The sequence below is a fragment of the Deltaproteobacteria bacterium genome (assembly GCA_026129095.1).
In the GTDB taxonomy this organism is placed as follows: domain Bacteria; phylum JAGRBM01; class JAGRBM01; order JAGRBM01; family JAHCIT01; genus JAHCIT01.
Map to the genome: position 1 here is coordinate 171,705 of JAHCIT010000002.1, position 55,711 is coordinate 227,415.

Genomic DNA, 55,711 nt, shown 5'->3' on the forward strand with positions numbered 1-55,711 from the left:
ATTTCCACCTTCCACCGCCGGTCCTCCGCATACCGGGTGTACATCCGGAACAGGTCGGCCACAAACAGCCCGGCCTCATCGCCTCCGGTTCCGGCGCGAAGCTCCAGAATCGCGTTCCGGCCGTCATTCGGATCCTTCGGCAGGAGCAGCACCTTCAGTTCCTGTTCCGCCGATGCCAGCCGGGCCTCCAGGTCCGGGATCTCGGCCTGCGCCATCGCCCGCATTTCGGGGTCATTCCCGGCGGCCAGTTCGCGGCTTCCCTTCAGTTCTTCCTCGATCTTCTGATAGCCCCGGAACGATTCCACGACGGGAGCAAGCTCGGCATGCTCACGGGAGAGCTTCACATACCGGCTGTTGTCGGATGTGACGTCAGGATCGGCGAGAAGCCGCTCAAGCTCCCCGTGCCGCCGGGCCACCTTCTCCAGTTTTGCCGTTATGTCCATCGTCGTCCGTATCCGCTGCTGCTACCGGGGCCCCAAAAACGAAACCGCCCGCGCTCCTTGGGTGAGCCGGCGGGCGGTTTCAGTCGGGACGAAGCTAGGCTTTCTTGGCGTACTTCTTCCGGAACCGCTCGACGCGGCCCTCCGCGTCAATCACTTTCTGCTTGCCCGTGTAGAACGGATGGCATGCGGCGCATACGTCTACCGTGAAGTCACCGCGGACCGAACGGGTCTCGTAGACCGTCTGGCAACTGGCGCAGGTGACCTTGATGGGCCGGTAATGGGGATGAATCTGTGCTTTCATGTCCGATACCTTCCGGGCTGATAAACCCAAGGCCGTCGGGTATAAGGACTGGCGGTGGTAAAATCAAGCCGGGATGCCTGACGTCCGGCTGGGCCCGGATACAGGTACAACATGCTGATTTCAGATGAAAAACTGGCCGAAATCCTGGCTGCGTCCCGGTCAATCGCTGTTGTGGGGCTGTCCGAAAATCCGGCGGCGACCAGCCACAGCGTGTCTGCCTACATGCAGCGGCAGGGGTATCGCATCCTGCCGGTCAATCCGGCGGCCCGCCAGGTGCTTGGCGAGCAGGCCGTGCCGTCGCTGGCTGACCTGCCCGGACCTGCCGATATTGTGAACGTGTTCCGCCGCCCGGAACATGTGGCCGGCGTCGCCCACAGCACCCTTGCGCTCCCCTGGAAGCCGAAACTCCTCTTCGTCCAGCTTGGAATCACAAGCCCTGAGGCGATGGCGCTCATGGAAACATCGGACATTCCGTACATCGAGGACCGGTGCATCAAGATCGAGCACCAGCGGCTAGGCCGCCGGTAGCCGCTAGTTCCGCATCGCTCCCACCTGCTCTGCAATCGCCGAAAGTGTCTGGCCGATCGGCGTGAAGAACCTCGCCTCGGCAATTCCGTCCAGCGGCGTCTCGCTGGCGGTGATAATGACCAGCTTCGCGCCGGCGCGCCGGGCTTCCAGCGGCAGTTGCGCCGCCGGCTGCACGACGAGTGAACTTCCCAGCACGATGAACAGGCTGGCGGTGCGGGAAAGCTCGAAACTGTCCATCAGCTCCTTTTCGGGCATCGACTGGCCGAAGCTGATCGTGGCGCTCTTGATAGGCCCGCCGCATTTCCCCCCGCCAGGCATATCTTCCTCGCAATAGGGAACGTAATCCCTGACGTTGGCGCGGCTGGACCTCACCCAGTCCATCACCTGTGTCATGGGCCACGTCCTGCCGCACTCCAGGCAGACGGCCTTCATGGCCGTGCCGTGAATCTCGATCACGTTCCTCGACCCCGCCCGCTGGTGCAGCCCGTCGATGTTCTGGGTAATGACCGCCTGAACAAGGCCCGCCTTCTCCCATGCGGCCACGACCTCATGCCCCGCGTTGGGACGGGCCTTGTGAAACTCGTCGAACATCTCGTTCGACCGCTGCCAGTAGAGGCTCCGCTTTTCGTGACTGCGGATGAAGTTCTGGAACGTGTAGTCCTCCGGATCGTACCGGCTCCACACGCCTCCGGGAGACCGGAAATCGGGGATTCCGCTCTCGGTGGAGATGCCCGCGCCACTGAATACGACCGTGCTGGTGCTCTGCACGATCCAGCGGGCCACCTGCGCGCAGGCATCGTCGAATGAGGCAGTCATCGGCGGCAGTCTGATGCAGGTTGCGGTGAAGGAAAAGCGGCGGGCGGATTCTCCGGACTTGCAGATTGCGCCTCCAGCGGCTTTCATTCCGGGCACAGGCCATGATGATCACCGACGCATTCCCCCTCCTCGGCGAAGGGCTCCGCGTGGCGGCCGGCGCGGCCAGCCGGGGCTTCAGGCCCCCCCCGGAGCGCAGGTTTGAAGGCGACGCCGCCGCCATCTGTTCACAGGTGGCCAAGGCATGCTGGAACGGCCAGTATTTCCAGGCGGGCGGCGACCACTTTAACCAGTTCTGGATCCGCGATTTCGCGCTGGCGCTGCCGGGGCTGATTGATCTTGGCCTGCTGGAAGAGGCCCGCGCCACGCTCGAATTCGCCATGAACGCATGGGCCCGTACCGGCCGGATCACGACGACGGTGCTCTCCACGGGACAGGCCGTGGACGTGTTCCGGCTCGGGGCCGATTCCCTGCCGTTCCTGCTTTACGCTGCCAGCCTCACGGACCAGCAGGAACTGCTGGAACAGCACGGAAGCCTGATCGAGAAGGCGCTCGCCGGATATGGCGAGGCATTCTTCGATTCCCAGTCGGGCCAGTACCGCCTCGGTGTCTACTTCCCGACCGCCAAGGACATGATCACCCTGCCGGGCAACTGCGCGGGATTCGCATTCGTGGCATGGACCGACGCGCAGGCGCGGCGGCTCGGGAAGGCAAGCCCTTTCCCCGAAACGGACTTCGAACAGCTCCTCCACGACACGTTCTGGGAGAAGGACCACTATTCCAACGATCCCGGAAGCCGCATCCTGTCGGCCGACGCGAATTTGTGGCCCTTCTGGTGCGGCGTCGTCCGCGACCCCGTACGGGAACAAAAGGCCATCCGCGCCGTACAGAATGCGGGACTCGACCGGCCTTTTCCCCTGAAATACCACGCCACCCGTCATGCGCGGCATGAACACTGGGTCTCGCGGATCATCGTTCCCAACTACCAGGGCGACACGATCTGGACGATGCTCGCACTCCAGTGGATTGAACGGGTTGCCCTCTATGATCTCGCAAAAGCACGCCATTACCTTGAGCAAACCGCCCTCTGGATCGAAAAGTACGGCAACTGGATTGAGCTTTTCGAGCCGGATGGCTCAAGGCCGTTCCGGGGGCCCTTCGGCCATGGTGCCGCCCAAGGGCTCATCTGGGCAGCCAATTTCCCGCGGCTCTGGCGTAGCATCAGGGGCTAACAGCCCCGTCCCTTGCCTTCCCGGCGGGCATCGCTAATATGGGACTTAAGAGGTCCGGTTAAGTACGGACCCAAGCTTCGAGGGTATTCACATGGCACACGGCAAGGGCATGGTGGCGGCAGAGGAAAATGCTGTTATTCCGGCAGTTTCAGCGACAATCGCGGTGACTCCGGCAGCCATCGAAAAATTCCGCGCCCTGCTCAAAACCGAGAAGAACCTGCCCCCGGATACCGGGCTCCGGGTGGCTGTCGTGGATGGTGGCTGCGCCGGACAGAGCTACAAGCTGACCTTTGAAACAAAGGGCCGGGACGAGGATGAATCCCTCGAATTCGATGGCCTGAAGATATTCATCGACCCCAAGAGCGCCTCTTTCATTCGCGGCACAACGCTCGATTTCGTCGAGGGCCTGAACTCCGCCGGCTTCCAGTTCCTTAACCCCAACGTCCAGAAAACCTGCGGCTGCGGTTCATCGTTCAAGGTCTGATGCCAGTGTCCCGGCATGTCGTCGATATCTCGGATTTCGTGGAAGGCATGGTCAAGGCCGACACGTTCCCGTCTGCCCTGGACCGCCATGAATGGGCGAAATACCAGGACGCGGAAGTTTACCTCAAAGGCTGCGCCCCGACCTGGGCCTTCATGATGGCAGAAAAGCGGCTGGCCACCATCGCACGCAAGGTCTATTTCGGCGACCCTTCCGACTCCCCCGTTGAAATCCGCTGACGCAGCGGGTTCGAACCGGACATCGTCATCCCCTCATGGCAGGCGGCTCTCCCAGCCGAAAGTTTATTTTTTTGCTTGACACACCCCACTTATATGAGTAGAACTTGAGCCATACATATATGGCACCATATGTTGGGTGACGGTTGGTCACCGGTTTCTGGGCCAGCAACAAGGAGCGGACAGGGCCTCTAGGTTAAGAGGACTATCCGGGCGCCGAGCCGAAAGTTTCAAAATTCAATGCCGGTGTGGTGACCCGAACCTTCTTCTCCAAGTTCCCACCCATTACCACCACTCGCCACACCGGCATTGCCTAAACCCAAAACGCTCCCTTCAGGAGAAGGGACCAGACGAAGGAAAGAGAGACCCCATGACGAAAGCAGAACTGGTAAGCAAAGTGGCCGACAAGGCCGACGGCGTGTCAAAGAAGACCGTTGAGGATCTGATTGATGCGACGTTCGATGCCATCGCCGCCACGATCAAGAAGGAAAAGCGGTTTGCCGTGCCGGGCTTCGGCACCTTCACCGTGCGTAACCGCGCCGCCCGCAAGGGACGCAACCCGCAAACCGGCCAAGTGATCAACATCAAGGCCTCGAAGACCGTGGGCTTCAAGCCGGCACCGGGTCTCAAGGGCAAGCTCTAATACAGGTTTGAAAATTGTCCGGGGGCGTCTGGATGTTAAACCCATAGCCCTCACCTACTTTTCGGGCGTCCCCGGACATTTACATTATACCAGCCGCCGCCTCCCTCCGGGAAGCGGCGGTTTCCTTTTGCCCGGTACCCGGCCGGGCTGTCATATCACTTGATTGACACGCGTGTCAGTCAGATGATATGACACGCGTGTCAGTGACCCGCTCCCAAGAGGGCATTGAACACCCGCCGAAAGGCTGCCCGCCATGCATGTAACGCGTGAACAGCTCGAAACCTTCCTCGACAGGGTTCGGAGCCAGACGAAAGACCCCAAAGCGGGGCTGTTCGGACCTGGCTCCATGATGTGGATGATTGGCCGGGAAATGATCGGCGGCCTGGGGGGCGGGCGGGCGCTCCTCCTTCAGACAGCCCACCCGTTCGTGGCCCACGCGGTCGAACAGCATTCCAGAGTCCGCGAGGATCCCCACGGGCGGGGCGAGCGGACCTTCAAGAACGTGCTGGCCATGAACTTCGGCGACCTGGAAGCCGCCCTGCGGGCCGCCCGGCGGGTTCATGCCGTCCACGAGCGCATTCACGGAAAGATCACCGAGCGCATCGGCGCATACGATCTGGGGACGCCCTATGACGCCAACGATGACGATGCGCTCCTCTGGGTCCATGCAACCCTGTGGGACACCAGCGTCCAGATGTATGAGCTGATCGTCCGGCCCCTCTCTTCCGAAGAGAAGGAAAAATACTACCAGGAGACCAAGCTGTTCGCGTATCTCTTTGGTGTCCCCGACCGCATCATTCCGCCCAACTGGAACGAGTTCATGGACTACAACCGGAAGATGTGGGAGTCGGACATCCTCACCGTCGGGAAACCTTCGGCCGAGATCGCCCATTTCGTCCTGCAGCCGCCCAAGCCGGAGCTCCAGCCGGTCATGGACTGGTTCAAGATCATCACCGCCGGACTCATGCCCAGGCGCATCCGGCACGAATACCGCTTTCCGTACGGGGCGGCCGAGAAGGCCGTTTTTGAAGCCAGTATCCGTGCCCTGCGCGCCGCTTATCCCCGCCTCCACCGGCGCCTGCGGTTTTCGCCCGCCTACATCAAGGCGCGCGAGCGGATGGGCATGGCTTATCCCACCGGACCCGTCGATTCGTGGCTCGGCCGGTTCATGGACCGGCAGATGGGGCAGCCCGGCCTCACGGTACCGGCCGCCGCCCGGTCAGCGGCCTGACCCCCGGCGCACCGAACTCCGGCAGCGGCGTTCGCCCGGTTGCGGCAGCGGACAGTCGAGAAAGTTTTCCCTGCCCTCTGCCGTCACGAACCGCACCCGGATGGGAGCCGGGGCATAGGCCCCCAGTATCCAGGATTCGCGGCCGAGCAGCGCGGATATCTCCCGTTCGGCAGGGCTCCGGGGCCGGTAGGCCAGTGTGAGCGCACCCGACTCCCGGTACAGTTCCAGATGGTCACCGCCCTCGCGCAGCAGTTCATCACCAGAATAAACCTTTTCCAGAATGGCGATCTCGGTATCGAGGAGCGAGGGCTCCGGCCGGAAGATAAAACCCATTTTCCCCTCGTCATCCAGAAACACGCTAACCCCTTCAGGCGGGGGCTGGTCCGTAAACTCCCTCACTGGCGGTTCTGCCACCCGGTCCGCATCCACGAACTCATCTGCCGGGTAGCCAGATGGATCACCCGCGGATTCTGCCTCTTCCGTTCCTTCTCCAGATACAGCCTCCTCCCCCTCCAATGGCTTCGCAACCGGCACGCCTGTCAGGTGCTTCGCCTCCATCCAGCGGAAGCTCGGCGTTCCATCCGATGGCCAGACCTCGGCGGGGTACACATCCACCGGCAGCACCCGCCGGTAAGTAACAGGCGTCAGGTCAATTCCCTGCGGCGGCGACCCGGCCAGAAAGCCATCCAGCCGGAACAGGCCCAGCACTTCCGGGCGGTCGATCCGGAACCACCGGAGATTCGGCGCGATCTGCCGGTCAAAGCCCCGTGGCACCCAGAGGTTCGTGCCGACAGCAACGGTCCGGTCCGCCGGAAACCGGCGGGAGAACTCCCTCAGTTCGCCGGCGGCCTGACGGTAGTAGTCGAGCCGGGGCTGGTAGAACTGGCGGTCGGCTGCGAGCTGGCCGCTGATACCCCAGATGGCGGCGCCGCAGAACAGCACGGCGAGGCCGCCCGCCAGCACTGGCTGCCGGAGCCGGGCCAGACGCACCGCCGAGGCAAAACCAAGCGCAGTCACCAGCGGCAGGTTGAGATAGTCGTGCAGCGGCAGCGAGCCGAAAAAATAGAGGCCCGTCTGTATCCCAGCCACCGCTGCCAGCAGGCGGCAGGCAGTGCGGATACCAGCAGGGCGCGGATCCTCAGGCTGGAAAAGAAGCTCCCACAGGCCGATCACCAGCACCGGCAGCATCATCATCCGCCGCCAGTCGCCCGCCACCGCCGCCACACGGTCCCAGAGCGCGCCGCCGTCCCAGAACCCCGACACCGAATGGAACAGGAACTGCCCGGCGAACCTGACCAGACCGAACAGGGGGCCGCCTCCGGCGGAAATATAGAAGGCAAGGAGAAGCAGGATCCCGGCGGCGTTCAGCGACAGAACGCCGGCCGCAAGGCGCCCGGCCCCCGGCGGGCGGTCACGATCAATGAGGAGATGGATCACGCAGACCAGTGTCGCGGCAAAACACAGCCAGCCGGTCAGGAGTCCGAGCAGCGACAGGGCGCCAAAGGTCATGCCGCCCAGGGGCACGATCGCGCTCCGGTAGCGGAGGTAGGCCCAGATGATCGCCGCCTGCCCGGCCACGACCGGCGCGGCAACGAGATCGCCCGCACGGCTGGCGAGCACCATGCCAGGCAGCAGGGCCAGCAGGAAGACGGAAAACAGGCTCACTCCGGGCAGGTCGTCGTCAGCCCGGCGGGCGATCAGCCAGAGCAGGATGACCAGCGCCATCGAAGCGGCCAGTTCCGGCATCCGGGCCGCCCAGTAGTTCTCTCCGAAAACGGTCATCGAGGCCGCGATCGCCAGCGGGTAGAGCGGCGGGTGATTCGTGTAGTAGCCCGGCTCCGAAAGCCGGCGTTCCACCGGCTGCATCAGCCAGCCGCCGGTAAAGGGCCCCTCCGCGAGATACTGCTCCGCGACGCGGACATAGACATTGTCACGCCAGAGCCCCAGTTCTTTCCGCCAGTCGGCCTGCGACACCCACAAGCGCGGCACGATCACGGCGGCAGCGACCGGCAGCCAGAGGAAAATGGCCCTACTCCGCATCCAGCTCCTCGTAATGACAGTTCTGGACCTCGCCGGACGGCATGGGACACTGGAACATGCCCCGGCGGTTGTCCATCCAGACGGCATGACCGGTAACGGGAACCTTCGCACCGGAACCCAGCAAAAACGGGTAGATTTTGACCACCGGATACAGGGCCCGGAACAGGAGCGACGGCCGCGTATACCGTAGCACCAGCAGGTCGCCGTGGGTGACGATCTCAAGCCCCTCGCGCCAGTTCCGGATCAGTTCATGCCCCCGGTATTCCCGGCCAGCGATGGAAAACACGGACTCTGAAAGGGATATCCACGGCCGGAAGCCAAGTTCCAGCCCTCCCTTGTCGTCAATCACGATCCGCCGGGGAGCCGTCGCCATCGTGGCATGAAAGAGCGTCTGCTCGTTCCGGAACCTGAGATCAGTCCACCTAACACGCTCGTCGGGCCTGAGCGGACTGCTCCCAAGCCGGATCAGCATCTTTCCGGGGTTCTCCCGCGGCTGGTGCGAAGGGGTCGGATCCTCGTCCTCCGGCATGTTCACGGCGAGGTAGGCGTCCAGCCGGTAAAACGGGAGTAGCCGCTCCTCGCCCACATGCACCAGCGTGAGGCGCGGCGATATCTCCGCCGCGAACCCGCGCGGCAGCCAGAGGTTCGTCGCCACCGTCAGCTTGCGGTCCGGAGGAAACGGCTCGATCTGTTTCCGGAGCTCGGCCTCGAACTCCCGTCGCCAGGGACTGCCCGCGCCATGCCCCTCGCCACGCCCGTCACAGGCGGCAAGCAGCGAAATTGCCACCAGTGCCAGAAGCGTCTTCCAGTTCTTGTGCAGGCTCACGTCAGGTCCGGTCAATTTCGTCGGGGGTGACGGAAACAAAGCGGCGGTAAGTGCCGATCAGGCTCTGCTCGCAGTCTAGTGCGACGAGAAACCAGTCGCCCTTGAACGGGCCTGTCACGATAATTCCGGCAGCCCCTTCGCGGCCGTCCACCTGGAAGGGCCAGGCGCGGCTGGCATTATCGTGCTTCAGGCGGCTGATACGGACACGGGTGCCTTTTCTCAGTTCCGCTGCTACAGCCATCGGCGCTGGTACCTGCCTTGCCTGGATTCGGCCTAACCCTGCCACCAGGCGGACGGCTGTTTCAACTGCCGGGGATGTCCGGTTCGCCTCCGGTCCCGCCGTCGGCTACTGAACAGCTCCCCCATGCCCCAGCGGAAACAGCTATTCATCATTTTTACCACGGTGTTCGTGGACCTGATCGGCTTCGGGATCGTGATCCCGCTGATCGGCCTGTACGGAAAGCACTATGGTGCCAGCGGGGCCGTTCTCGGGGCGCTCGCCGCCGCCTACTCCCTGTTCCAGTTCATATTCGCGCCAGTCTGGGGGCGCCTGTCGGACCGTTTCGGGCGGAGGCCGATCCTGCTGGTCACGCTGGCCGGTCAGGCCGTGTCGTATCTCCTGTTTGGACTGGCCGGGAACCTCGAACTGCTGTTCATCAGCCGCTGCCTCGCCGGACTGTTCGCCGGCAACATCGGCACGGCGATGGCCTACATCGCCGACATCACGACCAGGGAAGACCGTGCCCGCGGCATGGCGGTCGTGGGAGCATCCTTCGGTATCGGCTTCACGCTGGGGCCGCCGCTCGGCGGGATTGCGGCGGCGAAGCTGGGGCTTTCGGCCCCCGGTCTTATCGCCGCCGGGCTGTGCGCGATGAACTTCCTGGCGGCGGTCGTCCGGCTTCCCGAGTCACTCCCGAAGGAACTCCGCCGCAAGTCCGCCGGGCAGTCCCTTTCGCCGGTGGATTTCGGCACCCTGACGGCCGTCTGGAAGCATGACGAACTCAGGCTGCTGGTGTTCACTTTCGCGGTGGCAAGCTTCTGCTTCTCAAACATGGAGCAGCCGATGCCGCTGCTGATCCAGCGGCAGCTCGGCATCCCGGTGGAGGAGGCCGGCTACCGGGCCGGGATGGTTCTCATGGCGGTCGGCCTGATGAGCGCGCTCACGCAGGGGGTGTTTGTCCGCCGCTATGGCCAGCGGTTCGGCGAGCGCCGCCTCATGCTGATCGGGCTTTCGGGATACGTCCTGCCGGTGGCACTCTGGCCACTCGTTTCCTCATACCCCTTCTATTTCCTGACGGGAATGATGATCGGAACGGCCAACGGGCTCGCAAACCCGAACATGATGGGACTGATTTCCCGCAACACCGCCGCCCACGAGCAGGGAGCCGTGCTCGGCCTGACGCAGGGACTGGGAAGTTTCGGCCGCGTTCTGGGCCCGATGTTCGGCCTGGTGGCCTTCGAGACGAACTACCGGATCCCGTTTTTCACGGCGGCCGCACTCTGGACGGTGCTGGCCCTGCTCAACCGCCGGCCGGGTCCGCCGCCGGAAACAGTCCGTCAGTGATCAGCCAGTCGCCTGCCTTGTAGTCCCACAAGAGGTCCAGGTACATGCGCTTGACCACGATGGAGTTCCGCGCCGTGTAGTCCATCGCGATCCGGGTGCTGGCCCGCTTGGTGTTTTCCTTGCCCTTTTCATCCCGAACCCACGACCACTTTTCGAGATCGATCTGCGTTACCTTGATGTTCCGGGCCCGGAGATCCTCGACAAACTTCTGCCGGATCGACGGATGCACATAGAGCGACGCTCCCCGGCCCTCGTCGGCATGTGAATGCAGGTAGCCGCCCATGAACTCCCGCACGGCTGACTGGAGCATGTCCGACCGCTCGATGGTGGGGTCGATCATCCGCATGAGCGGCGCGCAACCGGCCGCCAGCAGAAAGGCCGCCGGGAGGACCGACAGGCAGAGCGCGCGGTTCACGCGCCCACCTGGGCCGCATCGCCCGCGGGCCTAGCGGCCTGCGGTGCACTGGCCAGCCACCTCGCGGCACCGGCAAGAACCGCGGCGCCGCCCGCGCTGATCAGCACGAAAAATGCCAGAAATATGATGAAGGTCGTCAGCAGCAGTCCGAACATCGGATCAGGTTCCTTTATTCTCCGGCGCCCCGGCACCCGGTCAATTTTTCCGCCCCGCCCGCCTTTGGGTCAAGCGGACTTGTCCAGGCCGCGGCGACGGTCCTCGTCCCAGTGGCAATTCTTGTATTTCTTCCCGCTCCCGCACCAGCAGGGATCGTTGCGGCCGATTTTCGGGGCCTCGCGCTTCTGTGGCACCACCGACCCGCCCGCCTGCTCGATCCGCTGCTGGCGGACCTGCCTGATGGCCGCCTTGCGGGCCGCGGGCCGTCCGCTCTCCCCGCCGGCGCCGCTCGTAGGCGCGCTCTGGTGGACGAACTGGAGGCGGCGCACCTGGGCTGCCCGGGCATCGAGATCCTTTTCGAGATCCTCCGGGGCCGCACCCTGCGCCATGCGCTGCTGCATCTCCGCGGCCGGGACGCTGAGTTCTTTCGCCTTGCGGACCAGTTCGACCTGCTGGGCAGCCCACCTGAACACGTTGGTCACCGTCTCGCTCTGGATGCCCGCCAGCAGGGCGCTGAACATGTTGAACGCTTCCTGCTTGTACACCATCACCGGGTCCTGCTGACCGTACCCCCGGAGCCCCACCCCTTCCTTGAGGTGGTCCATGTTGATGAGCTGTTCCTTCCAGAGGGAGTCCAGCGTGATAAGCCAGAAGTGGCGTTCGACGGCGCGCATCCGCTCCGGGCCGATCTCGGCCTCCTGTGCGGCATAATGCGCGGCGACGGTCGCCTGGAGCTGCTCGATGAACTCGTCCACGCTCAGGTCGCCCACCTGCTCATGGGTGAACGGCGTGGACATCTCGAAGATATCTTTCATCGCCTGGTTGATCGCGTCGAAATCCCAGTCCTGGGCGTAGCTGTTCTCCGGGCAATGCGCGGCGGCCAGTTCCTCGATGGTCTCCTGGACCATTTCCCGGAACCGCTCGTTCACGTTGTCGCTCTGGAGTATTTCGCGCCGCTGCGAGTAGATGACCAGACGCTGCCGGTTCAGCGCATCGTCGTACTTGAGCAGGTGCTTGCGGATGTCGTAGTTCCGGGCCTCGACCTTCTGCTGGGCGTTGGCGATGGACTTGGAAAGCCAGGGATGCTGGATCGCCTCGCCGTCCTCCATTCCGAGCCGCTCCATCCATCCGCGGATGCGCTCCCCGCCGAAAATGCGGAGCAGGTCGTCATCCAGCGACAGGAAAAACTGGCTGGAACCGGGGTCGCCCTGCCGGCCTGCGCGGCCGCGGAGCTGGTTGTCGATGCGGCGGGATTCGTGACGCTCGGTGCCGACGATATGAAGGCCGCCCAGTTCCTTGACCTTCTTCTTCTGCTCCTCGCACTCCCGGCGCGCCTCGGCGAGCACGGCCTCCCACTCGGGACCTTCGTCCGGAGCCCCGGCCGGCATCCTTGAGCGGGCGAGGGCCTCGGGATTTCCGCCGAGCACGATGTCGGTGCCGCGGCCGGCCATGTTGGTGGAGATGGTGATCGCGCCGAGCCGTCCCGCCTGGGCGACAATATCGGCCTCGCGGGCGTGCTGCTTGGCGTTCAGGACTTCGTGTGCAATCCCCCGTTTCCTGAGGATGCCCGCAAGCTGTTCGGACTTCTCGATGGAGGTCGTGCCAACCAGCACCGGGCGGCCCTGCTTGTTCATCTCCAGGATCTCGTCCACGACGGCCGTAAGCTTCTGGGCGCCGTCCTTGAACACCAGGTCGGCCCGGTCGTCGCGGACCATGGGGAGATTCGTCGGTATCTGGATGACTTCCAGCTTGTAGATGTCGAGGAATTCTCCCGCCTCGGTTTCGGCGGTACCGGTCATGCCCGACAGCTTGCCATAGAGGCGGAAGTAGTTCTGGAACGTGATCGTGGCGAGGGTCTGGTTCTCGTTCTCGATCTTGGCGCCTTCCTTGGCCTCGATGGCCTGGTGCAGGCCGTCCGACCACCGGCGGCCCGGCATCAGGCGACCCGTGAACTCGTCCACGATGATGATCTCGCCCTCGTTCACCACGTAGTCCACGTCACGGTTAAACAGGAGATGCGCCTTCAGCGACTGGTTCACATGGTGAACCCACTCGACGTGCTGGAGGTCGAACAGGTTGGAGACGCCCAGATCCCGCTCGACGAACTCGACACCCTCGTCGGCGAGCGACGAATTGCGGCCCTTTTCGTCCAGGTTGAAATAGCGGCCCCGGACAAGCCCTTTCTGTTCATGCACGCCTTCGGGAAGCGGCGGCGGCTCGTAATCCTCGCCTGCCGCCTCGGCGCGCGCCTGCTTCAGGCGCTCCAGCGCCTCCTGCCGGCGCCGGGCGAGGGCTTCCTTCATTTCGGAGCTTCCGCGCCGTTCCTCTTCCTTGACGAGCTTGCCGATGGTCGCGTCGATCCGCGTATACTTGTCGGACGACGCTTCCGCCTGCCCCGAGATGATGAGCGGCGTGCGGGCCTCGTCGATCAGGATCGAGTCCACTTCGTCCACAATGGCGAAGCTGTGCCCGCGCTGTACGAGATCCTGCTTCCTGAACTTCATGTGGTCGCGCAGGTAGTCGAAGCCGAACTCGTTGTTCTGGCCGTAGGTGATGTCGGCGGCATATTCCCGCTGCCGTTCCTCGTCGGTCAGGCCGTGAACGATCACGCCGGTGGAGAGGCCGAGCATGCTGTAGATCGCATCCATCCACGCCCGGTCGCGCCGGGCGAGGTAGTCGTTCACCGTTACGACATGGACTCCCTTTCCGGCCACCGCGTTCAGCGAAGCAGCCAGTGTCGCCACGAGAGTCTTGCCCTCGCCGGTCTTCATCTCGGCAATCTTGCCATGGTGCAGCGCGATGCCGCCGATCAGCTGGACATCGAAGTGACGCATGCCCAGGCGCCGCCGCCCGGCCTCCCGGGTCATGGCGAACATTTCCGGCAGGATGTCATCCAGCGGGCGCCCCCTGGACACTTCCTCGCGGAAACCGTCCACGCGGGGACGGAACCAGTCATCCGGCTTGTCCCGGATCTGGGGCTCCAGCTCGTTGATCCTGGCCACCAGCGGTCTCAGGCTCCGCAGGTAGCGGTCGTTGCGGGAGCCGAAAATCTTCTTGAGGAAATTGCCGATATCCATGGCCTGTCCAGTGGCCGCCGGGAACGGCCGTCAGTGCAGCGGTTCCAGCGGAAAACCGATCCTAGTGGGGGGCCCGGTCCGGTTCAATGGCTCTTTTTGCGAACATCCGGGCCGGATTAAGCGGCGTTCACAGGCCATCGCCACGGTCATTCATGATGATTTCGCCGTCAGGCGCGAACACCTCGCGGATGACAGTGCCGATCTGGCCGAGACCCCGGCTGAAAAAGTGGTCCGCCATCTCGATCACATACAGGTGCAGATGCTCCAGATTCTCATTGACGATATCCTTGAGCCGGTAAAGCGGGCAGTAGTCATCGGCTCCGGCGGCGATGATGTGGGTCTCAAGTCCGGTTTCCCTCAGCGCCGAAAAGTCCATCAGCCGGATGGGGGGGGCGACGAGCAGCAGTTTCTCCACCCGCGGATCGGCCTGCGAGGTGAGAAGCGCCACATGCGCCCCGTAGCTGTACCCGGCGGCGATCACCTTCTCGAAACCGGGGGAGTTCAGGACCGCCTGGCTCACCACGGCCCGGTAATCCTCGACGGCAGAGTCCGGATCCCCGGTCATCCCGCCCTGGCTCGCGCCGACACCCTTGAAGTTGAACCGCAGGCTCGCGTGCTTCAGCCGGTAGAAGGCGTAGGCCATCTCGTTGAGGACCGGTGAATCCATCGAGCCGCCATACTGCGGATGCGGCGGAGCGATCACCACCGGCTGCCGCTCGCCACGGTGATAGAGCCCTTCCAGATGGAGTTCCCCTTCGGGGATCACCACCATCCGCTCCAGAAACTGTCCGGGCAGGACCATCGCGGGCCGTCAGTTGCCGGTGGACGAGGCAGTCCACCGGAGGATCACCGGTTCCGGCGTCACGACGATATCCACCGAACCTTCCGGACCGGGAACCAGTTGCCGCGTCTTCGTGTCCAGATAGTCGGTCTGGCTGACGCTGCCATAGCCTTCGGGGGCGCCGATCCGGACCGGGTAGTTCTTGCCGTCCTGGGTCCAGAGGATCTCGACCGTGGGGTCGCCGCTCTCCAGTCCGGCAAAACGGGCCCGGTAGACCTTCGGACCGGCTTCCACGTCGTAGGCCGTGAACCTTCCCCCTCCCAAGGTGCGCTCCAGAAGCCCCACGGTCCTGGAATCGGGCGACTGCCGGACGGCCGCCTTCCAGACCTGCGAACTGCCGGTTACGGGTTCCAGCACCTCGATGGTGACGAGCATCCGGAACAGGCGGGCCGCGTCGTCCCGCTTGCGGGCAGCGGCATCATCCCTGGGGGCGGCGCAGGCCGCCAGCGCGGCGGCAAAGAGAAACAGGCAGGCAGTGCGTCGGTAAACCATGCGGGAGCTACCTCCGTAGCGTCCCCGGCAGGTTACCGGAAGATCAGTCAGGGGTAAAACGCTTTCAGCCGGTCTTCGACATCTGCCATTTGGCCATGTCGATCATGTCCTTACCGGTCATGTTGAGGACCACTGACCCCTCGAAGCCCGAGTGCATGAAGCAGTTGGCGCAGCGCGGATCCTTGCGCTTGCTGTAGTATTCCCAGTCGGTCGATTCCATCAGTTCACGATAGCTCGAATAGTGGCCGTTGGTGATGGCGTAGCACGGGCCCTTCCAGCCGCGCGGATTGCGCGTCAGGTTGGCATACGGGGCACAGTCGTAGTCGCGCTCGCCGGCGAGGAAGTCGATGTATTGCGGCGTCGAGAACATCCGGTAGCGGCCCAGCTTGGGCAGAAGTTCCTGGAACTTCGCGTGGACTTCCGCACGGGAGTGGAAGATGTGCTGGTCGTCGCTGGAGCCCAGCGCCTCGTAGCTGTACCCGGGCGCGACGATAATGCCGTCAATGCCGAGATCGGTGAGATAGGTGAAGAGTTCATCCAGTTCCTTCCACGACGTCTGCTTGTAGACAGTGGTGTTCGTCGTGACCTGGTAGCCCAGCTTCTTGGCCTTCTTGATCTGCGCGACGGCGATATCGAAAACGCCCTTGCGCTGGACGATGGTGTCGTGGGTCTCGCGCAGCCCGTCCAGATGGACGTTGATGAACAGGTTCTGCGACGGCGGCACGCCCTTGTAGACCTTGTCCAGAAACATGGCGTTGGTGCAGAGGTAGATGTACTTGTCCTTCTCGACGAGACCGTTGATCAGTTCGTTGATGTGGCGGTAGAGCGTCGGCTCGCCGCCACAGATCGACACCACCGGAGCGCCGCACTCGTCGGCCGAGGCGAGGCACTCCTCCAGCGGAAGCTGGTCGGTGATCGTGTCCTTGTATTCGATGATCCGGCCGCAACCCTCGCAGGTGAGATTGCATGCGTGGAGCGGTTCCAGCATGAGCACCAGCGGGGTGTATTTGCTTCTCAGGAAAAACTTGTGCTTGAGGAGGTGGGCCGTAAGCGAGGCCTGCATCTTGAGAGGTGTACGCATAAAGGTGTCTGTGCTGTCCCTTGCTGTTTGTTGAGAACCTGCGCCGGCTTGCGATCACACCGGCCAGCCGAGGGAAGGAACCTACCCCTCCCGCCCGGTCACCCGTTGTATCCGCCGTCACATTCGCCCCGAATATCCCGGTCAGCAGGCGAGCAGGGCTTATTCCACAGGAGCGTTAATACAGTCAATTGGGCATTAATGCCGCTGCCCCCTTGCCCCAACTCACCGATTTCACTAGCAAAAGAGTATGGCAGACCTGGAAAAAGCTGCCGGGGCGCCGGTCCTCCTCTGCGCCACCCGGGCCGAAGCTGCGCCCATTGTCGCCCGGCTCAAGGTCCGGGCCCGGATTCCGGGCACCCCAAGATACGTCCTGTGGGGGCGGCTTGATGGGCGGGAGCCGGTCATCGTTGGGGTTTCCGGCATGGGTGGAACAGCCGCGGCTGAACTGACCCAGTGGGTTTACGACGCGCTGACCCCCTCCTGCCTCATCTGGTTCGGAGTGGCCGGGGGGCTTGCTCCGGCCCTGAAGTCCGCTGACCTCGTCATTCCCGCCAAGGTCCGGATACATCCCGACCCGTTCAACTACCAGCCGGCGGCCGCGCTGCGGGAACTGCTCGTCGAAACAGCCCGCCGCTCCGGCCATGCGCCCGGCGAAACGGCCCTGATCCAGGTGGGCGACGTGATCGCTTCCGCCGCTGCCAAGGCAAGGGCCGGCGAGGAAGGCTGCGCCGACGCCTGCGACATGGAGTCGGGGGATTTCGCCCGCGTGGCCTCCCGGCTACCGGTCCCGTGGGCGGTGATCCGGTCCATCTTCGACCCGGTTAGTGACAATCTGCCGCCCATCGCCGGGGATCTTCTGGACGACCGGGGCGGTCTGCGGCCGCTTCCCGCCCTGCGCGAGTTTCTGAAATCGCCGGGGGCCATGCTGGGCCTCAGAAAGCGGAACCAGATGGCCATGGCGGCCCTGACACCGGTCCTGCTGGAAGGGGTACGGGGGTTTGCGAGGCAGCAGGCTGCCGGCAGCTAGCCAACTTGCTGAAGCCGGTAGGACGCACCTGGCGGGGGCTTCATCGGCTGGTTCCGCGCACGGATGACGGCACGGACCGACTCGTAGATGAACATGGCCGCCAGCGCCAGCATCCCGGCGGCAACGATGCCGTTCAGGACCGCCGGTTCGAACTCGAAGCCGTCCTTGCGGACATGGCTGACGCCCGCACCCGCCTGGATCACCAGTGCCGACACGGTGACGGCCAGCACGAACAGCATGGGAAGCAGGGTGAACCAGTAGCGGCGGCCTGTCCGGTAGAGCCAGACCGTCACGACCATCAGGGTAAAGCAGGCCAGAAGCTGGTTCGACGTGCCGAACAGGACCCAGAACTTGCGCCAGGCACCCTGCCCGCCAGAAAAGAGCACGGCGAGCGGCGCACCTGCCGTGGCAGCGGTGGCGAGCAGCGCCGAACGGCGGCTGGTGGAACCGGTGAGCTCCTGGAGCAGGTACCGGCCAAGGCGGGTGGCCACGTCCAGCGTGTCAAACACGAACGTGGAAAAGGCCATCGCGCCGAAAGTGGCGGCAAAGAGGAAAGCCTCCTTGCCGAGAAAGACCGTCAGGAACGATGCGATGCCGTCGCCGTAGAGCTTGCCGGGACCGCGCCCGGCGATATCGGAAGGGGCGACGATCATGATCGTCGCCAGCGCAATAACGGCGACGAACCCCTCCAGAAGCATTGCGCCGAAACCCACGGGCTTGCAGTCGGTCTCCCGGGCGATCTGCTTGGAGGTGGTTCCGCCGCACACCAGTCCGTGAAATCCCGAACAGGCCCCGCAGGCTATCGTCACGAACAGGAAGGGGAACAGGAGTTCCTGGAAGCCGGAACCGGCGGGGGATTTGAACGCCGGCTGCCGGATATCGAAGCCGCCGAAGAAAATGCCCGCGATGCCTGCCCCCAGCGCCAGGTACAGGACAAATCCGCCCAGGTACCCCCGCGACTGCTGCAGCAGCCACAGGGGCAGGAGTGATGCGGCAAAGCAGTAGGCCAGTATCGCCAGGCGCCAGGCGCCGATATCGAAGACGAGCACGTTGCTGACCTTCGTCCCGAGCCACACGACGCCGAGCGTCGCCGGAACGAACACCAGCGTCATCAGCGTCATGGAAGGGTTCCAGCGCTTCTGGATCCATCCCATGAGCAGGGCAAGCAGCAGGTACATCGTGCTGGCGGCGGCCACCGCCCCGCCCTTGTTGAAGGCGAAGTTCCCTTCGAGTTCCTCGGCCTGGCCGAGGAACGTCTCGGCGGTCACGTCCGTGAAGGCGACGATTACGTAGACGAGCGCGATCCAGATGAACGCGACCAGCACCAGCCAGGCCCGGTGGCTGATGTTGGCGCGGGTAATCTCGGCGACCGAATGGGCCCCATGCCGGACAGAGGCCACCAGCGCCGAAAAGTCATGGACCGCGCCGATCAGGATGACGCCCAGGACGATCCAGATGAGACACGGTCCCCAGCCGAAGACAAGGCAGGCGGCGATGGGCCCCACGATGGGGCCCGCCGCGGCGATGGCCGAAAAGTGCTGCCCGAGCAGGTAAAACGGCCGGGTGGGAACGAAATCGACTCCATCGTTCTTCTGGACGGCGGGGGTTTCGGCAGCGGGATCGAGGTTGTACTGCCCGGCCACGAACCGGCCGTACAGGACGTAACCGGCCGCCAGGAGCAGGATAACGGCGGCGGCCAGAAGCTCCAGCGACATGAGAATCCTTCCCGGCCCGTTCCGTAGCGGCGTGACGTCTGTATAGCACGGGAGGCACCTGAAGCCGCAAACGGCCGCCGGAAGCCGGAAAAGATGCCGGTCCGGCCCAGGGCTGTCGCCAGCCGCCGCGGAATTGTGCTAATAGCCACGTCACAACTAGGGTTCCGGAAGGGGAGGCTGGAAAAGCCCGGCGGGCATCCGGCCAGAACGAGAAGACTTATGGGAAGAACGATCGGTATCGACCTTGGTACCAGCAACTCCTGCGTTGCCACCTGGCGGGATTCCGGACCGGAAATCCTGCTCGACTCAAAAGGCTACAACACGACGCCCTCTTACGTCGCCATCAATTCGCGCGGAAAGCTGATTGTCGGCCATCTGGCGAAAAGCCAGGTGATCACCAATCCGTTCCAGACGGTCTACGCCGCCAAGCGGCTCATCGGCCGCCGGTTTACCGACGAGTCGGTCAAGATCGCCCAGCAGTTCATCTCCTATTCGCTCAAGGAAGGCCCGCATGGCGACGTGCAGATACAGCTCGCCGACCGTGTCTACTCGCCGATCGAGATATCCGCGCTGATCCTGAAAAAGCTGAAAAAGGTCGCCGAGCAGCAGGTCAAGGAAAAGGTGACCGATGCGGTCATTACCGTTCCGGCCTACTTCAACGACACACAGCGCAAGGCGACCAAGGATGCGGGCGAGATCGCGGGCCTGAACGTGCTGCGGCTCATCAACGAGCCGACGGCCGCCGCCCTGGCCTATGGCTACAAGGAAGACGTTGACAAGAACATCGCCATCTTCGATCTCGGCGGCGGCACCTTCGACGTGACCGTGCTGTCAATCTCCAAGGGTGTCTACGAGGTGCTTGCCACCGGCGGGGATTCGTACCTGGGCGGCGAGGATTTCGACAACCGGCTCGTGGAATACCTGATCAAGGATTTCCGCAAGAAGTCCGGCATCGACCTGTCGAACGACAAGATGGCGCACCAGCGCCTGAAGGATGCGGCCGAGTCCGCCAAGCGCGAGCTGTCCGCAAAGGAGTCGGCCACCGTCTCCCTGCCCTTCATCGCGCCCACATCCGAAAGTTCGCCCCATCTGGAAGTGACCATCCAGCGCCAGATGTTCGAGAGCCTGACCCGCGACCTGATCGACCGCTGCGTCCATATCTGCGACCAGGTGGTGCAGGAGTCGGGACTGAAGGTGACGGACCTGGCCGACATCCTTCTGGTCGGCGGCCAGACCCGGATGCCCCGCGTCCGGCAGCTCATCAAGGATTTCTTCAAGCTGGAACCCTCCAAGCGGGTGCACCCGGACGAGGCCGTGGCGCTGGGCGCCTCCATCCAGGCGCATATCCTCTCCACCGGCGGCACGATACAGGTGCAGGTTCCCGAGCAGGCGGCGATTCCAACGGTACGGGTGGAGCCGCCCGCTCCCGTACCTGAGCCGGCAGAGGAAGCCCCCACACTCGAACTCCAGGATGCGGTTTCTGCGGAGAGCGCTCCGGAAGAAGTCCCCCTGGAGCTTACCGAAACGGCGACCGGCGCCTCCACCGATGAACCTCCCGCCGTGGAAGAAGACCCTTTCGCCCACCTGGACGCACTGCCGCTGACAGCGAAAGCCCCGGCCCCCAGGCCGGCGGCCCCGCCACCTGCACCGGCACCGCCCCGCCGGCCCACCGGCGAGGCCAACGTGAAGCCGTTCAAGCGGGTGCTGATCGACGTGACGCCCATGTCCCTCGGCATTGCCACGTTCGGCGACACCGCATTCGTCATCATTCCGAAGAACACGACGGTTCCCACGAAGAAATCGAAGGTGTTCACCACGGTCAAGGACAACCAGGAAAACGTGCGGATCATCTGCACGCAGGGTGAATCGAAAACCTCATCCGAAAACACCTTCCTGGGCGAGGTCGTGCTCGACATGCCGCTGCCCAACCGCCGCGGGGTGCCGCAGATCGAGGTGACGTTCTATCTCAACACCGACGGCATCCTCTCCGTGTCGGCCCTCGACAAGAAGACGAACCAGAAGAAGGAAATCCGCATCGAGGCCGAGTCGACCCTGAGCGCCGACGAGGTGAAGTCCCTTGCTTCCAAATACGAGCACATGGACTTCTCCGGCGATTCCGAGGAGATTGCGGCGATCTAGGCATGGGGAAGACGGTACTCGTCACAGGGGCGAGCGGATTCATCGGCAGCCATCTTGCCGAGGCCCTGCTCGGCGACGGCCACGAAGTCCGGACGATCGTCAGGCGGCCGGAAACGCTGGAGCGGCACGGCTTTGCGAGACACCCCGGTTTCCGCGCCTTCCAGGGCGACCTGCTGGAACCACGGTCCATTACAGAAGCCTGCAGGGGGGTGCAGCAGGTCTACCATCTCGCGGGGATCATCTCGACACGGACAGGCGACCGCAAGAAACTGTTCGACATCAACGTCAAGGGCTCGGTCAACCTCATGAACGCCCTCAAGGAGACGCGGCCGGAAAAGATCGTCTACCTCGCCTCGATCTTCGCGCTCGCCAAGGGCGAACGCCACCGCCCCGCCACCGAGGAGAGTTTCTACAACCTGGAAGATGTCCATGTGGACTACTTCGAGAGCAAGCGGGCAGCCCAGCTCGAAATGGAAAAGTTCGAGATGGACGGCATGCCGGTGGTCTATGTGTATCCCGGCTTCTGCTACGGGCCGGGGGATATCTACGTTTCCAGTTCGGTCTTTATCCTGAGTTTTCTCAGGGGCGAACTGCCGGTCCTGTTCGACGGCGGGCAGAACATTCTCGACGTCCGCGACTGCGCCCGGGGGCTGATACAGGGGATGGAAAAGGGAGTGGTCGGACGCAAATACCTGATCGGCGACCACAACCTGACGTTCAAGGAACTGGCCGCCGCACTGGCGACCGTTACCGGGAAAAAGGCCCCGTCGGTCGCGCTGCCCCGCCCGCTGGTGATGGGGCTCGGTTTCGTCGCCGAAAAGCTGGCGCCCAGGTTCCCCCTGAACCGCCAGTCCGCCGAGGCGGCCTGCCACTACTGGTTCTACGATACCTCCCGGGCCCGGCGGGAACTGGGCTATTCCGGCCGTCCGCTGGAGGAGACGCTCCGCGACGCGGTCGCCTGGTTCCGGGAAAACGGCTACGACCAGCGCGGCTTCAAGCCGCCGGTCCACTGACCGGGGCACCCCTCGATTCCAGCGGTTTTCACGGCTATACTTCCATCGCTTGAATCTGCTGGAATATCCAGTATTTAGGGCCCCGTGACGCGAACCATCGTACATATTGACGACGACCCGTCCATCCTAGACCTCGTGGCCAGTTCACTGACCGAGCCCGGTTCGACGGAAGTGGTTTCCGTGCGCGATCCCGACAAGGCAGTTGAAACGATCGGCAAGCTCCGGCCGGACCTGATCCTGTGCGACATCAACCTGCCGGAGCGGGACGGCTTCTCGCTGGTGGAAGAGCTGCGCCGCTGGCCGGTTTCCATCAACGCGCCGGTGATTTTCGTCTCTGGCGTCTCCGACGAGGCACAGGTGGAGCGCGCCTTCGGCCTCGGCGCGGCGGATTTCGTCCGCAAGCCGTTCCGACCCTCCGAACTGAAAGCCCGGGTCATGGCCCGGCTGGGAGCGCATACCGCCACCCGGGCCACGGGCAGCGGCATGAGCCCCGACGTGCGCGGATCGCTGGCCATGATGAGCGTCGGCGACCTGTTCAATGCCGTCGAACTGGGGCGCAAGAGCGGCGTGCTGAAGCTGGCGTGCAGCGATATTTCGGGCGAGATCCGGTTCCGGGGCGGGCGGATCGTGGCCGCCCAGTGCAGCGACGGCACCGCCGGAGAAATGGCTGCCTACCGGCTCTGTATCCAGACGGACGGAGCGTTCGAGATGCAGTTCATGCCGGAGGCGCAGATCGAGGGGAAAATCGATCTCTCTCCCCAGTTCGTCCTCATGGAGGCATTCCGCCTCCAGGACGAAGGCGCCCTCTCGAAGCCCACGGCTCCGTCGCCGGCGGCACCTGCCCATGGCTCCGAAATACAGTCCCTGCTCGATGTCTTTGACCGCGCCATCGCCCATTCCCGCAAGACCGCGCATTCCTCGGTCGTGCGGAACTATCTGGAAGAGTCCCGCCGGATCCTCCCGCGCCAGTGGCGCGAAAGCTGCCAGGCCGGTTCCCGCGACGGAACTCTGGAGGGCGAACCAGTCATCATGCTGCAGCCGGGCACCCAGGGAGCAGAGAGCCTGCTCAAGGCATGGATCTCGGAGTTCATCAAGCGCGGGCAGTATTCCGAGCCCAAGACGTTTTCCCGCAGTTCCATCCTTGATGCCGGCGTGACGGACGCCGGCCTGCTGGACGCCATCGGCATCCGGAACTAGGCCGTCAGGCGGAACTCCCCTCGGCAAAAGACTGGCTCACGCGGGCGCTGATGATCCGCGCATAGGCCGCCGGAAGCCGGTTCACAGCCAGAAGCAGCGGTCCGATGTCGGTGTCGATCGACTTCTGCGGGCCGGCGTCGGCATACACGATATTCACCACCCGGCCGCCCACATGGACCGGCACAAGCAGCGAGTTGCCGCGCTGCTTGACCAGCACCTTTCGGATCAGGTCGTTGGTGGGCGACCGCGGGATGCTGCCGAGATAGTGCCCGGGGTGTTTTACCACCGCATCGAATATTGACGGCTTGTCGAGCGTCACGGCAATGGCACGGACCAGATCCCTGTCGATCCCCTCCCCGGCGCCGTCCCAGCCGAACACGATGTCTTTCCGCACCAGGAAGAACACCGCCCGCCCGACCGTCCGGGCAGCCAGGGTCACGACGGCACGGACCGCCTCGTCCCGGGTGGAAGACGTCTCGATGGATGGCGGCGGCGCGGAACTGGCGCGCAGGGCGGCGGCGGCTTCGGTCCGGCGCTGGTACGACCGGATCGAACGGTCGATGTAATCGACATTGTGCTCCTCGTACCGCCAGCTCGGGTCCAGCCCGCAATAGGTTTCCAGCAGCGAGATCATCGTCAGCTCGCTCACGACAAACGGCTTCACGATGAGGCCGGTCGAGTAGGCGATTTCCGCCTTCACCACGTGTTCGCCCGGATGGACCATGAGAAGGTACAGGGTCTTCGACTCCACCCGGTACGGAAACACCCTGGCGCTCACGCACCGCTCGCGGCCGATCCGCTCGACCAGCGCCGGATCGATGGCCGCCCGGTCCACGGCGATGGTCGGCAGGCCATACTGCCGGGAGAGGCACAGGGCCACCTGGTCTTCGGTGAGCACGCCCATCTCGACCAGGTTGGTGGCGAGCTGGCCCCCATAGACGGCCTGGTGGCGGATCGCCTCCTCGATCTGCTCCCGCGTGGCGAGACGCTCCTTGAGCAGAAGGCGGGCTAGCAGTTCCATGCGGTCAATTAAGACCGATTGGCGCCCAAAAAGGGAGTGCCCGCCGGTGGTCCGGTGCGGGCGGACCAGCTAATGTTGCCGCATGGATCTGGGACCGCCGAACCTGCCCTCGCGGAACCGCGCCTACGGGCTTTATGACTCCCCGCTGGGGCGGCGGCTCCTCCGGTCGCGGCGCCTGCTCCGGTCGCTGGAACAGGACCTCGCCGAGAATGGCGCCGTCCACGGATTCCGTGTCTCCGAAAATCCCGATCGCGGCGGATTCGACCTCACCATCCGGATGTCCTGCGAACCCGGCAGCTACCGCCGGACGACCTTCATCACCCGGGCCGAATACCGCTACCTGCTGGAAAACCCCAGCCTCGCGCCCCTGCTCCGCGCCGGCCGGTACCTGATGTAGCTATTTCCCGCCCGGCGGGACGAACCGCGGCGGATCGGTGATCCGCGGCCCCTGGTTCGGCGGGTAGTTTCCGCCCGAAGATCCGCCCTGGCCGAAATCACGGTAGGTGAACTCGATGGTGAACTGGTTGGCCTCGCGGCGGAGGTTGCGCTGGTAGGCGAACACGATCGACACGTTGGGGTTCTCGAACCCCGCGCCCATCGTCATGAGAAAGTCCCGGATGGCCGGCTCCCGCAGCACGCCGCCCCTCAGCAGCAGTTCCTTGACGGGTTCGGCCTCTATGCCGACCAGGAATCCCGCGTCCAGATCGCTCGACCGGGTGAGGTCGGTAATGACGCCACCGGCACCGCGGAGCCACTCCAGCGGCGCGATGCTGCCCGTGATCTCCACGTTCCGGGCAAGGCGCTCCTTGTCTGTCCCGATGAGGTTGCGGCCCACGAGGGCCGCCGACAGGTTCCACAGGTTGGGCAGCGGGTCCATGTGCGCCGAGAAGGTGGCATCCACCACATGATCGCTGCCGCCTTCGATGGGGATATCCGTGCGGAGCCAGTTGACCGCCGCGCCCGCGTACAGCGGGATTCCGAACAGCGGATAGCCGTCGGCAATGCCTAGGGAAAGGTAGCTGTAACGGGGCGGCCGGATGTCCTTGCCCATGAAGCCGAACCCGGCGTCCGATTCCATGCTGTAGTAAAGCCCGGCGGCGAGCTCGGTCGTCACCGAATCGATCACCCCGATGTTGTACTGGTCGGAGCCGTCGGCATTTCGCTGGTAGCCGCCGCCGATTGAGAACATCTTGAGCCGCGCCAGGGCGGCGGGATTCAGCCGGACCAGAGCCGGATCGACGATCAGGCTCGCCCCCGCCCGGCCCATGCCGATGCTCCGGCCGCCGGGGGTAAGATCGAACTTCGGAACGCCGAGGCCGCCCAGGTATTCCTTGCCCGGATTCACGCAAACAGCGGGATCTTTGGATTCGAGCGTGCACGCGGGCGCCTGGGCCTGGAGCCGGGCCGGCAACAGCAGCGCCGCCAGCAGCATCAGGAAGGCAACGGGACACGAAACAAACTGACGGTGAAACCGGATCAACGGGGACTCCATCCCGCCTGCCACTGCCGCGCTCCGCGAAAAAGCCCGGCCGAATGCCCTCCGGCCTATCGTGCCCAAGATACGGACTCCGGCGGAGAGTTTCAACCGGCCGCCAGAGGATGCTATGCATAATGCTCCGGAAGCATTACGCAGGGAAAGGAGAAGGTCCGTTGCCGGGATTACGGAAAGTCAGGACGGCGGTCATTCCCGTGGCGGGGCTCGGCACACGTTTTCTGCCGATCACGAAGTCGGTCCCGAAGGAACTTTTGCCGGTCCTGAGCCGCCCGACGCTTCATCTGATCTGCGAGGAGATACTCTCGGCCGGAATCCGCAACGTGGTGCTGGTATCCAGCCCCTCCAAGGGTGCGCTGGAGGACTACATCAGCCCCAAGCGCGTCCTCCGGGAGCACCTCCGGAAGGCGGGCAAGGATGAGCTTCTGGCGGGCTGGAAACGCAGCCTCGGCAGGCTCAGTTTCCGGGTGGTGTACCAGCGCAGGCCGCGGGGCCTCGGCCACGCGGTCCTCCAGGCGGCCCGCGCCGTGAAGGGTGCGCCCTTTGCCCTGCTGCTGCCGGACGAGATTTTTTTCCACGCCCCGGGAGAACAGACCGGACTGGCGAAACTCGTGCATCTCCACGAACGGGAAGAGGCGCTTGCCACGATCGCCGTGAAGAAAGTCCCGGCGGCGGACGTGAGCCGGTACGGCATCGTCCGTCCGGCCGGAGCCGCACGGCCGGGCAGGCCCATGCTGGCCGCCGGAATGGTCGAAAAGCCGGAAACGAGGGCGGCACCCAGCCGCTATGCCATCATCGGCCGGTACGTGATCGACCCCGCCGTCTTCGGCGAGCTCCGCAGGGCCCGGCCGGGAGCGGGCGGCGAGATACAGCTCACCGACGCGCTCGATTCCCTGTGCCGGAAGGGAAAGGTGCTGGCAACCGAGGTGCCCGGCGTCCGGTTCGACACCGGAGTCCCGCTGGGACTGGTGAAGGCGAATCTCTACGCCGCCTGGCAGAATCCCCGGCACCGGACGGAACTGAAGGCACTCCTTCACACGCTTGAAAAGTCCGCCCGTCAGGGACACCGTTAGCCCCCGATGCTGACCCTCTACTACTACGACAGCTGCCCCTTCTGCCGCCGGGTGATCCGGGCAATCGACGAGCTGGGCATCCGCGGGCAGCTCCAGTACCGGAACATCCACGAAAGCCGTGAGGCCGCCAGCGAGATCCGGCACTACCAGAATGGCCGCTCGCAGGTTCCGATGCTGCTGATCGGCACGGTGCCGATGCTCGAATCGGAGGACATCATCGCCTATCTGCGGGAGCGCTTCGGCCAGAAGGCCGCAAGCCACTGACGGCAAGGGAACCCGGCTGACCCCGATGGCACGAAGCGAGGCACCCACCGCCGACCAGGTGATGAAGGAAATCGAGGCCGGACGCATCCGCCCGGTCTACTATCTGGCGCCGCTCGGATCGGGCGATCCCGTGACCGAACCCTATTTCGTCCAGGAACTGCTCCGTGCGCTCCGGGAAGCCACCGTCCGCGACACGGCCGACTTCAACCTGGACCGTTTCGACGCCGCCTCGTGCGAACCCGACCGGATCACGGGCGCGGCGCAGACGTTCCCGATGATGGCAAAGCACCGGCTCGTGGTCGTCCGGAACGCAGAGAGACTGGACACCGAGGCCGGTCACGACGCCCTCATCCCCTACCTCGAACGGCCCGCCCAGAGCTCGGTCCTTGTCATGGAAGGCGACAAACCTGACGGGCGGCGGAAGTTCGCCAAGGCGCTCCAGGAAGGCGGAGCCTATGTGGATGTCTCCCGCCCCAAGGAGGAAAAGCTGGGCTACTGGATCAGCCGCTTCGCCCGCCTGAGAAAACGCAAGGTGAGCGACGGGGCGGCGGGCCTGTTCATCGAGCGGATCGGCGCCGACATCACCGCCCTCGACCAGGCGATCGAGGTCGCCACGCTGGTCAGCCCGGACGCCGACACGATCTCCGAGGAGACGGCCCTTCAGGTGATCGCCCGCACGCGGGGGTACACGGCGTTCGAACTGTTCGACGCCATCACCGACCGCGACCTGGCTTCGGTCTATGTCATCCTGGACAAGCTGGCGGAGGGGGCGAATCCGGAATATCCGGCCATCATCGGCGGCCTGCACTGGAGCTTCCGGCAGATGCGGCGAATGAACGAGCTGAAGACGCGAGGGGTCTCCGGCGAGGAGGCCTGCCGCGAACTGAAGATATTCTTCAGGCGGGACGAGAAGATCCGGGCGGCGGCCAAGTGGCGGGGCGCCCCGTGGGACCGGCTGGCCGGGCGGTTCTACGAAGTGGACCGGCTGATCAAGGGCGCGCCCGTGGACCGGCGGCTGGTGGTCGAGAAACTGCTCACCGACATGGCACGGCGCTAAGACAGGCAGATGATTCCCGCACTGGCCGGTGGCATCGGCGTATTCCTGCTGGGCATGGTCCTGCTCACCGACGGGCTCAAGTCGCTGGCCGGCGGTGCCCTGCGGAGCATCCTTGCCCGGTTCACGCGGGGGCCGGTTTCCTCGATGGCATCGGGCGCGCTGGTGACGGTGCTGGCGCAGTCCTCCACGATCACGACGCTGGCCACCATCGGGTTCGTCAACTCGGGCCTGCTCAACTTTACCCAGGCGGTCGGCGTGATTCTCGGAGCGAATCTCGGCACCACCGCGACCGGCTGGATGGTGCTTTACCTCGGCCTCAAGTTCAGCATCGTCAACGCGGCCATGCTGATGGTGGGTGCCGGAGCGCTGATGCGCCTTCTGGGGCGCGGACGCCTTGCCTCCGGAGGACTGGCCCTGGCGGGGTTCGGCCTCATCTTCGTCGGCATCGACATGCTCCAGACGGGCATGAAGCACCTGGGGAACGATTTCGACCTGAGCGGCTACGAGGCCGCCACAATCTGGGGAAGGGCGCTGCTGGTCGGCACCGGCGTGCTGATGACCGTGGTCATGCAGTCATCCAGCGCCGCAGTGGCCACCACGCTCACCGCGCTTCATACCGGCGCCATCCAGCTCGACCAGGCCGCCGCGCTCGTCATCGGCCAGAACATCGGCACGACGGTCAAGGCTGCCCTGGCGGCGATAGGCTCCTCCACCGCCGCCCGGCGTACCGCCCTCGCCCATATCCTGTTCAACCTGCTGACGGGCACGGTTGCCCTGCTGGTATTTCCATTGTTCATGCATCTGAACCGGCTGATCGCCGGAGAGATCCTGCACGAAAGCGGCGCGATGGTGCTCGCCCTGTTCCACACCTCGTTCAACGTGCTGGGGATACTCCTCATTTCACCGTTCCTGGGCCCCTTCGCACGGGTCATCGTCCGGCTTCTGCCCGAACGGGGACCGGCGCTGACGCGCCGCCTGGATGACAGCGTGACGGTGGTGCCCGCGCTGGCTGTCGAGGCCTCGCGCCACACCATCATGGACACGGCGGCAGAAGCCTCGCGGCTGGTCCGGGAGCGGGTACGTGGAACCCACCTGCCGGTGCTGCAGGAGGAGATCCATGCTGCCATGCAGGCGGTGGACGATACCCGGTCCTTCATCGGTCGGGCGCAGATGCACGATCACGAAGGCGGGCACTATGCCCGGTTCCTGTCACAGCTCCATGCTCTCGACCACCTTGGCCGGCTGCTCGGCGCGGTGCAGGAAACCCAGCCGGCAAGCATCATCGATTCCGTGGCGCCCCTTGGCGACGTGCGCGACCGGCTGGCCGCCGGTCTGGCAGGCCTGGAGGCCTGGCTTGGCGGACTGGACGGCACCTTCGATGCGGTGGAACCACTGCGGACGCTCTCAACCGAGCTGGCGGAAATCCGGCGCACGCGCCGGGCACAGATACTGGAGCACACGGCCCGCGGGCGGATGTCGCCGCTGGACGCCGACGAGCAGCTCAAGGTGATGCAGTGGCTCGACCGGCTGACTTACCACATCTGGCGGATGAGCCATCACCTTGCCGGCAACGATACCACCGCCCGGCCGGATGGCCCGCTGCCAGCGGAATAGCTACCGGCTCAGGCCGGGCAGCTTGAGTCCCCCCGGAATGGGCAGGCTCCCTTTACCGGCACCCGCGCTCTTGATCGCCTCTTCAATCAGCTTTTCGCCTTCCTTCACCAGCGCCTCCAGATCCTTGTCGAGGCCCCCGATGATGCCGACCTTGGCCTGAAGTTCCTCAAGCGGTTTCTGCACGCGCTTCATGATCTCCGCCCGGAGCCGCTGCTCGAACTCCTTCACCAGTTCGGTGATGATCCGTCCGATCGCCTTTTCCAGGATTTCGTCCAGATTGGACCGGAGGATCAGGTCGTACTCCTCGGGACTCCCCCTGACCTCGGCCTCGATAAACAGCTTCTGGATGTCCCGGAGCGCCCCGTCCACGGCCTTGGCCACCGGGTTCTTCATCTGACCGAAGCCGGTCACGATCTCCACCGGCGTCATGTTGGCGGAGATCAGGCCGTTCACATGGCTCTTCAGGAACTCCATCTTGATGCTGACGTCCGCATCGGCGCGCTTCAGGTCGATTGGCCAGCGGCCGTCCTTCGAGAGCGGCACGTCACGGAACTGGAAGCCCCGGCCCGACAGGGCGACGGTGTCCTTGGGGTCCCGGGGACGGGTGCGGTTGAACTCCATGTCGAGCGAGGCCTCGCGGATGAGCGTTTCGAGCTTCTCTCCCACCAGCCGGACAGTCAGCGGCGATCCCAGAATGGCCTGATTGTCCGTGACGTTACGGACGTCGCCGGTGAACTCGCCCACCTCTTCAACCTTGAGCGTCACCCGTGACTTCGAGATCAGGAAGTCCGGCAGCGGACGGCGTTCCTTGAACTTCACGTCCACGCCCTTGCCGCGCTCGGGCTTCTTCTCCTTCGGCGACTCCTCCTTGGGCTCCAGGTAGGGGGATATCCGTGCGTGCCACATGAACGCCTGCGACAGGTAGCTGGCGTAGGTGGGGCCCATGAAGGTTCTCGTGAGGTTCGTCAGCCCCTTGCCGGAGAGGTTGTACTTGTCCTTCAGCCGTTCGATATCCTCGAACGGCGCCTTGCGCGCCTCCTCGGCCCGCTTCTTCACCAGCTCAAGGGTTTTTTCCAGTTCCTTCCGGGCCTTCTCGATCTTGTCGATCTCGCCACGGATCTCCTGCGGAAGCTTTGCGGCGGTGGCCGCCGCCGTGATTGCCGCCGCCGATCCCGCCTTCATGTCCTTCTTGATCTTCTCGACCCGCGCCTTGTAGTCGTTGAAGGTTTTCTTGCCCGGCAGGTCGTTCTTGACCCGCTTCTCCCAGGCGTCCCGCTCGCTGTCCACTTCCGCCCGTATGGTTTCCACGAGGCGGACCGACGCCAGATCCTCATTCTTCAGGATCGCCATGACGTCGGGAACTTCCAGCGCCGGAAACTCCAGCGGACCGGTCTGCTTCACGACGAAATCGGTCACGGGCCGCGGAACCACGGTATCGATATTGCGCTTGGCCTCGCCCGAATATTTCCGCCTGGTGCCGAACTCCATCCCCTCGACCGACATGTCATCGATGTGGGTCTTGCCGAGCAGGAGCTGCCAGAAGTCCATCAGGAACGCGATGCGTTTGATCTCGACGGCGTTCTGCATCGGCTTGCCGGGATTCGTCACCTGCATCCGGGTGAGCGTGAGCCCCAAGGGAAAGAGCGACACGTCCGCCTTGTCCAGTTCCACCTTCGCGCCGACGGCAAACGTGCCCCAGTTCTCGATGTACCGCTCAACCCAGCGGTCGACGTAGACGAACCAGAACAGGCCGATGAGGCCGGTTACCGCGGCGAATGCGGCGAGTCCCTGCCAGCGGATCCACTTCATTTGACGATCCCCCAGCCCTGGGCCTTCTCATACAGCTGGTAGAAACTGGACGCCTTGAACGCCTTCATGATCTGGAGCCTGTTCACCCATTCAAGGAAATGCTCGCGGTATTTGCGGATCAGGAGGTTCGAGACGAGGAGCAGCGGGATGAATGCCGCCAGCGCGATGGAAACACTCCCCATGACGACCGTGTTGTTGAAGCGGGCGATTCGCCAGACCGGCTGGTTGTAGAGATTCGTCCAGGTCTGCTGAAGCCCCTCGGCTGTCAGGATCGCCAGTCCCGCCTTATGGAACACCGGGTCGATCAGGTAGGCGATGCCGGAGCAGATGCCGAAGCTGAGCATGAAAGCCGACAGGTTGCACCGGATCACCAGCACCATGAGCAGCACCAGAAGGTTGTGCAGGCTCATGAGCGGGCTGAACCCCATCAGCATGCCGAAGCAGAAACCCAGGGATATTTGTCCCGGTTCCGCGTCCGAATTGAGGACTTTCAGGAACTTGGCCAGAAGTGAAAGCATGGCCCCAACTGTAGCCCGTTAACTGGCTACAGCAAGGGGTGGCTTTCAGTCGAACTTCTCGTCGTAGAGCGCGTCCAGACGCGGCCGGTACAGCTCGGTAACGACCTTGCGCTTCACCTTCAGCGTCGGCGTGAGCTCCCCGGTGGCCTCGGAAAAGTCCCGGTCGGCCAGGATGAACTTCTTGATCGTCTCGTAGCTCGCCAGCTCCCGGTTCTTCTCCTCGACGATCCCGCCGATGAACGCATGGACCTTCTCGTTTTTCAGCAGGTCGGCGGGCTCGGCAAACTGGATGCCGCCCGCCTGGGCCCACTTGGCGACCTCCTCCAGGTTCGGGGCGATGACGGCCGTGAGGTATTTGCGGCGGTCGCCGAACACCATCACCTGCGAGATGTGCCGGTCGGTCTTGAGCAGGTTCTCGATGTTCTGCGGCGCGATGTTCTTGCCCGCCGCGGTGATGATAAGATCCTTCTTGCGGTCGGTGATCTTGAGAAAACCGTCCGCATCCAGCTCGCCGATGTCGCCGGTATAGAACCAGCCCCCTTTAAGCACCTCGGCGGTGGCCTCCGGGTTCCGGTAGTAGCCTTGGAACACCGTCGGTCCCTGGAGGAGTATCTCCCCGTCGTCGGCGATTTTCACGCCCGCGCCCGGAACGGCCGGCCCCACCGTGCCGAACTTGTATTTCTCCTCGCGGTTCACGTTGGTCGCGGCGGTCGTTTCCGTGAGGCCGTAGCCCTCCAGTATCTTCACGCCGACGGCATCGAAGAACTCGGCTATCTGGCGCGAGAGCGGCGCGCCGCCGGAGATGGCGAACCGGAGCCTGCCGCCCAGCTTCGATGTGATCTTGGAAAAGACGATCCTGCTGGCCAGCCGGTGCTGGAGGGCCAGGAGCCCCGCGGGCTGCTTTCCCTGCTGGCGGAGTTTCGATGCCTCCATGCCCACCGGAATCGCCCACCCGAACAGGGCCTTCTTCACGGCGCTCTCGGCCACGCCGGCCTGTATCTTCGAGTAGACCCGCTCGTAGATCCGGGGCACCGAAAACATCATGGTCGGCCGGGCCTCGGTCAGGTTGTCGGCGATCTTCTCGATCGATTCGGCGAAATAGACCTGCCAGCCCATCTGGATCCCGGCGAACGATTCCACGCGCCCGAAGATGTGCGCGAGCGGAAGGAACGAGAGCACCACGTCGTCCTCCCCGGCCGTGACGCATTTCTGGAGCGCGTCCAGCTCGGACACGATGTTGGAGTGGCTGAGCATCACGCCCTTGGGGTTGCCCGTGGTGCCCGACGTGTAGACGATGGTGGCGAGCCCGGCGGCCTTCACCTCGGCAAGGCCGTTTTCGTACGCTCCGGGCCGGCTCCGGGCGAACTCCGCGCCCTTTGCGCGGAGCTCCTCCAGCGTCAGGAACCCTTCGCCCTTCCCTTTTGCCGAATCGTCCATCGAGATGACGTACTTGAGCCCCGGACACCCGGCCCTGACCTGCCCGATCTTGCCGAGCGTCTCGCTGTTCTCGACAACGACCGCCTTCGATTCGGAGTCCTGGATGATCCAGGCCGCCGCCGGCGGAAGGTTCGACTGGTAGATCGGCACCGTGACGCCGCCCAGTCCCAGCACCGCCTGGTCGGTCTGGATCCATTCGATCCGGGTGTTGCCGAAAATCGCCACCCGGTCGCCAAGCCCGATGCCAAGGGCCCTCAGTCCCAGCGACAGTTCACGGACCGCCGCGCCGTGCCCGGCCCACGTTACCGGCTCCCACTTGCCGCCGGTCTTGGAAAAAAAGGCAGGTTTCCCGCCCGACTGCTTCACGCGCTCAACCAGACGGTGCGCGATGGTTTCCCCCTGAATCATGACTGCCGGACCCCCGTTTTCCCTGTAATAATGAACAGGGCCAACCGCGCTGGTTAGACCGGAACGGCGGAAAGGGTCAAACGGGCAAGCGCCCGCCCCTGACACCGGAGTCACCAGACGGGAACAGCCCGGTTTCCGCTGGCGGAAAACCGGGCTGCGCCCTGCCAGAAAAGGCGGCGAGGCCGCCCGTCAGGCGAAGTTACTGCGGCATCACGGCCTGGAGCTGCATGAGGATGCCCATGTCACCCGTCACGACCATCTGGCCACTCATGAACAGCTGCTGCGGGGGCATCTGGCCCGTCTGCATCAGCTTCCAGTTCTCGTAGGAGAGCTGGATCGTGGCCGAGGCGTCGGGCTTGTCGCCGGGGACCACCTTGAAGGTGCCGTCGCCCGGGAAGATCATCGCCCACTTGCCGCCGCCGTCACCGGTGATGTCCCACAGGAGCGAGCCGTTCACCATGGCAAGGGTATCCTTCACCTCGGCGCCGCGCTTTTCGAACATGTAGGGCATGATCACCTCGTACGCCTGCTTCGGGGTGGCGTCCTTGGCCACGTCGCGGAGCGCGTTGTTGTCGCTGGCGTTGATCTTGGCGAGTTCCGCCTTCACCTGGTCGGCGTTCATGTCTGGAGTAATGGGCATGTTTCTGTTCCTTCCTTCTGGATGGTTTGGTTAAGGGGCCGTGTTTCTATCTGCCACGCGGGTCTTTTGCAAAACACCGCGTCTTGCCGGTTGATGCTACTTGCCGAGGCCCAGCTCGTTGCGGGCCGCGGTCAGGTAGTTGATGTGCGTCGTCCCGGCGCCGAGCTCCAGCAGCTTGGAGTCCCGCGCCAGCTTCTCGATGTGGTACTCCTCCATGTAGCCGTAGCCGCCGTGGAGCTGGATCGCCTTGAGTGCCACATCCACACATGCCTGCGAGCAGTAGGCCTTGGATGCGTTGATGAACGACACGTCGCGGATACCCTTCTTCTGCATCCAGGCCGTGCGGTAAACGATGTTCTCGACGTTCTTCAGCTTCACGTACATGTCGGCGATATCGAGCTGGACCGCCTGGAACTCGCCCACAACGCGGCCGAACTGCTTGCGCTCCTGCACGTACTTGACCGACCGCTCGTAGCATTCCTCGATGATGCCGAGTGCCATCGCCGGGATCCCCGACCGCTCGTTGCCGAGCGACTCCTTGGTGTCGGCGCGTCCCTCGGCGGTCTTTTCCTTGCCGCCCAGCAGGTTTGCCTTCGGCACCCGGACGTCCTCGAAGAACAGCTCGCTCGTGGGGCTGTCGCGCATGCCCATCTTCTTGAACGGCTTGCCCTGGGTAAAGCCCGGCATCCCCTTTTCGAGGATGAAGGTGTTGACCGGCATCTCGGCCACCGGCTGCCCGCGGTCGATCTTGGCATAGACCACGAAGACATCGGCGCACGGGCCGTTGGTAATGAACGTCTTCTGGCCGTTCAGGACATAGTAGTCGCCGTCAGGCTTCGCCACGCTGCGCATGGAGCCGAAGGCGTCGGAGCCGGCGCCCGGCTCGGTCAGGCACCAGGAGCCCACCTTCTCCATCGTGGCCATCGGGATGCCGTACTTCTCCACCTGGTCGGCGTTGCCCTTGGAGATGATCGCCCCGCCGGCAAGGCCCATCGAGACGCCCCAGCTCATCGCAAAGCCGGGCGACACCCGCGAGAGTTCCTTCACGACGACCATCATCAGCATCGGGTCGCCGCCGCCCTCGCCCATCAGCTCGCTCATGGCGGAGTTCGGGGCCTCGTTCTTCTTCTCGACCCCGGCGCCGGACTCCTGCTCCCGGAGCTTCTTCACCCGCTTCTGGAGGGCCATCTTCGACATGGCGTCGAGGCCGAACTGCTTCATCATGCTGCGCATGAGGTCGTAGGGGAGCATCTCTCCCTCTTCGAGCTTCGAAATGTTCGGACGCAGGTTCTTGTCGCACCACTGGCGGATCATCTGCTGCGTCATCTTGTGCATTTCATTCAGTTCAAACACGGCGCTTCTCCTTGGCGGGGCGCCCTGGCGGCGGCTCCGCGGAACAGGTTGTGACGGCCGGTAATGACAGGCAGCCGGACCCCTCCGGCCGCCGCCGGGGCCTTCTGCAAGGCGGTCCCGGCGGGTGTTCCCGATCCATCCGGACACCGGTTTGCCACGATTTGACTGATGAGTCAATCATGGAAGTGGGGACATAAAATGAAAGCAGCGCACGGGATTTCACCCCGAAACGCTGCTTCTGGAATTCGGATATCGTGCGTTTTGGGTCAGTTACCGGCACCAGCCTTTTTCAGCTTCACCGCCTTGCCGGAAATTTCCGAGCAATAACGCGAGAAGAAAACCGGGACCGAAAAACCATCCGATTTGCCTTTGGTCACGAGGATCACGTCTGCACCGGCGGTGCTGGACAACGCGGTGTAGGTTGCGGCATCCAGAGAGTCCTGCTCATCCACGCCGGCAAACATAGAGGACAACGGCCGGAACAACGGTCCGTAAAACGTCATAATATCAAAGCCGCCTGCTACTTCTCCGCTTGCCGAGATCACCGGCGACCCGGAGGCGGTGAATTTCGGTCCGGTACGGATAAAAAATATCTTGGAAGCACATTCACGAGCAGTGATATCGCCAATCAAATCGAAGTCGTAGGTACCGGACATGCCTGGAGGCGGCGGAGTTACGTTAAGGCTTCTACTGTCCTTCGCGGCGCAACCGGCGATCAACAGCACAAAAGCAGCAAAAAGGGGTTTCGAGGCATTCATGATGTCGTATGATCCTTTCTGAAACTGGAATGCCGCGCACAATACCCCCCCCCCCCTATTAAAAGTCAATATTTTTTTCGATTTGCCTGATGACCACACCCATCACCAGACCGTCTGAATCCCAAGATTTCGGATTTTCCAGGAGCGTTTTCGGCGTTACGAGCACCTGCTTTTCAATCGTCATAATACAGGCTCCCTAGCTTCCAGTATGGCTCAAGAGGCAGTCCCCTAACAATTTGACTCGCAAGTCAACTTTTGGGTTAGGGTGCATATCCGTTGGCACAAAAATCACGGAGGGGTGGTTTATCTCATGGGTCTCATGTCCACGCTCAGGTTCCTGAACGTCACGGTTCGCAGCATCTATACCGTCGCGGTCACGCTGAAGGACGGCACGAAGCTCTCGGCGGCGAAGCTCGTCGAGGAGACAGCGGCGAAGTCCCCGAACCAGGCCTGCGTCAAATATGAAGACCGGGTCTACACGTACAAGGAGTTCAACGAGGCCTGCAACCGGGTCGCCGATGCGTTCCTGAAGGACGGCGCGAAAAAGGGTGACGTCGTGGCGCTCCTCATGGACAACCGCCCCGAATACCTCATCACGATGGTCGGCCTGAACAAGATCGGCGTCGTCACTTCGCTCATCAACACCCACGTTACCGGCGTCCAGCTCGTTCACGCCATCAAGATCTGCAACCCCCGCTGGATCATGGTGGGCAACGAGCATCTTGCGAACCTGAAGGAGATCGAAGCGGATCTGCCGAACGGCCTCTCCATGAAGGACCTGCTGGTCTGGTCGGACACGCCGGACGTCCAGATGCCCTCGCAGGCGCGCCTGTTCAATCCCATTGTGAAGCAGTCGGGAAATACGAACCCGCCGACGACCGCCGACCAGACGGTGAACGACCCGATGATCTACATGTACACGTCCGGAACGACCGGGCTCCCCAAGGCGGCCCTCATCAAGAACCAGCGGTTCCTCCGGGCGGCATTCTCCTTCGGGCGGATACTGTCCAAGCTCCAGCCGAGCGACACGACCTACCTTGCGCTTCCCCTCTACCATGCGACGGGCGCCGTCGCGGCCTGGGGCGCGGTCGTCGCCACGGGGTCGGCCATCGCACTCCGGCGCAAGTTCTCGGCGACCCAGTTCTGGGACGACGTGGTGAAGTACGACGCCACGGCGTTCAACTACATCGGCGAGGTCTGCCGCTATCTGCTGCACACGCCGCCCCATCCCCTGGAAAGAAAGCACAAGCTCCGGCTCATGATCGGTGCCGGAATGCGAAAGGACGTCTGGATCCCGTTCGTCGAGCGGTTCGGCGTCAAGGAAGTGATCGAGTTCTACGCCGCCACCGAGGGCAACGTCGCCATCGTCAACATTGACGGCGAGCCCGGCATGCTGGGCAGGCTGCTCCCCGGCCAACGGGTCGTGAAGATTGACGCCGAGACCGAGGAGATCGTCCGCGACGCCCAGGGCCGCTGCGTGGACGCCAGACCCGGCGAGCAGGGAATCCTCGTGGGGCTCATGAACCAGATCAACCGGTTCGACGGCTACCTGGACAAGTCCAAGACCGAGGAGAAGATCATCCGCAACGCCTTCGGCGACGGCAACGACTATTTCAACACGGGCGACCTGGTGAACATGCACAAGGGGAAGAAGGTCTCCTTCGCCGACCGGCTGGGCGACACCTACCGCTGGAAGGGCGAGAACGTCTCGACCAACGAGGTGTCCATCGTACTGAACCAGTGTCCCGGCGTGATCGAGACGAACGTCTACGGTGTGGAGGTTCCCGGCGCCGAGGGCCGGGCCGGCATGGCGGCCGTCGTCGTCAACGGCGAGTTCGACGTCGCCCGGTTCGGAAAGCACGTGGCCGAGGGGCTCCCCCGGTACGCCCTCCCCTACTTCATCCGGCTCCAGAAGCAGCTCGAACTGACGGGCAGCTTCAAGTACGTGAAAACGCACCTGAAGAAGGAAGGGTTCGACCCGGCGAAGGTGAACGAACCGGTCTACTTTTTCGATTCCGTCACCAAGACTTACGTCCCCGTCACACCGGAACTGTTCGAGCGGATCAACCGCGGCGAAGTGTCCGTGTAATTTTTTGCGCCGGACGCCTTGGCACGTCCGCCGGGCCATGTATGCTCGGCGGGCCGGTTGGGCGTGTCCGGGCCGGCCGGGACGGTTTTCAGCATGAGGGATACATCGGCATCTGCCGGAAGCGGTTTCTGGGACCGCTTCGTCCGCCCGCCGCCGCCCGACCAGTCCTCCCGCACCTGGCACATCTCCCCGGCCATTGACGTCATCGCCTACCACTTCAGCTGGGCGCTGCTGCTGGTGCCGCTGGTGATGCTCGCCGGCAACAACCAGCACCGCGACTACGCCATCGTCTTCGTCATGGTGCTGGGCGTGAACTTCGCCCACCGGCACTACGGGTTTCCTTACGCCTATCTCGACGGCGACGTGTTCCGCCTCCACCGGGTAAAGCTGCTCTGGTTCCCGCTGGCGGCGGGAGCCCTGTTCCTCCTGACTCCATGGTTCACGGACGGCAGTTTCCTGGACATCGGCAAGACGAACGGCCGCCTCGTCATTGCCGGCATGGTGCTTTTTTCCGTCCTGTGGAATTTCTGGCACACCTACATGCAGAAGTTCGGGATCATGCGGATCTACATGGCCAAGGATGAGGCTCCCCCCGAGCGGAAAACCCCGCCGTGGGTGGACAAGCTTTTCCTGTTCTGCTGGTTTCCGCTCTACTTCGCCTGGGTTGGACCCAGGTACAAGAACCTGATCTACCAGAACGCGCCGTCCATGCGGCGGGCGATCCGGCCGGTGATCCAGTTCCTCGAAACAAACCAGGCCCTCATGATGACGCCGGGGGTGATCCTCGCGGCGGCGGGCGTGGGACTATGGTTCTGGCACGAATGGCGCGCCCACCGGCTGCGCAATCCGGCACGGATGTCGATGGGGCTCGCGATGCTGCTGCTCTCGACGTCGCTGTTCTGGATAAACCCGGTAAAGGTGTACATCTCCTTCGCCTTCAGCCATGCGGTCGAATACATGGTGTTCGTCTGGGCCTTCCAGCGGCGGCGTTACCATGAACCGGCAAGGCCGGAAGCCGCGCCCTCGCTCATGGCCCGGCTGGTCGCTCGCCCGGTCCTGTTCTACGGCAGCATCACGTTCGTCCTGCTGATCATCCCGGCCATCGAGTACGGATGGGGAGCATGGTTCACCCCGCCGGTACCAAGGGTGACGATCGCGGGCGTGAGCGGCAGCAACTGGTTCCTCATGTACGCCGTCTACCAGTCGATGGTACATTTCTACATGGACGGCTTCCTGTGGAAGATCCGCCGCCCGGAAGTGATCGCCAATCTCTGAGACCGACGTCCGGAACGGACCCGTCCGTTCAGTTGGCCGGCACGGCGGTCCTGAGCCGGGGGCGGTTCTGGTAGCGCTGGTAGAACCCGCTGCCGCCGCCATCGGGAAACCGGGGCGGCAGGAGCACCTGGGCCCCGAAGGAATACCACTGCGCCTTCAGGTTTTCCCAGCGGTTCAGCTCGAATCCGCTGCAGGGGCTGCAGCCGCGCACGCGCTCCGGGGCGTCGTCCAGCTCGCTGTTGTCGATGTAGTAGGCCGAGGGGTTGAGACTCAGCGCCTTGTCGTAATAGACGAACACCATCTCGTTGAGCCCGCGACCTGTCACGAGAAACCACGGCTCGTTACCCATGCTCACCAGGACGGGCTCCTTTGCCGAGTTGCCCTCGACCGGGAGACCCTGCGGCTCGGTCTTGGTGACAAACCGGACGCCCGTGAGCCCATTGAAATCCATGACGAACTGCACGTCCATCGAGGACGTGAACAGCGCCGCGTGTCCCGGCAGCCGGAACCGGACCCTCGCGTCCCAGATCCGCTCGTAGTGGATGAAATCCACGAAGGCGCTGATGGTGAACCCCGGCAGCGGCGTCACCGAGATCGACACGTGCCGGATGATCCGCACCGGCCCGGTCCGCACGCCCTCCAGCGTGCCCCTGATATCATCCTCGTTGACGCGGATCGTGATGAGGTCGCCGAGCGAGCGCGCCTTCATCCGGACCTTGAGGCGGTCGAAGAAATCCTCCTTCCCGCCCCGGTAGTCCCTGAACTGGAGCCGGTCGAAGATGTGCGGCTTCTTCAGCGAATAGCCCCAGGAGTAGCCCGGGGCATGGACGGCATCCCCGGCCCGCTCGTAGCGGAGGTTCGTCGTGCCCGGCACGGCGGAAAACGGGCCAACGAGCGCATAGAGGCGGTCCGGTCCGCCGTCCGGGCGCGAGAACCTGAGCTCGATGATCTTCCCCTGCGCCCGCGCCAGCTGTTCCTCCAGGCAGGCCCCGCCCAGGTCGCGCTCCATGAAGACGATCTCGTCATTGGCGTCTATGACGCCCGGTGTGTCGTCCTTCGAGGGGCCGGTGAGCGGCAGGTTCGACACGATCCGGCCGTCGGCGGTGTATTCGTCCACCTGGAAGACGATCGACCGGATCCGGCCGTCGGAGCAGGAAAAGAGCGACAGCTCGGCGGCCTTGACCCCCTGGAGCGCGGCCGCCTCCGACCCGGTAAAGATGACCGGGAGGATGGATTCCTCTCCGGACGCGGCGTGCGCGAACGGCACCGCAGCCAGCCACGCCAGCACGGCCCAGGCCGCCCATGATGATCGCAACCGGTAAACCACAGGTTTTCCCCGGACCAGCCCGCCCCCGCGGGCTCCCATTCATTCAGTACGCTAACGAATCACGGCCGGGATGTCACTGGATTTGCGGTCTCCGCCTAGCCGGCCTCCGCCAGAAGGTAGCTTGTGCTTCGGCCACCGGCAGGAGCCCTCACCAGTATGCCCCGCACGATAAGATCGTTGATATCCCGGGATGCGGTGTCCTGAGAACATTTGCATAGGGCTGCCCATTTCGACGAGGTGAGCTTTCCCGTGAAACCGTCCAGCAGGCGGTTGAGCATGGCCTTTTGCCGGCCGTTGAAGGAGGCTTCCCTGTGGATTTCCCAGAACCGCGCTTTCCTGAGGACCACCGACAGGGCCGCCTCGGTGCCCCCAATGGCCCGGCCGAGGCAGTCGAGGAACCACCCAAGCCATCCGGTAATATCGAGACTGCCTTTCTGGGTGATTTCCAGAATGTCGTAATAGGCTTTCTTCTCGGTGCAGATCTGCGCGGACATGCTGTAGAAACGCTGCACGCTGTTTTCCGATCTGGCCAGCGCCATGTCGGCAATCGCACGGGCAATCCGGCCGTTTCCGTCCTCGAAGGGATGGATGGTCACGAACCATAGATGGGCAATGGCCGCCTTGAGTACGCCGCCATCGGGCTCGCTGCCATCGAACCACGCCAGGAACCTGCGCATCTCGGACGGGAGCCTGTCCGCAGGCGGAGCTTCGTAGTGAACCCGCTGACGGCCTTGCGGGCCGGAAACCACCTGCATCGGTCCCTCCCGGTCGTCGCGCCAATTGCCCACCCTGATAATGCGCATGCCGCTCCGGCCGGTGGGAAAAAGAGCCGCATGCCAGCCCAAAAGCCGTTCTTCCGTCAGCCGGACGTGGCATTCCTGCGTGGCGTCCAGCATCATCTCCACGACGCCTTCCACATGGCGGTCGGCGGGGGGCAAGGCACCTGCCTCCATCCCCAGGCGGCGGGCGATGGACGAGCGCACCTGCTCCCGGCTCAGAATCTCGCCTTCGATCTCGCTGGACTTGAGCACGTCTTCGGTGAGGGTTTGAAGAACGGCCTCGCCGCGGAGCCGGAATCCGAGGGTTTCCATCCGCCCCAGAAGCCGCCCCTGCTGGTGCCGCACCGCACCGAGCTTCATGGCCAGGAGTTCCGAATCCCAAGTAAATTCCGGCCAAGTGGTGAGTTGATGAATATAGATAGACAAGCAGCTAATCTCCGCAAATTATGCGGAGATTATACCCGTTACCCTACTATATAGCCAAGCGTAATCTCCGTAAATTTTGCGGAGATTATGGCGGTTATTCTCCGCACGCACCGGGCGCGCGGCGGCCTGCCGGTGGTGCCCCTACGCCGCGGTCTTTTCGGTCTTCCAGACCTTCCGGCCGGTGGCTTTCTCGTAAACCCACACGAACGGCTTGGCGATGATGAACAGCGGCCCCATGACGAGGTGCACGGGGTTCCTGAAGAAGGCCGGCTGGTTGCCCTCGATGGCGTGGCCGATGAACTGGAAGATCCAGCCCACGACGAACCAGATGGCGAGCGTCTGCCAGTCGAAGTAGCCGCGGAAAATCCAGGTGTAGAGTGGCCAGACCAGGCTGAAGACGATCATCGGGATGCCGACGTAGTGCGTCGCCTGGTTCCACGGGTGCTGGTGCTTGAGCCGGTAGACCTCCAGGTAGTTCAGTCCGCCCTGCTCGATCAGCCGGTCCACTTCCTCGTGCGAGTATTTCGGTTTGAATGCCATCGTCGTCTGCTCCTGCCTGCGGTTTCCCTGTAGAAGTTTCAGCGCCGGGAGGGCTTGCCCAGCGCATCGAGCACCTGGAACATCGCCCCATCCAGCTTCTCGAAATGCCGGTAGAGCCTCGTCCGCGCCAGTTCCGGCTTGTGGGCGGCGATCGCCTCCACCACCTTCTCCCTGGAACCGGCCGTCCAGTCCGGCAGCTTCCAGAGGGTTCCTCCGCGGCGGACCAGTTCGAGATAGGCCGGTCCGAAGGAGTTGTAGCTCCACTGGAACGTGAGGCTCCGGCTCATGCGGATCAGGGCCGCGTAGAACTCGTAGTCGGCCGTCTGCTCGGCGAGCGAGCTCTGCGTGGCCCCGATCGCCTCGCAGCGCACCTTCAGCTCGCGGATGTCCCCTTCGGTGGCGCATTCGGCCACCGCCGCCGCCGTCTCTGACAGGAGCACCTGCCGGAGCCGCATGGCGTGGCGCAGCGGACGCACCAGTTCCGGCGTGGGCCGGGCGTAGAGCGCAAGATAGGGCAGCAGTTCCAGCCGCCCCTCGGCGGCGATGTCTGCAATCTCGATGGAGGCGCCCTGACGGATCCGGAGCAGCCCGGCCGACTCCAGTATCCGGAGCGCCTCGCGCAGGGTGTTGCGGTTGGTCCCGAACCGGAGCGCCAGCTCGCGCTCAGGCGGCAGCTTCTCTCCTGCCTTCAGCTCGCCGGTGAGGATCTGGCGGCGGAGCTGCCCGGCGATGTCGTCGGAGACGTTGGTTTTCTGTACTGGCGCGACCTGCATCTGTTCCCCGTGCCCGCCGGTCCCCGTGCGGGAATCCCAACTGGTTAAACCAGTTAACCAGATACCGCGGCGGCCGTCAAGCCCCCTCCTCCACCGGCCGCCGCGCCGGGAACATTTGCGCCGCTGGGGTTGAATTTCCCGCCCGGATGGGGATTTGATACCGTCCCGGCCGCGAGGTGGCCATTTCAACATGAACACATTCCGTAGAATTCTGAAGCCCGCCCTGGCTGCCTTCCTGACCGTGACGCTGGGCGGGTGCCTGGGCCTGTTCTTCGGCCCGGTGCCCGATCGCGACTACTCGAACGAGGGCGTCACCCTGATGGGCGCCGCCAACACCGTGAGCGGCATGAAGGCGGGCGACATCTGCCAGATGAACGAGGCGGCTGAGCCGCCGCCAGCGGCGCCGATCCACACGGACACGATCCGCCAGCTCGCCGCCCGGAGCAAGAGCTCGGTCGTGAACATCTACGTGAAGACGGCCAACCCCGTGCGCGCCCAGATCCTCATCATCCCCGTGCCGGGGCTGCCGCCGGTGGATATCCCCGGTGAGGCGCTGGGCTCGGGGTTCTTCTGCTCGAAGTCCGGGTTCCTGCTCACGAACGCGCACGTCGTTGCCCGCGCCGACAAGCTCTCGGCCAAGACCGACGACGGGAAGCTGCATGAGCTCGAAATCGTCGCCGTGGACCGCAAGCACGACCTCGCCCTGCTCCGCGTCACCCCGGCGGGCAGCTTCCCGGCGGCGACCATGGCCGGCGCGGCGCGGCTCGCCGAGGGCGACTGGGTGGTGGCGATCGGCAACCCGCTGGGGCTCACCCACTCGGTGTCGCACGGGATCGTCTCGCAGCGGAGCCGCTCGATCGCCGAGCTCCAGCGCGGCCGCGAGGACGACCTCCAGTTCCTTCAGACCGACACGCCCATCAACCCCGGCAACTCCGGCGGCCCGCTGTTTGACATCACCGGGCAGGTGGTCGGCATCAACACGGCCATCGCCCGCCACGCGCAGGGAATCAGCTTCACGATTCCCACCGAGCGGGTACGGATGTTCCTGGACCAGGTGGGCGAACTGTCCACCCGCCGCTTCCCGCCGGTTCGGAGATAGCCCGTGGCCGGCGCCATCGTTCCCCGCGAGCTCATTCTTAGGATCACCACCGGCGCCGATGCCGGGCGGGTGATCGAGCTGCACCGGGGGGAATGCGTCGTGGTGGGCCGCGAATACACGACCGACCGGACCGTCGAGGTGACGGCCGTGAGGGAACTCCGCAGCGACGGCCGCACCCAGCTTCCGAAGGAGATGGTCAGCCGGGCCGAAGGGTTCCTCGCCAGCCGCGATCCGGACCCCGACAGCACCGCGCCGCAGTTCCCGCCGTCGCTCGACTCCTACCGCCGCCGGGACGACATCCGCGTGCAGGACCAGACCGTCTCGCGCCTCCACGCGATCATCTATCTCGACGACCGCGGCGCGGGGGTGATTGACCTTGGCTCCACCAACGGCACCGAGGTGGACGGCCGCAACACCTCGCACCACGCCATCGGAAACGGCCAGAGGGTGCGGCTCGGCGACCTGGAGATCGCCGTCGAGGGGCTGTAGCCGGACGCGGGGGCGGCGGGCCCCTAGAACTTGCCGATCTCCGTCTTGAGCGCGCCGTAGCCCACCTTGTTCGAGTAGTCGGAGTGGATGATCCCGAAATGCGCCTCGGGGCCCATGCCGTAGACGCCGCCATTCACCCAGCAGTTGCCGGGATTGAACTGGTCGGTGCAGGTGTCGATGAGCTGGTACCAGCCGAGCACGACCACCTGGTAGGGCCTGGTGGCGTTGTTGGAGTTGACCTTCGTGCGGATCACCGGGAGCGCCTGGCTGATGAAGTCGCGCTGGTCGTACTCGTCGGCGAGCAGCCACGCCCAGCTGCTGTAGCCGGTTTCGAGGATCGCGCCGTCCTTGCCGTACCAGGGGTTGCCGGGGGTGTTGATCCGCTGGAGCAGCGTGTCGAGCGGGCCCCAGTCGGTGTAGAAGCAGCAGGCCCAGGTGCCCGGATAGTGGTCGATGCCGATCACGTCGATGTAGCTCCCGGCCTTCACGAGCCAGTCCGTCACGGCCGCTTCCCACCCGGCGAGGTTCGCCATCACGTTGATGTAGGTCCGTGCCGCGGGGTCGAGGTTCCGCACCACGGCCCCGGCGCGGGCAAAGAGCTGCCAGTCGTCGGCGGCGTCGATGGGATCAATGAGGTGGTTCGCCTCGTTCCAGAGCTGGTAGTGGTTCACCCGGTCGCCGATCCAGAGGACCACCTCGCGGATGTACCGCTCGTAGGCAGCCCAGAAGGCCGCCTTGTCCTGCCCGTAGAGCTGCACCGCCCAGTCCGGGGCGTTCGAGAAGATGATGAGCGGCTCCAGGCCGTGCCAGCGGATGTTGCTGACGAAGTTCGTGTAGAACTGGAGCTTGCCGTAATCCCACACGCCGCGGGCCGGCTCGATGTCGCGCCAGAAGACGTCTGTCCGGACGCCCTTGCCGCCCAGATCCTTCAGCTTCGTGAACGCCTGGTTCGCCTTGCCCAAGTCGTAGTTGATCTCGCCCGCGTGGACCGTGAAATACCAGGGCACCTTCTGGGGCGGAGGGGGCGGCGGCGGTGTGCCGCCCGCACGGGCGGGACCTACCGCGAGAACCACCATCGCCGCTGCCACGGCGAACGCCGCGAGGCGGCCGCCCGGTTTCCAGTTCATCTTCGCGTTCATGATCTCTCCTTATAAAGGGGTCTTCCCTTGAGGACTGCGGGGCCTTGGGACTCCCAAGGACACACTTCACGGACCGTGCCACTGGCGCCGGAGCGGCGAAGCACCGGCAACCGGCTGTATTTATTTGCTATTTTCCGATCTGGGACGGCCAGCTCCAGGCGCGGGAGGCCTTGCAAAACGCCAGAAACCGCGCCGCCACTGGCAGAATGCCACGGCTGGCTGAGGCGTGGTGAGCCGTGGTGAGGTGAGGTTTCCAGATGCCTCACCCCCCAGCCCCTGAGAGGGGATGGCCTCACCCCCTTAATCCCCCTCTCCGGGAACCGGAGAGGGGGAGAGGATTGCTCCCGCCCTCTCCAGTTCCTGGAGAGGGCCGCGACCCGTCAGGGTCGCGGGGTGAGGCTTCACCCCCTTTATCCCCCTCTCCGGGAACCGGAGAGGGGGAGGTTTCTGGCCCCCTCTCTGCGTCTGCGGAGAGGGGGAGCCCGGAGGGCGGGGGTGTGGTTTCTTCCGGGGAACCGGCACGGCCCGCGGCCGAAACCCCGCCGCCCCGCGAGAGCCCGGCGGTCCAGCGGCTCCGGGCACGGATGAGGCAGCGCGGGAGGAGGTGACCTAACCCTTCAGGCGGTCGAGGTGCTCGCGGATCGGTTTCATGTCGAGGCGGGCCTGGGTGAGCAGGGTGTCGAGCATCGCCTTGCCGAGGCTGGCGAGCTGGAACATCCGCTCGATGCGCTCCTTCTTGAACCGGAAGTCCTTCGCCTCGTAGTGCTCGCGCTCGGCGTCGAGCGCGGCGAGCGCCTGACGGAAGGTGTCGAGCGCCGATTCGATCTCGCGCCGCTCGCGGTCGGAGAGCACGCCGGTGATGAGCTTCCACAGGTCGGTCTCGGCGGCGAAGAAGTCCTTGCGCTCGCCCGGCTGGTGGATCTTGCGGATCGCCTTCCAGCGCAGCAGCTCGTTGGTCGCCATGCTGACGGCCCCGGCCGACAGTTCCAGCGCGTCGGCGATGCCGGCCGCCGAGATGGGCTCCGGCGAAAGATACAGCAGCGTCCAGATTCGCCCCAGGTTGCTCTTGAAGTTCCAGAACTCCATGAGCTGCCCGATGGCGTCGGCCATGAGCCGGGGGGCGCGGAGCTCGGTTTTCGGGTGTGGGGTCACGCGGGGCTCCTCGTGAACCGGCGGGGAGCGGCTGGACGCGGGCCTGCGGGAAAGGCTTTTCAGCCGAAAAGCAGCCCCGCCGCGTACAGGATGCCGAACAGGAGGTGCAGTTGCGCGGCGTGGAAGGTCGGGTCGCCCCTGGGTCCGCGCCGCCGGTACGCCTCGCGGCCCTGCCGGATCAGCCGCAGGGTAGCGGACACCTTGGGGAGGCTCAAGAAGACGAGGAGCGAAAGGGCGGGGACGATCCCGGCGAGCGCCGCCCACGCGACGATGGCGAGCGCACCGGCGGCGAGCAGCGCGGCGTAGATTTGCGAGCCCTTCCCGCCGAGCCGGATCGCCACCGTGCGGATGCCGGCCGAGGCGTCGGTTTCCACGTCGCGCCAGTTGTTGGCGTGCAGGATCAGAACGGCGAGGAGCCCCACCGGCGCACCGGCGGCGATGCGCGCGGCGGCAAGCTCGCCCGTGAGGATCCAGTCGATGCCGCTCACCATCACCGGTCCCATGAGAAGGAACACCAGCGGGTCGCCAAGGCCCCGGTATTTGAGGCCGAAGGGACGCGCCGTGTAGAGAAGGCCCAGCGAGAATCCGGCCGTCCCCAGGACCAGCACCTCCAGCCCGCGCTCCCAGATGAGGGGAAGCGCCGCGAAACCCGCCACCGCCATCAGCGCGAACTGCGCCGTGAGCATGTCCGAACGGGTCAGAAGCCCGTCGGGGATGACGCCCGAACCCGCCGCGCCGGGCGGCTGGCCGGGGCGGTCGAGCCCCCGGTCGAAGTCGTCAATGTCGTTGCGGACGTTCACGGCGAGCAGCATCGCCGTGGCCGAGACGGCCATCCACAGGAGCAGCCACCAGTTTGCAACTCCCGTCGCCGACCGGGCGGCGAGTCCCGCGCCCACGATGACCGGCACGATGACGGCGGGGAGCGAGAAGAGCCGCAGGGCCCGCAGCCACAGCGAGAGCCGGGAGAGGGGTTCCGTTTCCGGGGAGGTGGCGGTGGTGTCCATCGTTGTGGTTGCCTCGCGTCTACAGGCGCCCGGTGTTCCGTCGCGCCGGGCGCTACAGCGCCCGGTGCTCCAGTGCCAGCGTGGCCCGCTCCAGCAGGCTCCGGGCTTCCGAGGGCGGCAGCGCGTCGAGGCCGTTCAGGGCCTGCCGCGTGGTGGACTGTATCCAGCCCCGGGCGGCGGCCAGCGTGCGCGGGTGCTTGAGCCAGTGCATGAGGGGGTCGAGATACGCCCCGGTGCGCTCGTCTTCGGGCAGACGGAACAGGCGGCGGGCCTCGCGGGCGGCCTCCGGGAAGATCTCGCAGGCGGCGACGAGCGGGAGCGAGGGTTTTCCCTCCCTCACGTCGCTGGCGAGGTTCTTGCCCACCTTTGCCGCCTCGCCGGTCACGTCCAGCAGGTCATCGACCATCTGGAACGCAATGCCCAGGTGGAAGCCGTAGTGCGCGAGCGGCCTGGCGGCGGGCGTTCCGCGTGCCGCAGCCGACACCGGCCAGCCGATGAGCGAGGCGGTCTTGCGGGCCACGACCTCCTGGTAGACCGCCGCCGTGACGATGGGCTGCGTCCTCAGCGCGTGCTGCATCACCTCGCCCTCGACGAGCTCATCCAGCACGCGGAGCATGGATTCCGTGTCGCCCGCCTCGCAGGCCGAAAGCTCCAGAAGCGCGGCCACGAGGAGGTGATTGCCCCCCAGGATGCTGATCCGGTTCCCCCAGATGACGCGGACCGCCTCCTTCCCCCGGCGGCGGGTGCCGTCGTCCAGCACGTCGTCGTGGAGAAGCGAGGCCGAATGCACCAGTTCGGCCGCCGCGGCCATGTGGATGGCGCGGGAGCGGCCGGCGCCGGCGATCCTCGCGCCCAGCAGCGCGAGTACCGGGCGGAGCCGTTTCCCGTCGGCGGTGACAAGGTAGCGGCAGGCCTCGGGGAGCGGCCCGGCGATGCCGCCGCAGCGGCTGGCGATGCGCGACTCCACCTCGCGCAGCTCCGGGGCCAGAAGCCGCACGGCCTCCAGGGCGAACTCCTGCCAGAGCGGCGGGCTGGGCCGTGCGCGGCGGGCGGCGAGCGCCGGGATGACGGCCTCGTTCAGGGTACCGGCAGTGACAGCGGCGGCGAGACTCATGGGCGGCCTCCGGTGGCCTGGGCAACCTGGGCGGCGGCTGGAGTGACAGGCGCGGCGGGTGCAGCGGCGGCGACGCGCTCCCGCCAGTTCGGGCCCAGCACCTCGGCGCGGTCCACCGGGCGGGCCTTCGATTCCCACATGCGGTCGTAGTCGGCGGCCAGTTTTCCGGCGAACTCCGGATCGTGGATGAGGATCGTCTGCCGGAACAGCATCTGCTTCACCGGCTCGCGGACGCAGAGCAGCACCCGCTCGCGGTCGAACACCGTGAAGGGGGACCAGACCTGCGGCAGCACCCGGATGTGCCCGTCACTGGCCAGGAACCGGAGCTTCCCGTGCTCCTTGTGGACGTAGTAGGCGATCAGGACTTTCCACATCAGCTCCGGCATGGCGAACCGGACGCTCACCCCGCGGTCCATCGCCTCCGAGTAGGCGCGGAACAGCTCCATGTCCTCCTCCTCGTGGCCCTGGGCGGTTTCGGGGTGGACGAAATCGCAGATCTCGCGCCGGGCGTTGCGGATCTCCCAGGCGAGCCGGTGGTGGAACGCCTCGTTGCCGAAGGTGATCTCGGCCTGCGTCGCCCGGAAGGGGAACGGGGCGTTTGCGGGGGTGAGATTCGGGGAAGCGGGGGGCATGGGCGGCCTCCTTTACGGCTTGAAGTTTCATATACTTTTGAAACTTCAGAAGCAAGGGAGGGATTGCTGGCCCAGCATGACACGGGACAGGATGTATTCGGCTCGCTCACCTACAGGCAGCAGAACGTGGTCGAACGCCGCGTCGGCTGGTTCAAAGAGTTTCGCAAGACAAGGCGGATCGGATTATCATCAGCTAGCTCACATCTAAATCATTTAACTTACTGTAATTATTGCATATTTATCGCATATCCCATTCCCGGTTGACACCAATGTCTTTATATCGTAAAGAGAATGAACGTTCATTCTCTTTACTATTAGAAGCCCCATGAAACGATCTGAAGCCACTGCTGAAGCCCCGCCCCAGTCCGTCAGCCGGCTGGATGAAAAGCGCGCAGACAAGACGCAGAGGATTGTGACGGCGGGGCTCACGCTGTTTGCCGAGCGGGGTTTTCACGGAACTTCCATCCCGGACATCTGCAAAGAGGCCAACGTCGCCGCTGGCACCATCTACCGCTACTTCGAGAGCAAGGAAGCGCTCGTCAACGCAGTCTTCCGGGCGTCGAAAGCGCGGCTCCGGGACTGCCTTTTTGACGGACTCGACACAAAAGCAGCCCCCCGGTCCCTGTTCAGGGATTTTTTCTGGCGCCTCGTGGCCTTTGCCCGGAGCTGTCCCACCGATTTCGCGTTCCTCGAAATGCAGGATCACATCCCGTACCTCGACCGTGAGAGCCGCGATCTCGAAATCGCTGTGCTCGCCCCCATCTGGCTCGTGCTGCTTGAGCACCGTAACAATGGCGTCATGAAAGAAGTCCGGCCCGAGATCGTGATCGGCATGGTCTGGGGCGCGCTGGTCGGCCTGATGAAGGGAGAGCGCATGGGGTATTTCAAGGTCACCGAACAGGATCTCGTGGATGCGGAACAGGCCTGCTGGGACGGAATGATCCGCCGGGCAGGCGGGACGAACTGAAACGGCGCAGGACGGCGCCAGGGAGACGAAGTCATGGTACAGGTGGATGTGTTCTGGGCCTATGGATTCGGAGCCGGCTATGCGCTGTCGGCACACCGGCAGCTGAAAGCCGATTACGACGCCGACCCGGCGAAGGCTGAGGAGAACCAGTGGTACTCGAAATATTTCGTACGGTTGCTGCTTTTCATCTCGATCCTGTTCGCCCCGTCGGGCATTTATCTCCTGTGGAACTTCCCGGACTGGGAGACGATGCAGGTGGCGACCAATCACCGGAGCCTTCCAGCCTGGCTGGTCACCGCCTTTGCGATCACCAACGTGACGCAGGGGATACTCGGTTACTGGCTCACCCGGAAGTTCATCACCAAGGGGAACTCGCACGGCGCGCTACTCAGCTTCGTGCTTTCCTATATCGGCTTCTTCTTTATTCTCGTTCATGGCTGGGACGGGACCGGCTACCAGCGGTTTTTCTCGGTGAACCAGCAGGAGTTCCTTACCTGGGGTGAACGGCCCTGGCATGCGTGGCTCACGGGTCCGGTGGCGCTCACCCTCTACGGAATGGGCGTCTTCATCCTTCCGCCGGTTTTCATACACGCCAGCCGGCAGTTCGCCGAAGGGCTGAAACTCGTTCCAAAGGAAAAGCTGATCGACAGCCCGTCGCAGCTCCGCTCGTTCGCCGAGTTCAACTTCCTCGTATTCGGTTGCGGGCTCGCCCCGGCGATTGTCGCGAGCTTACTGCTCCACACGCTGGGACTGGCGGGCGGACTGGCCGCCATTGCCGTTCTGGGCTGGCTGTTCTGTGCCAGATTCCTGGGCTGGGTAGACCGCCGGTTCCTCATGCGGACGGTGGACAGCCCCTCGGCAGGAGCACCTGGAGCCGTCGCACCAGACCCGGCACGGACATAAGGGTACGCACCCATGAAGATCGAGATCGCCGGCCGGTTCAATCATCCGATCGGGCGCGTCTACGAAGTCATGTACAAACGGTTCGAACAGTTTCCGTCCCGGATTCCGAATGTGCTCGAGATCCGGGAGATGGAACGGAAAGTTCTCGTCGAAGGCACCCATGAACAGACCGTCCACCGCTGGACGGCGGACTCAAAGCTGATTCCCGGGTTCGCACGGCCGTTCATCAAGCCCGAGACACTTCAGTGGCTGGGCATCGCCGACTGGAAGCACGGCGAGAGGGTCGTCTATTTCGATTTTCGCAGCCATGTGTTCCGTAATCTCTACGAGTGCAAGGGTGAATTCCGGCTCCGCGAAGAAGGCGCCGTCACGGCTCTCGACATCAACGCGCACCTCGACATCTATGCCGACCGGCTGCCGGGAGTGCCCAACTGGTTCGCGAAACGGGCCGTGGGTGTCATCGAAAAGCTCCTGATGAATGCGATCGAACCGAGTCTCGCCGCGCTTCCAGATGCAGTGGAGTATTACCTCCAGCATCCTGACGAATCCCTAGCTGACCCTGGCTCAATCGATGCGCCTGACCGGTACCCGATTAGGTCCGGGCTAAACTGAAAGCTCCGGCGGGCCGCTGAACCCGGAAATCTAACCTTGAGCCCGTTACAGTTTTTGGGGTGAGGTCACAACAAACCTGAAATCACAGGCTCAAGCTGGACAGTGAAAAGTGTCCACCTGTAGCGCCGCCTTTTGGGATTACACCTCCCCTTCCGTCTCTCACCATTGGCGGGCGGGAGTAGCCCCCCTATTCCACCGCGAGGATCACGCACTTGAGGTAGGCGGTCTCGGGGATCGCGGGGTGGACCGGGTGGTCGGGGGCGGCGCCGCGCCACTCGGCGATGCGGGCCGTGCGGCCCGACCGGCGGACGGCGCGGGCGAGGGTCTCGCGGAACGCGCCGGCGTCCACATGGAACGAGCACGAGGAGGCGGCGTAGAAGCCGCCGGGGGCGGTGAGCTTAAGGCCGTTCACGGCAAGCTCCTGGTAGGCCCGGAGCGCCTCCGGCAGGTGCTTCTTCGACTTGGCGAGGGCGGGCGGGTCGGTCGAGACGACGCCGAACCGGCGGCCCTCCTTGACGAGACTCCGCAGCAGCGGGAAGGCGTCGCCCTCCATGAGCTCGTACCGGCCGGAAAACCCGTTCCGGTCGAGGGCCTCCCCGGCGAGCCGGAGCGCACGGCCCGAGGCGTCCAGGAGCGCGGCGGAGCTGGCCCCGCCCTTCAGCGCATGGAGCGCCAGCGCGCCCGTGTAGCTGAACACGTCGAGGACGGTTTCGTTCCGGGCGAAACCGGCGAGGCGGCGGCGGTTTTCCTGCTGGTCGAGAAAGAAGCCGGTCTTCTGGCCGGTGAGGATATCCACGGGGAAGGCGAGGCCCGCCTCCTCCACCCAGAGGATATCCGGCACGGAGCCCCTCACCACCTCGACCGATTCGGCGAGTCCTTCCAGCTCGCGGCCGGAGCCCCGGTTGGCAAAAACGACGGCATCGGGCCGGTAGACCTCCTCCAGCGCCGAGACGACCGACTTCTGGCGGATATCCATGCCGGCGGTCCCGGACTGGACGGCGAGCGTGCCGCCGAACCGGTCCACGATGAGCCCCGGCAGGCCGTCGCTGTCGGCGAAGATCTCCCGGCGGAGCGCCGCCCCCGGCATCACCCGGTCGCGGTAGGCGCGGGCGGCCTCGAACTTCCGGCGGAACAGCGGGGCGTGGAGCTCCTCGCGGCCCGTGGTGACGATGCGGACGGCGATGAGCGAGCGCGGGTTGACGTAGCCGCGGCCCAGGAACGTCCCGCCGTGGGCATGGACATCCACGGCGTCGCCGGGGGCGAACTCGCGGAGCTTGCCCTCGATCTCGTTGGAGTAGACCCACGGGTGCCCGGCGAGCACCCGGCGCTCCTCGTCCTTTTTCAGGATGATTTTCGCTGCCCGCGACATGCGGCCCGGCAGTAACCGATCCCGCCCGGACGGGCAAAGGAGGGGCTTGCCGCTTCCTCCGGCCAGCCGTTAGAGTGCCGGTCCGGCTCACCGGTCCAGCTACCGGTTCTCCCGGGGGTTTTTCATGGCGACGGCACTACAGCGTGTGTACGAGCAGGTCCGCGTGGGGCAGGCGGTGTTCCGCGACGCCAACCGTTTCCGCGAGATCGTGACGATCCTCGCCCGGCACGGATTCGGCGCGTTCGTCGAGTCGCTCCACCTCCAGGACCGGTGGCTCATCAACAAGCTGGCGGCCATGGGCTCCCGCGAGGCGGGGCAGCTTCCGTTCGAGCGGCGGATGCTGAAGGCGATCCAGGAGCTGGGGCCGACGTTCGTCAAGCTCGGCCAGATCCTCTCCACGCGGCCCGACATCGTTCCGCCGGCGCTGGTGGCCGAGCTGAAGACGCTCCAGGACGCCGTGCCGCCGATGACCTGGGAGGAGGTGGACGCGCAGCTAAAGGCCGAAATCGGCGCGGACTGGCGCGGGAAGTTCAGCGAGTTCTCGGAAAAGCCGCTCGCCTGCGCCTCCATCGCGCAGGTCCACCGCGCCGTCCTGAAGGACGGCGGGCACGAGGTCGTCGTCAAGGTCCAGCGGCCGAACATCCAGGGCAAGATCGAGGCGGACGTTGAGATCATGGGGTTCCTCGCCCGCGCGCTGGAGGCGAACTTCCCCGAGACGCGGCTCTTTTCCCCGGCGGGAATCGTGGAGGAGTTCGAGAAGGCAATCCTGAAGGAGATCGACTTCACCCACGAGTCCGGGCACATCGAGCGGTTCCAGCAGAACTTCCGGAACAACCCGGCCGTCCACTTCCCCAGGCCCTACAAGGAGCTCTCGACGCCGCGGGTGTTCGTGATGGAGTTCATCCGGGGGACGAAGATCACCAGCATCACGCCCGACAGGTTCGACGTGGCGAAGGTGGTGGACACGGGCCTCAACTCCATCTTCCAGATGATCTACCAGGACGGGTTCTTCCACGGCGACCTGCATCCGGGGAACCTGCTCGTCCGCGACGACAACGTGCTCTGCTTCATCGACTTCGGCCTGTGC

The 55,711-nt window shown here is 64.5% G+C and carries 55 protein-coding genes (2 of these 55 only partly in view); 24 read left to right on the plus strand and 31 right to left on the minus strand.

The window, feature by feature from the left end; genetic code table 11:
* Together prfA and rpmE are read right to left on the minus strand one after the other, a co-directional pair.
* On the minus strand, positions 1–437 hold the 5' end (the start) of the coding sequence (gene prfA / locus KIT79_03240; GenBank protein MCW5828310.1) for a peptide chain release factor 1. Its footprint begins 661 nt before the window's first position; the window shows 437 of its 1,098 coding nt (coding positions 1–437); it begins with the start codon at positions 435–437; its stop codon lies off the left edge, out of view.
* Between the two features lie 100 nt (positions 438–537).
* Positions 538–744, minus strand: a complete 207-nt coding sequence (gene rpmE / locus KIT79_03245) for a 50S ribosomal protein L31 (protein ID MCW5828311.1) — start codon at positions 742–744, stop codon at positions 538–540.
* Positions 745–855: 111 nt separating this feature from the next.
* On the opposite strand from rpmE, the gene KIT79_03250 reads away from it, so the two are divergent.
* On the plus strand, positions 856–1,272 hold the full coding sequence (locus KIT79_03250; protein MCW5828312.1) for a CoA-binding protein: 417 nt from the start codon (positions 856–858) through the stop codon (positions 1,270–1,272).
* A gap of 3 nt (positions 1,273–1,275) precedes the next feature.
* Here the strand turns inward: KIT79_03250 and KIT79_03255 are convergent, their stop codons facing one another.
* Positions 1,276–2,088, minus strand: a complete 813-nt coding sequence (locus KIT79_03255) for an NAD-dependent protein deacylase (protein MCW5828313.1) — start codon at positions 2,086–2,088, stop codon at positions 1,276–1,278.
* Between the two features lie 101 nt (positions 2,089–2,189).
* On the opposite strand from KIT79_03255, the gene KIT79_03260 reads away from it, so the two are divergent.
* From KIT79_03260 to KIT79_03280, 5 genes are all read left to right on the plus strand, one after another.
* Positions 2,190–3,317 carry a hypothetical protein gene (locus KIT79_03260; GenBank protein MCW5828314.1) on the plus strand — a complete coding sequence of 376 codons (1,128 nt, stop codon included), beginning with the start codon at positions 2,190–2,192 and terminating at the stop codon, positions 3,315–3,317.
* 109 nt (positions 3,318–3,426) lie between these two features.
* Entirely contained in the window at positions 3,427–3,801 is a 375-nt protein-coding gene (locus KIT79_03265; protein ID MCW5828315.1) for an iron-sulfur cluster assembly accessory protein, read from the plus strand.
* A gap of 5 nt (positions 3,802–3,806) precedes the next feature.
* A complete protein-coding gene (locus KIT79_03270; protein ID MCW5828316.1) occupies positions 3,807–4,037 on the plus strand; it encodes a DUF2480 family protein in 231 nt (76 codons plus the stop codon).
* Between the two features lie 367 nt (positions 4,038–4,404).
* Entirely contained in the window at positions 4,405–4,677 is a 273-nt protein-coding gene (locus tag KIT79_03275) for an HU family DNA-binding protein (protein MCW5828317.1), read from the plus strand.
* A 253-nt stretch (positions 4,678–4,930) separates the two neighbouring features.
* Positions 4,931–5,908, plus strand: coding sequence for a DUF2236 domain-containing protein (locus KIT79_03280; GenBank protein MCW5828318.1), 978 nt, complete (start codon positions 4,931–4,933; stop codon positions 5,906–5,908).
* On the opposite strand, the gene KIT79_03285 is transcribed toward KIT79_03280, so the two are convergent.
* From KIT79_03285 to KIT79_03295, 3 genes are read right to left on the minus strand one after another with little or no spacing between them, the layout of a single operon-like run.
* Complete coding sequence (locus KIT79_03285) at positions 5,897–7,948, minus strand: glycosyltransferase family 39 protein (GenBank protein ID MCW5828319.1); 2,052 nt, start codon at positions 7,946–7,948, stop codon at positions 5,897–5,899. The genes KIT79_03280 and KIT79_03285 overlap by 12 nt on opposite strands.
* Positions 7,938–8,789, minus strand: a complete 852-nt coding sequence (locus KIT79_03290) for a hypothetical protein (protein MCW5828320.1) — start codon at positions 8,787–8,789, stop codon at positions 7,938–7,940. The genes KIT79_03285 and KIT79_03290 overlap by 11 nt, the downstream gene beginning before the upstream one ends.
* A complete protein-coding gene (locus tag KIT79_03295) occupies positions 8,776–9,015 on the minus strand; it encodes a hypothetical protein (GenBank protein ID MCW5828321.1) in 240 nt (79 codons plus the stop codon). The genes KIT79_03290 and KIT79_03295 overlap by 14 nt, the downstream gene beginning before the upstream one ends.
* Before the next feature lie 123 nt (positions 9,016–9,138).
* Between KIT79_03295 and KIT79_03300 the strand changes: the two genes are divergently transcribed.
* A complete protein-coding gene (locus tag KIT79_03300) occupies positions 9,139–10,338 on the plus strand; it encodes an MFS transporter (GenBank protein MCW5828322.1) in 1,200 nt (399 codons plus the stop codon).
* On the opposite strand, the gene KIT79_03305 is transcribed toward KIT79_03300, so the two are convergent.
* From KIT79_03305 to hpnH, 6 genes are all read right to left on the minus strand, one after another.
* Complete coding sequence (locus tag KIT79_03305) at positions 10,295–10,753, minus strand: hypothetical protein (protein ID MCW5828323.1); 459 nt, start codon at positions 10,751–10,753, stop codon at positions 10,295–10,297. The two genes, KIT79_03300 and KIT79_03305, sit on opposite strands and share 44 nt — an antisense overlap.
* A complete protein-coding gene (locus tag KIT79_03310) occupies positions 10,750–10,908 on the minus strand; it encodes a hypothetical protein (protein ID MCW5828324.1) in 159 nt (52 codons plus the stop codon). Before KIT79_03310 ends, KIT79_03305 begins: the two co-directional genes overlap by 4 nt.
* A gap of 69 nt (positions 10,909–10,977) precedes the next feature.
* Entirely contained in the window at positions 10,978–13,986 is a 3,009-nt protein-coding gene (gene secA / locus KIT79_03315; GenBank protein MCW5828325.1) for a preprotein translocase subunit SecA, read from the minus strand.
* A 127-nt stretch (positions 13,987–14,113) separates the two neighbouring features.
* Positions 14,114–14,788: an alpha/beta hydrolase gene (locus KIT79_03320; GenBank protein MCW5828326.1), complete on the minus strand. Its 675-nt coding sequence runs from the start codon at positions 14,786–14,788 to the stop codon at positions 14,114–14,116.
* 9 nt (positions 14,789–14,797) lie between these two features.
* On the minus strand, positions 14,798–15,319 hold the full coding sequence (locus tag KIT79_03325) for a hypothetical protein (GenBank protein MCW5828327.1): 522 nt from the start codon (positions 15,317–15,319) through the stop codon (positions 14,798–14,800).
* 64 nt (positions 15,320–15,383) lie between these two features.
* Positions 15,384–16,400, minus strand: a complete 1,017-nt coding sequence (gene hpnH / locus KIT79_03330) for an adenosyl-hopene transferase HpnH (protein ID MCW5828328.1) — start codon at positions 16,398–16,400, stop codon at positions 15,384–15,386.
* Between the two features lie 247 nt (positions 16,401–16,647).
* On the opposite strand from hpnH, the gene KIT79_03335 reads away from it, so the two are divergent.
* Positions 16,648–17,427 carry a hypothetical protein gene (locus KIT79_03335; GenBank protein ID MCW5828329.1) on the plus strand — a complete coding sequence of 260 codons (780 nt, stop codon included), beginning with the start codon at positions 16,648–16,650 and terminating at the stop codon, positions 17,425–17,427.
* Here KIT79_03335 and KIT79_03340 read toward each other — a convergent pair.
* On the minus strand, positions 17,424–19,142 hold the full coding sequence (locus KIT79_03340) for a carbon starvation protein A (protein MCW5828330.1): 1,719 nt from the start codon (positions 19,140–19,142) through the stop codon (positions 17,424–17,426). The two genes, KIT79_03335 and KIT79_03340, sit on opposite strands and share 4 nt — an antisense overlap.
* Before the next feature lie 219 nt (positions 19,143–19,361).
* Between KIT79_03340 and KIT79_03345 the strand changes: the two genes are divergently transcribed.
* The 3 genes from KIT79_03345 (at position 19,362) to KIT79_03355 (ending at position 23,491) form a co-directional block, all read left to right on the plus strand.
* Positions 19,362–21,281, plus strand: coding sequence for an Hsp70 family protein (locus KIT79_03345; protein MCW5828331.1), 1,920 nt, complete (start codon positions 19,362–19,364; stop codon positions 21,279–21,281).
* A 2-nt stretch (positions 21,282–21,283) separates the two neighbouring features.
* On the plus strand, positions 21,284–22,294 hold the full coding sequence (locus KIT79_03350; protein MCW5828332.1) for an SDR family NAD(P)-dependent oxidoreductase: 1,011 nt from the start codon (positions 21,284–21,286) through the stop codon (positions 22,292–22,294).
* Between the two features lie 84 nt (positions 22,295–22,378).
* Positions 22,379–23,491, plus strand: coding sequence for a response regulator (locus tag KIT79_03355; GenBank protein MCW5828333.1), 1,113 nt, complete (start codon positions 22,379–22,381; stop codon positions 23,489–23,491).
* Between the two features lie 4 nt (positions 23,492–23,495).
* On the opposite strand, the gene KIT79_03360 is transcribed toward KIT79_03355, so the two are convergent.
* Positions 23,496–24,512, minus strand: a complete 1,017-nt coding sequence (locus tag KIT79_03360; GenBank protein ID MCW5828334.1) for a hypothetical protein — start codon at positions 24,510–24,512, stop codon at positions 23,496–23,498.
* Positions 24,513–24,594: 82 nt separating this feature from the next.
* Between KIT79_03360 and KIT79_03365 the strand changes: the two genes are divergently transcribed.
* On the plus strand, positions 24,595–24,909 hold the full coding sequence (locus tag KIT79_03365) for a hypothetical protein (protein MCW5828335.1): 315 nt from the start codon (positions 24,595–24,597) through the stop codon (positions 24,907–24,909).
* On the opposite strand, the gene KIT79_03370 is transcribed toward KIT79_03365, so the two are convergent.
* A complete protein-coding gene (locus tag KIT79_03370; protein ID MCW5828336.1) occupies positions 24,910–25,992 on the minus strand; it encodes a hypothetical protein in 1,083 nt (360 codons plus the stop codon).
* Positions 25,993–26,162: 170 nt separating this feature from the next.
* On the opposite strand from KIT79_03370, the gene KIT79_03375 reads away from it, so the two are divergent.
* Genes KIT79_03375 through KIT79_03390 form a run of 4 tightly spaced genes read left to right on the plus strand, consistent with a single transcriptional unit; the run spans position 26,163 to position 30,012 of the window.
* A complete protein-coding gene (locus KIT79_03375) occupies positions 26,163–27,077 on the plus strand; it encodes a UTP--glucose-1-phosphate uridylyltransferase (GenBank protein ID MCW5828337.1) in 915 nt (304 codons plus the stop codon).
* Positions 27,078–27,083: 6 nt separating this feature from the next.
* On the plus strand, positions 27,084–27,341 hold the full coding sequence (locus KIT79_03380; GenBank protein MCW5828338.1) for a glutathione S-transferase N-terminal domain-containing protein: 258 nt from the start codon (positions 27,084–27,086) through the stop codon (positions 27,339–27,341).
* A gap of 25 nt (positions 27,342–27,366) precedes the next feature.
* Positions 27,367–28,398 carry a DNA polymerase III subunit delta gene (gene holA / locus KIT79_03385; GenBank protein ID MCW5828339.1) on the plus strand — a complete coding sequence of 344 codons (1,032 nt, stop codon included), beginning with the start codon at positions 27,367–27,369 and terminating at the stop codon, positions 28,396–28,398.
* A 9-nt stretch (positions 28,399–28,407) separates the two neighbouring features.
* Positions 28,408–30,012, plus strand: a complete 1,605-nt coding sequence (locus tag KIT79_03390; protein ID MCW5828340.1) for a Na/Pi cotransporter family protein — start codon at positions 28,408–28,410, stop codon at positions 30,010–30,012.
* On the opposite strand, the gene KIT79_03395 is transcribed toward KIT79_03390, so the two are convergent.
* The 6 genes from KIT79_03395 to KIT79_03420 form a co-directional block, all read right to left on the minus strand.
* The gene (locus KIT79_03395; GenBank protein MCW5828341.1) at positions 30,013–31,821 is read right to left on the minus strand and encodes a TIGR03545 family protein; all 1,809 of its coding nucleotides are present in this window, start codon (positions 31,819–31,821) and stop codon (positions 30,013–30,015) included.
* A complete protein-coding gene (locus tag KIT79_03400; GenBank protein ID MCW5828342.1) occupies positions 31,818–32,339 on the minus strand; it encodes a TIGR03546 family protein in 522 nt (173 codons plus the stop codon). The genes KIT79_03395 and KIT79_03400 overlap by 4 nt, the downstream gene beginning before the upstream one ends.
* Positions 32,340–32,384: 45 nt before the next feature.
* Positions 32,385–34,184 carry a long-chain fatty acid--CoA ligase gene (locus tag KIT79_03405; GenBank protein MCW5828343.1) on the minus strand — a complete coding sequence of 600 codons (1,800 nt, stop codon included), beginning with the start codon at positions 34,182–34,184 and terminating at the stop codon, positions 32,385–32,387.
* 199 nt (positions 34,185–34,383) lie between these two features.
* Entirely contained in the window at positions 34,384–34,824 is a 441-nt protein-coding gene (locus KIT79_03410; GenBank protein MCW5828344.1) for an SCP2 sterol-binding domain-containing protein, read from the minus strand.
* Positions 34,825–34,920: 96 nt separating this feature from the next.
* Positions 34,921–36,177: an acyl-CoA dehydrogenase family protein gene (locus KIT79_03415; GenBank protein MCW5828345.1), complete on the minus strand. Its 1,257-nt coding sequence runs from the start codon at positions 36,175–36,177 to the stop codon at positions 34,921–34,923.
* 266 nt (positions 36,178–36,443) lie between these two features.
* Positions 36,444–36,935, minus strand: a complete 492-nt coding sequence (locus KIT79_03420; protein MCW5828346.1) for a hypothetical protein — start codon at positions 36,933–36,935, stop codon at positions 36,444–36,446.
* A 310-nt stretch (positions 36,936–37,245) separates the two neighbouring features.
* Here KIT79_03420 and KIT79_03425 point away from each other — a divergent pair, with 310 nt between their 5' ends.
* Complete coding sequence (locus tag KIT79_03425; GenBank protein ID MCW5828347.1) at positions 37,246–39,024, plus strand: long-chain-acyl-CoA synthetase; 1,779 nt, start codon at positions 37,246–37,248, stop codon at positions 39,022–39,024.
* 93 nt (positions 39,025–39,117) lie between these two features.
* A complete protein-coding gene (locus KIT79_03430; GenBank protein MCW5828348.1) occupies positions 39,118–40,299 on the plus strand; it encodes a hypothetical protein in 1,182 nt (393 codons plus the stop codon).
* 28 nt (positions 40,300–40,327) lie between these two features.
* On the opposite strand, the gene KIT79_03435 is transcribed toward KIT79_03430, so the two are convergent.
* From KIT79_03435 to KIT79_03450, 4 genes are all read right to left on the minus strand, one after another.
* Positions 40,328–41,665 carry a hypothetical protein gene (locus KIT79_03435; protein MCW5828349.1) on the minus strand — a complete coding sequence of 446 codons (1,338 nt, stop codon included), beginning with the start codon at positions 41,663–41,665 and terminating at the stop codon, positions 40,328–40,330.
* A 56-nt stretch (positions 41,666–41,721) separates the two neighbouring features.
* Positions 41,722–42,831: a Fic family protein gene (locus KIT79_03440; GenBank protein MCW5828350.1), complete on the minus strand. Its 1,110-nt coding sequence runs from the start codon at positions 42,829–42,831 to the stop codon at positions 41,722–41,724.
* Positions 42,832–42,972: 141 nt separating this feature from the next.
* The gene (locus tag KIT79_03445; protein MCW5828351.1) at positions 42,973–43,311 is read right to left on the minus strand and encodes a DUF962 domain-containing protein; all 339 of its coding nucleotides are present in this window, start codon (positions 43,309–43,311) and stop codon (positions 42,973–42,975) included.
* Positions 43,312–43,409: 98 nt separating this feature from the next.
* Positions 43,410–44,144 (minus strand): FadR family transcriptional regulator, encoded by a 735-nt coding sequence (locus KIT79_03450; GenBank protein MCW5828352.1) that lies wholly within the window; start codon positions 44,142–44,144, stop codon positions 43,410–43,412.
* A gap of 190 nt (positions 44,145–44,334) precedes the next feature.
* Between KIT79_03450 and KIT79_03455 the strand changes: the two genes are divergently transcribed.
* Complete coding sequence (locus KIT79_03455; GenBank protein MCW5828353.1) at positions 44,335–45,243, plus strand: trypsin-like peptidase domain-containing protein; 909 nt, start codon at positions 44,335–44,337, stop codon at positions 45,241–45,243.
* 192 nt (positions 45,244–45,435) lie between these two features.
* A complete protein-coding gene (locus KIT79_03460) occupies positions 45,436–45,732 on the plus strand; it encodes an FHA domain-containing protein (protein MCW5828354.1) in 297 nt (98 codons plus the stop codon).
* 23 nt (positions 45,733–45,755) lie between these two features.
* On the opposite strand, the gene KIT79_03465 is transcribed toward KIT79_03460, so the two are convergent.
* The 5 genes from KIT79_03465 to KIT79_03485 all read right to left on the minus strand — a co-directional run bounded on the left by KIT79_03465 (position 45,756) and on the right by KIT79_03485 (position 50,773).
* Positions 45,756–46,871, minus strand: a complete 1,116-nt coding sequence (locus KIT79_03465) for a hypothetical protein (protein MCW5828355.1) — start codon at positions 46,869–46,871, stop codon at positions 45,756–45,758.
* Positions 46,872–47,480: 609 nt separating this feature from the next.
* The gene (locus KIT79_03470) at positions 47,481–48,023 is read right to left on the minus strand and encodes an ArsR family transcriptional regulator (GenBank protein MCW5828356.1); all 543 of its coding nucleotides are present in this window, start codon (positions 48,021–48,023) and stop codon (positions 47,481–47,483) included.
* A 59-nt stretch (positions 48,024–48,082) separates the two neighbouring features.
* Positions 48,083–49,027, minus strand: coding sequence for a prenyltransferase (locus tag KIT79_03475; GenBank protein ID MCW5828357.1), 945 nt, complete (start codon positions 49,025–49,027; stop codon positions 48,083–48,085).
* Positions 49,028–49,079: 52 nt separating this feature from the next.
* Positions 49,080–50,141: a polyprenyl synthetase family protein gene (locus KIT79_03480; GenBank protein ID MCW5828358.1), complete on the minus strand. Its 1,062-nt coding sequence runs from the start codon at positions 50,139–50,141 to the stop codon at positions 49,080–49,082.
* Complete coding sequence (locus KIT79_03485; GenBank protein ID MCW5828359.1) at positions 50,138–50,773, minus strand: hypothetical protein; 636 nt, start codon at positions 50,771–50,773, stop codon at positions 50,138–50,140. Before KIT79_03485 ends, KIT79_03480 begins: the two co-directional genes overlap by 4 nt.
* A 325-nt stretch (positions 50,774–51,098) precedes the next feature.
* On the opposite strand from KIT79_03485, the gene KIT79_03490 reads away from it, so the two are divergent.
* The 3 genes from KIT79_03490 to KIT79_03500 are packed head-to-tail and all read left to right on the plus strand — an operon-like array spanning position 51,099 to position 53,255.
* A complete protein-coding gene (locus KIT79_03490) occupies positions 51,099–51,740 on the plus strand; it encodes a TetR/AcrR family transcriptional regulator (GenBank protein ID MCW5828360.1) in 642 nt (213 codons plus the stop codon).
* Positions 51,741–51,773: 33 nt separating this feature from the next.
* Positions 51,774–52,643 carry a hypothetical protein gene (locus tag KIT79_03495; GenBank protein ID MCW5828361.1) on the plus strand — a complete coding sequence of 290 codons (870 nt, stop codon included), beginning with the start codon at positions 51,774–51,776 and terminating at the stop codon, positions 52,641–52,643.
* Positions 52,644–52,655: 12 nt separating this feature from the next.
* Positions 52,656–53,255: a hypothetical protein gene (locus KIT79_03500; protein MCW5828362.1), complete on the plus strand. Its 600-nt coding sequence runs from the start codon at positions 52,656–52,658 to the stop codon at positions 53,253–53,255.
* Between the two features lie 187 nt (positions 53,256–53,442).
* Here KIT79_03500 and KIT79_03505 read toward each other — a convergent pair whose 3' ends face one another.
* The gene (locus KIT79_03505) at positions 53,443–54,624 is read right to left on the minus strand and encodes a class I SAM-dependent rRNA methyltransferase (GenBank protein MCW5828363.1); all 1,182 of its coding nucleotides are present in this window, start codon (positions 54,622–54,624) and stop codon (positions 53,443–53,445) included.
* Positions 54,625–54,748: 124 nt separating this feature from the next.
* Here KIT79_03505 and KIT79_03510 point away from each other — a divergent pair, with 124 nt between their 5' ends.
* Positions 54,749–55,711, plus strand: the 5' portion of a protein-coding gene (locus KIT79_03510) for an AarF/ABC1/UbiB kinase family protein (GenBank protein MCW5828364.1). It continues 735 nt past the right edge of the window; only the first 963 of its 1,698 coding nucleotides appear in the window; its start codon is at positions 54,749–54,751; its stop codon lies beyond the right edge, outside the window.

What these genes read in the sequence shown, in the direction of transcription:
- KIT79_03475 (MCW5828357.1), bottom strand. Translation starts at nt 49,027, where the DNA reads ATGGACACCACCGCCACCTCCCCGGAAACGGAACCCCTCTCCCGGCTC.
- KIT79_03280 (MCW5828318.1), top strand. Translation starts at nt 4,931, where the DNA reads ATGCATGTAACGCGTGAACAGCTCGAAACCTTCCTCGACAGGGTTCGG.
- KIT79_03360 (MCW5828334.1), bottom strand. Translation starts at nt 24,512, where the DNA reads ATGGAACTGCTAGCCCGCCTTCTGCTCAAGGAGCGTCTCGCCACGCGG.
- KIT79_03495 (MCW5828361.1), top strand. Translation starts at nt 51,774, where the DNA reads ATGGTACAGGTGGATGTGTTCTGGGCCTATGGATTCGGAGCCGGCTAT.
- KIT79_03460 (MCW5828354.1), top strand. Translation starts at nt 45,436, where the DNA reads ATGGTCAGCCGGGCCGAAGGGTTCCTCGCCAGCCGCGATCCGGACCCC.
- KIT79_03500 (MCW5828362.1), top strand. Translation starts at nt 52,656, where the DNA reads ATGAAGATCGAGATCGCCGGCCGGTTCAATCATCCGATCGGGCGCGTC.
- secA (MCW5828325.1), bottom strand. Translation starts at nt 13,986, where the DNA reads ATGGATATCGGCAATTTCCTCAAGAAGATTTTCGGCTCCCGCAACGAC.
- KIT79_03425 (MCW5828347.1), top strand. Translation starts at nt 37,246, where the DNA reads ATGGGTCTCATGTCCACGCTCAGGTTCCTGAACGTCACGGTTCGCAGC.
- KIT79_03505 (MCW5828363.1), bottom strand. Translation starts at nt 54,624, where the DNA reads ATGTCGCGGGCAGCGAAAATCATCCTGAAAAAGGACGAGGAGCGCCGG.
- KIT79_03285 (MCW5828319.1), bottom strand. Translation starts at nt 7,948, where the DNA reads ATGCGGAGTAGGGCCATTTTCCTCTGGCTGCCGGTCGCTGCCGCCGTG.
- rpmE (MCW5828311.1), bottom strand. Translation starts at nt 744, where the DNA reads ATGAAAGCACAGATTCATCCCCATTACCGGCCCATCAAGGTCACCTGC.
- KIT79_03465 (MCW5828355.1), bottom strand. Translation starts at nt 46,871, where the DNA reads ATGAACGCGAAGATGAACTGGAAACCGGGCGGCCGCCTCGCGGCGTTC.
- KIT79_03335 (MCW5828329.1), top strand. Translation starts at nt 16,648, where the DNA reads ATGGCAGACCTGGAAAAAGCTGCCGGGGCGCCGGTCCTCCTCTGCGCC.
- KIT79_03250 (MCW5828312.1), top strand. Translation starts at nt 856, where the DNA reads ATGCTGATTTCAGATGAAAAACTGGCCGAAATCCTGGCTGCGTCCCGG.
- KIT79_03400 (MCW5828342.1), bottom strand. Translation starts at nt 32,339, where the DNA reads ATGCTTTCACTTCTGGCCAAGTTCCTGAAAGTCCTCAATTCGGACGCG.
- KIT79_03430 (MCW5828348.1), top strand. Translation starts at nt 39,118, where the DNA reads ATGAGGGATACATCGGCATCTGCCGGAAGCGGTTTCTGGGACCGCTTC.
- KIT79_03265 (MCW5828315.1), top strand. Translation starts at nt 3,427, where the DNA reads ATGGTGGCGGCAGAGGAAAATGCTGTTATTCCGGCAGTTTCAGCGACA.
- KIT79_03255 (MCW5828313.1), bottom strand. Translation starts at nt 2,088, where the DNA reads ATGACTGCCTCATTCGACGATGCCTGCGCGCAGGTGGCCCGCTGGATC.
- hpnH (MCW5828328.1), bottom strand. Translation starts at nt 16,400, where the DNA reads ATGCGTACACCTCTCAAGATGCAGGCCTCGCTTACGGCCCACCTCCTC.
- KIT79_03390 (MCW5828340.1), top strand. Translation starts at nt 28,408, where the DNA reads ATGATTCCCGCACTGGCCGGTGGCATCGGCGTATTCCTGCTGGGCATG.
- KIT79_03345 (MCW5828331.1), top strand. Translation starts at nt 19,362, where the DNA reads ATGGGAAGAACGATCGGTATCGACCTTGGTACCAGCAACTCCTGCGTT.
- KIT79_03480 (MCW5828358.1), bottom strand. Translation starts at nt 50,141, where the DNA reads ATGAGTCTCGCCGCCGCTGTCACTGCCGGTACCCTGAACGAGGCCGTC.
- KIT79_03275 (MCW5828317.1), top strand. Translation starts at nt 4,405, where the DNA reads ATGACGAAAGCAGAACTGGTAAGCAAAGTGGCCGACAAGGCCGACGGC.
- KIT79_03340 (MCW5828330.1), bottom strand. Translation starts at nt 19,142, where the DNA reads ATGTCGCTGGAGCTTCTGGCCGCCGCCGTTATCCTGCTCCTGGCGGCC.
- KIT79_03420 (MCW5828346.1), bottom strand. Translation starts at nt 36,935, where the DNA reads ATGAATGCCTCGAAACCCCTTTTTGCTGCTTTTGTGCTGTTGATCGCC.
- KIT79_03450 (MCW5828352.1), bottom strand. Translation starts at nt 44,144, where the DNA reads ATGCAGGTCGCGCCAGTACAGAAAACCAACGTCTCCGACGACATCGCC.
- KIT79_03350 (MCW5828332.1), top strand. Translation starts at nt 21,284, where the DNA reads ATGGGGAAGACGGTACTCGTCACAGGGGCGAGCGGATTCATCGGCAGC.
- KIT79_03380 (MCW5828338.1), top strand. Translation starts at nt 27,084, where the DNA reads ATGCTGACCCTCTACTACTACGACAGCTGCCCCTTCTGCCGCCGGGTG.
- KIT79_03395 (MCW5828341.1), bottom strand. Translation starts at nt 31,821, where the DNA reads ATGAAGTGGATCCGCTGGCAGGGACTCGCCGCATTCGCCGCGGTAACC.
- KIT79_03405 (MCW5828343.1), bottom strand. Translation starts at nt 34,184, where the DNA reads ATGATTCAGGGGGAAACCATCGCGCACCGTCTGGTTGAGCGCGTGAAG.
- KIT79_03365 (MCW5828335.1), top strand. Translation starts at nt 24,595, where the DNA reads ATGGATCTGGGACCGCCGAACCTGCCCTCGCGGAACCGCGCCTACGGG.
- KIT79_03485 (MCW5828359.1), bottom strand. Translation starts at nt 50,773, where the DNA reads ATGCCCCCCGCTTCCCCGAATCTCACCCCCGCAAACGCCCCGTTCCCC.
- KIT79_03295 (MCW5828321.1), bottom strand. Translation starts at nt 9,015, where the DNA reads ATGGCTGTAGCAGCGGAACTGAGAAAAGGCACCCGTGTCCGTATCAGC.
- KIT79_03320 (MCW5828326.1), bottom strand. Translation starts at nt 14,788, where the DNA reads ATGGTCCTGCCCGGACAGTTTCTGGAGCGGATGGTGGTGATCCCCGAA.
- holA (MCW5828339.1), top strand. Translation starts at nt 27,367, where the DNA reads ATGGCACGAAGCGAGGCACCCACCGCCGACCAGGTGATGAAGGAAATC.
- KIT79_03455 (MCW5828353.1), top strand. Translation starts at nt 44,335, where the DNA reads ATGAACACATTCCGTAGAATTCTGAAGCCCGCCCTGGCTGCCTTCCTG.
- KIT79_03410 (MCW5828344.1), bottom strand. Translation starts at nt 34,824, where the DNA reads ATGCCCATTACTCCAGACATGAACGCCGACCAGGTGAAGGCGGAACTC.
- KIT79_03310 (MCW5828324.1), bottom strand. Translation starts at nt 10,908, where the DNA reads ATGTTCGGACTGCTGCTGACGACCTTCATCATATTTCTGGCATTTTTC.
- KIT79_03300 (MCW5828322.1), top strand. Translation starts at nt 9,139, where the DNA reads ATGCCCCAGCGGAAACAGCTATTCATCATTTTTACCACGGTGTTCGTG.
- KIT79_03260 (MCW5828314.1), top strand. Translation starts at nt 2,190, where the DNA reads ATGATGATCACCGACGCATTCCCCCTCCTCGGCGAAGGGCTCCGCGTG.
- KIT79_03325 (MCW5828327.1), bottom strand. Translation starts at nt 15,319, where the DNA reads ATGGTTTACCGACGCACTGCCTGCCTGTTTCTCTTTGCCGCCGCGCTG.
- KIT79_03490 (MCW5828360.1), top strand. Translation starts at nt 51,099, where the DNA reads ATGAAACGATCTGAAGCCACTGCTGAAGCCCCGCCCCAGTCCGTCAGC.
- KIT79_03435 (MCW5828349.1), bottom strand. Translation starts at nt 41,665, where the DNA reads ATGGGAGCCCGCGGGGGCGGGCTGGTCCGGGGAAAACCTGTGGTTTAC.